This window comes from Sulfitobacter sp. R86518 (assembly GCF_042466275.1).
Classification (GTDB): Bacteria; Pseudomonadota; Alphaproteobacteria; order Rhodobacterales; family Rhodobacteraceae; genus Sulfitobacter; species Sulfitobacter pontiacus.
Genome location: NZ_JAXHCA010000011.1, coordinates 1 through 48,280, shown reverse-complemented (window position 1 = coordinate 48,280; position 48,280 = coordinate 1). Strand labels below are relative to the sequence as shown.

Here is a 48,280-nt window from a genome sequence, read left to right as displayed (position 1 = left end):
CTCGATCCCGGCCGAGGTCCAATCCAGCGCGGAATAGACCCGATCCGGTTCTTTGAGCGCGCTCGTGTCAATGCCCGCGTCCGAAAGGTATTTCTCAACCTGAACAATATTGTCCTTACGCATGGCGGTGATCTCGCTCACCAGATCCTTACCCGCGCCATCGTCGAGGTCATCCAGCGCCGTCTCATAGGCCGCCTGCGTCCCGCTCAGCACCCGCCAAAGCTCACTCATCGCGTCATTCTTGGTCTGCATACTCACACCTTTAGCTATGATTAATGGGAAGCTTCACCAGTGCTGAAGAGACCGGTAAAGCGTTGATATCGTGATTATTATTTCCGAAGAGATAACACGCGTTGCGGGCTTTGGTTCCGGTGAGTTTTAACGGAACTGGGGGATTTTTAACTGTGCAGGGAAGGGCGCAGAAACAGCCCCATGTTTCCAGGGGCTTCCGCCCCCAACTATCGGCTCCAACAACCATTTCGCAAGGTAACGCACCACCGGCACGGCAACCCCGTCGCCGGTCAGCTGATACGCCTCCAACGCTTTTTCGGGCAGCACATAGCTGTCACGCAACCCCATAAGCCGCGCCGTTTCGCGCGGCGACATCAACCGTGATCGGATTGCGTCGCGCGACACTACAAGCAACTGTTAGTAACACTCGTCTGCCACAGAACTGCAAACCGCATTGATGATAATATCCCATGCAGACCGTGGCTCGCGTGGCAGCGCCTAACGACCTGCATAAGACACTGTGTTTGATAAGGATCGCAAAAAGGGCCTTCCCCTACATGATTGAAAGGAGAAACAGAGACCACCCATTATCTGGCGCGATATACTTAGATGAAACCGAATGTAATTGTCAGCTGACAATTTACATTACACAGAGACAATAACCTTTTAACAGATCACAGCGTGTCAAAACGTACCAAGTAACCAGCTATTCCTAAAGGCCTCAGTAAGAATAGACTGCCCACTTTGGTGCAATTAGGCACAAATCTGAATATTTCTCCACTCAACGCCTCGAACGTTTCGCGCGCGAAACATTCGAGGCGAAGGATAGCAGAACGACTAAGCAAGCCTTTTGCGATGTGTACTTCTCGGCACTTCAAGCACCAAAGCCCTCCCGACCGATCGAGACATAGGCCGTAAATCCTGCCTGCTTCACATCCTTTGGCGTATAGATGTTACGCAGGTCGGCCATGACGGGCGTCATCATACGTTTAGCCATCCGCTTTAGATCTAAAGCGCGGAATTCGTTCCATTCGGTCAGGATTACTACCGCGTCAGCGTTCTGGGTTGCTTTATATACATCCTCATTCCAAGCGACGCCTGGCAACAGCCCCTCCCCTTCACGCTTACCTTGGGGGTCTACGACGCGGACCTTGGCACCGTTCCCGACCAGCCATGGGACTATTGTCAGGCTGGGGGAGTCGCGCATGTCATCTGTGTTTGGCTTGAAAGTGACGCCCAGCACAGTGATCACTTTGCCATTTACCGAGCCCCCGCACAGGTCAATGATCTTATCGATCATGCGGCGCTTCACCTGATCATTCACCTTGATCACGGTTTCAGTCAGTTGCATTGGTGTTGCGTGGTCTTGCCCCATGCGAGCCAAAGCTTGGGTATCCTTGGGAAAACAGCTGCCTCCATACCCAGGACCTGCATGAAGAAATTTATCGCCAATACGGCCATCAAGGCCCATACCCTTTGACACCATTTTAACGTCGGCACCGGTCTTTTCGCACAAGGCAGCGATCTCATTGATGAAGGTAATCTTGGTAGCCAAGAAAGCATTGGCCGCATATTTGATCATCTCAGCGCTTTCCAGATCGGTTGCCATGATCGGGAACTCACGAAGGTAGAGAGGACGATAAATTTCATTCATCACCTCTGCCGCCCGTTCATTCTGCACACCCACGACAACACGATCAGGACGCATGAAATCGTCGATTGCAGCGCCTTCCCGCAAAAACTCGGGGTTGGATGCGACGTCGAAGTCTGCCTTCGGGTTCGCTTTAGAAACAACCTGTTTGACCTGACGGTTGGTGCCCACTGGCACCGTCGATTTAGTGACGACCACAGCGTAGCCTGTCATCGCGGTCGCAATCTCTTCTGCTGCAGCCATGACGTAGGTCAAATCCGCGTGACCGTCCCCGCGGCGCGTCGGAGTCCCTACCGCAATAAAGACAGCGTCAGCCCCGTCGACCGCCTCGGCCAAATTGCCCGTGAAAGAAAGACGACCCGCGTTGACGTTCTTGGCCATGAGGTCTTCAAGACCAGGCTCATAAATCGGGGCTACACCGTTCTTGAGTTGCTCGACCTTCTTCGGATCTTTGTCGACACAGACAACATCATGTCCAAAGTCAGAGAAGCAAACACCAGACACCAACCCAACGTATCCGGTACCGATCATAGCAATTTTCATAAAACAAACTTTCTAAATCAATGTGTGTATCACCTGAGATAAATAGCCCACTGTGTCAATTATTTCGGCTTTATTGCCTTAAATGTTTCGCGCGCGAAACATTTAGTGTTTTAGTGCTGCGCGGATACGCTTTTCGACTTCGGGTGTGAGTTCTGCTCCACCAATCGTGATGGTTTTAGCAGAGCGCTCCAGCCAGAGTCCGGGCGAAAGCTCCTCCCTCTTGCTTCTCGCTTGCTTTACAACTTTGGGTGTCTTTGGTGCCTCGAGAGCGGCTGCCAAGATATCTTGTTCTGCTTCAAGCGTAGCGGCACTTCCCAGCCCACTCAAAGCCTCAACAACATCCGACTTAAACGCCTCATCTGCCTGCAGCTTCTGGGACAAAGCTAACCCCAAGCGTTCCCCGATCGCAGCGGGGTAAGAGAGATACGGACCGAGTTGCTCGACCACGGGAAGAAAGCTTTTGATCTTGGAGCGTTTGGCTCGGCTACCATTGCCGAACAGACCGTTTAGAGCCGATTTTGTATCTACATACACCCCCTCTTCAACTGAACGCGCAATGATGCGGGCGCGCTCGAAATACGAGAGGCCAACGCGAATTTCGTTTTCTTCGACCATTGCGACATAGGCATCGGCAGCGTCGACGGGGCGGCGGACGAGAGCAAGGACAGTGCTAAAACGCGCATCGTCAGTTTCTTGGTAGAGTTGCGTGAGGGCTGTCAGACGACGCCAACCGGAAATGAGGCCGTAGCCGCCACGTTCTGTTGCGACCACTTCGATTGGCGTTTGCTGCCCACGCACTGACAGCGAGGCTCTTAGCGCTGCCATGTCTTCGTCGTCAGCAACAAGCCGGTCTCGGACAAGGTAACTGCTTTCGATCTGATCCAGGGGCAATGACTGCACCATGCGGCCTTCAGCACGGGCGGAGTGCAATTCGGCTGTAACTTCTGCCAAGGCCGCACTGGTGGCTGCATCTCCAGCGACATGGGCGATCGGCGGGCTCGAAGAGCGCATCTTTGGTGCCACACCCTGAGGGTAGGTAGGAAACAGCGCTTTTGTCTCTAATATAGGCGTAGAGCCTGTATCTGTCACAGGTTCCACAGCGAGGTAATCGCCCCGAGGCGGGGTTAGTCTTTTACGTTTTGCCATGTCTTATCCTCTCTCTTGAGCGGTACAATGCTGAGGGCAGTAAAGTTAACCAGATGCTGCTTCTGCGTCCGCGGCTTTCGCATCGCGATGCCAGGCACCAATCAGCAGGCGCTTGAAAGCAGCATAGGTTGAATCGAATGTCTGGCGCCCGCGGGCGTAGGTCTCGCGATTGAAGTCACGGTAATCCGCCTCGTAGATACCGTTTACGCTTTCGCCGGCTTGCCCGATCAGAGCAGTAAAATCCTGCCGGTGTGGCGACAGAGTTTGTCCCAGATACGCCTGTATCAGTGCTGCAAGCTCTGCCTGTTGCGCGCCGTCATAACGGGTGATGACAGCACGCACTGCGTCCCACTCGAATTGCAGCCCCTCACGCCCCAAAGCGCGGGCGGCCATGTTCTCGCCCTCTTCGATAGAGCTGAAGGTGGAATGCAACATATCAAAGAACCGCCCGGTACTATCGAATTCAAGAAACGAGGCGCCAAGGGGGACCAACAGGATGTCAGCAGCAGCCAGACCGTTGATGGTGAGATACCCAAGGGCAGGGGGGGTATCGACGAAAATCACGTCGTAGTCGTCTAGAACGCCGTCGGCTTCGAGCCGGTCGGTTAATGCATCCCAGAGCTTCCAGCCCCGGGTCGCCATACGCCAGACAGGGATCTGGAACTCCGCCCAGTACAAATTGAGTTGGGCGCCAATCAGGTCGATGTTGGGCCAATGGGTCGGGCGAATCAAATCACCGGTGCTCATTTTGAGCGCTTCTGACAGGGTATCATCCAGCGGCGTGGGCGCCTCACCCCGGTCGGCTTTGGCGCGGTTTTCGGCTTGGGCGGCCTCGGCATAGTGGCGGGCGATCACCGGGAAAACTGTGCCCCATTCATCTTCGATCCGGCCCCCAAAAATCGACGTCATGGAACCCTGGCTGTCGAGGTCAATAACCAACACTTTGTAGCCATCCAGCGCGGCTGACATCGCCAGGTGAGCGGCGGTAGAGGTCTTGCCCACGCCACCTTTGAAATTCGCGACTGATACGATTTTTGCGGGCAGGCCCTTGGGGCGGTACGGACGGTATTCTTTCGATTTGGATCCTTCAGATCCGAAATGTGCGCGCAGACGCAGGACCTCGTCGAGGGTGAACCATTTGGCACCGCCAGCGGTTTCGGATGTGCCTTGGGGTAGGTCCGGGTTGTTGCGCAGCACGCGGCGAAAATGGGCTTGGGCCACGGGGATCAGATATTTGGTGATCTCCCATGTCGAGAACAGGCGCAGGCGCTTTTGACCCGCTTCATCCATCCCCCGGCCAGCAAGATCTTGGCGCCCTCGAGAGCAGGCCTCGGCGATGGCATGAAAGTCTTGCGACGAGGTCGGTGGGCCCAGATCGGCCATGGCTTGATCGGGGTCAATATTGAAGTACGGGGGCAGGGGCTCACTCATCGGAAATTCGCTTATGTATTGCGTTTCCATCTATGTAGCAGAAAACGCGTCACATGGAAGAAAAACCGTACTTTTTGAAGTTTTTCTCAGCAAATACTGGGGGTTCAGCTGGGTGTTTGGTTTGAAAATCTAGATGTGATGCAAATCCAACCCAGTGTTATAATGTGTTATTATCAAGTTAAGGGTTCTGTGTGAAATCTATTTATCCCTTTTTATCAAAGGCTTTTGGATAGCGCTTGCATACGGCGTGACTCTGAACCCCCGAAAGACTGACTCTGAACCCCCGATAAAGCAACTCTGATCCCCCGATCAAAATGACCGAGGGCAGGGGTGAGTGATGGACAAGCAATGTGGATAACTTTTAGGGTGGTGTCACTAAAACCACAATTCCCAAAAAGGGAACATCGAGCAGTGATCACGGCAGAAATTCGCACGTAAGAGGCGGAGGCTGTCGACAGGCAAAGGACAGAAAATGTCAAACCCCGCGCCCGCAGAGGGCCTGTTGCCCGACCGGCATCAGGCGGATTTCTTTGCCTGCGATATCTTTGATGCGATCCCTAAAGACGACCTTGCAACGATGGAGCATCCGATCTTCTCGCTCTCGACCAAGCCGGATCGACGCATTTTGAACTATACCCATAACGGAACCGATATCACCGTCGTACCAAGCATGCGCGGGCTTGCGACCATCCATGATAAAGACATCCTGATCTTTTGTATCAGCCAGCTAATGGCCGCGCTGAATACTGGCCGCGCCGTGGGGCGTACATTGACGCTGCGTGCCTACGATATGCTGGTCGCGACGAACCGCGAAACCTCTGGCGATGCCTACCGTCGGCTACGCGAAGCTTTCGAGCGGTTGGCGGGGACCCGCATCACCACCAATCTGGAGACAGGGGGAATGGAGGTAACCAGTGGCTTTGGCCTGATCGAGAATTGGGAGATCGTGCGCCGTGCCCGTGGCGGCCGGATGGTGAGTGTCAAGGTCACCCTGTCGGAATGGCTTTACCGCGCAGTGCTGTCAAAATCGGTGCTCACGCTAAGCCGCGATTATTTCCGTCTGCGCAAGCCGCTGGAGAGACGGGTCTATGAGATCGCACGCAAGCACTGTGGACGCCAACCGGCCTGGCGGATCTCGGTTGAGCTGCTGTTGAAAAAATCCGGCTCTGCGTCCCCGCGCCGGGTCTTTCGCAAGATGCTGCGCGATATGATCCAAGCGAACCACTTACCGGATTACGAGATGGAGGAAGAGGCGGGCGATATGATCCGCTTCACCCGCCGTACCCTGATCGAAGACGGCCCCGAAGCGCCACCCTTGTCAGAACAGGCGATCGAAGCTGCGCGGGCAATTTTGCCAGGTGCTGATGTCTATGCGCTGGAGGCCGACTGGCGAGCCTTTTGGGCGGCTTCCGGACGGCCCAAGCTACGCGCAGCAGATGCCGCGTTTGTGGGATTCGTGAAGATGCAGGCTGAGAAGAGCGAGGCGGGATAATGCCCACATATGGATGGAGCGCTTTCGTGCCAGCATCCCCATGACCTAAAGTTATGCGGATATTCCCTTTTTACGTGCGGCTGTATATAGCCTTGCCTAACGATGAATCTGCTAGATTTTGAGCACAGCGCATATGGGTGATATATGTTTCCGCCATAGTAGGGTGTAAGGTCAAAAACGCTTTCGGAAAACCGCAATAATTTGATAGCTTCTCCGCATTACATACGACGTTTTTTACATTCAAAGAAAATTACCGTTATGCACATGAATAGTATTCACGACCTCTCGAGGGCGAAGAAGCGGGCCATTTTTCTGGCCGTCGACAGCATGCTCGTCCCCCTTGCTCTCTATTGCGCCTATGCATTCCGATACGGGACGGGCACTCCCTGGATGCCGATAGCAGACAGTTGGGTGCTTTTCCCAGTTATCTCGATGTGGGGCGTTGGTATCATCTGGGCACTGCGGCTGCATCGCATCAAGCTTAACGCTTTCGATACACATTCCATGTCAAACATTGGCGTAGCTTCGCTGTTGATCGCCTTCAGTGCAGTGATGTTAAGCTATTGGTTAAAGCTATCGGCACCGCGGTCCGTACCACTTCTTTTGGGGTTGTTCTTCTGTATCTTCGCCGTCGCAGCGCGTGTGGTGGGCCTAAACCTGCTACGCTGGTTGTCAGAGCGCGGTGGCAACCGTAAACCCGTCGCGATCTACGGGGCAGGGGCCGCGGGTATCCAATTGGCAGCCGCACTGAGGCAGGCTAGCGAAGCGCGGCCCGTATTCTTTATCGACGACAACCCGAACTTGCACGGTCTCATGGTCGCCGGGCTGCCTGTCCATGATCCCGCTAAACTCGGGAAGCTGATCAAAGCCCGCGATATCGAACAAATTCTGCTTGCCGTACCATCAATGGCCAAGAAACGTAGAGACGAGTTGATCTCCAAGCTCAGCGTTTATGAGGTCGAGGTGCAGGTGCTGCCGTCCTATGTGGACCTGATGTCTGGCAAGGGGCTCGCTGATAGCCTGCGCACCGTCGCGCCGGATCAGCTTTTGGGCCGAGATAAGGTTGATCTCGATACGCCGGAAATCGCGAAAACATACGCTGGCCGCGTCGTGATGGTGACCGGGGCAGGGGGCTCCATTGGGTCCGAGCTGTGTCGGCAGCTGCTGAACTGTAACCCGGCGCGGATTGTCTTGTTCGAACAAGGTGAGTTCCAGCTGTACTCGATTGATCAGGAGCTGCAGCCCGAGGCGAAGGCCATCGGGATCCCTATTGTCAGCCGTCTTGGGTCGGTCACCGACAAGGCGCGCGTCGCCGGTGTGATCGCTGAGGAGGGGGTGGAGATTGTCCTCCACGCCGCCGCTTATAAACACGTGCCGCTGGTCGAGGAAAATGAGCTAGAAGGCGCACGTAACAATGTGCTCGGCACCCAAGTCGTCGCCGAAGCAGCTGCTGAAGCTAAACTTGAGCGCTTCATTCTTGTCTCCACCGACAAAGCCGTACGGCCGACAAATATCATGGGAGCCACCAAACGGATGGCCGAGTTGGTGGTGCAGGATGTCCAGACGCGAAACGCTGCCACAAAGTTCGCCATGGTGCGCTTCGGCAACGTACTGGGGTCCTCTGGTTCGGTTCTACCACTGTTCCAAAAACAGATCGCCCGCGGTGGGCCGGTGACGGTAACCCACAAAGATGTCACTCGTTTCTTTATGACGATTCCCGAAGCGGCACGTTTGGTCTTGCTGGCTGGTGCCTATGCTAAAGGTAGCGACGTGTTCGTGCTAGACATGGGGGAGCCACAGAAGATCATCGATATCGCCCGCCGGATGATCACGCTCTCTGGCCGGAAGGTTAAGGATCCTGAGACGGGTGACGGGGACATCGAGATCAAAGTGACAGGTCTGCGGCCAGGTGAGAAATTATACGAAGAGCTGCTGATTGATGATGGCAGTCTCCTGCCCACACCGCACGTCAAGATTCTTCGTGCGCACGAGGGGATGCTTAGTCAGATAGAGGTAGCCTCGATGTTGCGTGAATTACAAGTATCGATCATAGAAGCAGATAGCATTCGATTGCGACGGCTAATTGCGAAAAAGGTAGAAGGATACAATGTACGCGAGGATCCTCATGCAAAAAGCACTGCTAACGACGCTTAAACTGACGCACATAATTCTAACACACCCTATCAGTTAAAAATGGATCGAAACTGATGATAGAAAACAACTTGGTCTCCATAGTAATGCCACTATTTAACTCGAGTAAATTTATGGAGAGTGCAATATCTTCAGTAATTCAACAAGATTATTCAAATTGGGAGTTGATTGTAGTAGACGATTGTTCAACAGATAAAAGTGCTGAAATTGCGGAGCAGGTATCCAAGAATGATAGTAGGATTAAAGTTGTACGACTTTCGAAAAATGGGGGCTCGGCGGTAGCACGTAATGCCGGCATAAACAAAGCAAATGGGAAATACATATCTTTTCTCGACGCAGATGATATATGGCTGCCAAATAAGTTAAGTTCACAAGTGTTATATATGAGGGAAAACGAAGTAACTTTTTGCTTCTCGGATTACCGAGTTATTAACGAAGATTCTGAAGTTATCGGAGAAAGAAAATTTAAGGGAAAAGTTGATTATGAAACGCTTCTTCTTGGAAACATCATTGGATGTTTGACGGCTATATATGATCGTGAAGAATTAGGCACTATATTTATGCCGGATATTAGAATGAGGCAAGACTACGGGCTATGGTTGAAGATTCTAAAAGAAACGAGTTATGCACATAATTGCCAAATGGTATTGGCAGAGTACAGGCAATACGATAGCTCATTGTCGGCAAACAAAATCAGAGCAGCATCGTACACTTGGATCTTGTATAGAGACTTTGAAAAAATATCGCTTTTGAAGCGAATATACATTTTCTCCCGTTATGCGGTGAGCGGAATTTCACAAAAAATAAAGGAAGTCTGATTTCAACGAAATTGAAATAGTGTAGCTCCTCATGCGATTGATGAAAGTAATATTACCTAGAATGATAGTAATTCATCAAACGATCAGGTTTGTTTCGGTTGGGGTGAAATGGTTTGGGGCAGTGCAAATCAAGAAACTAAAATGGTCAACGAAAACAGATAAAAATTAATAATGGAAGAAGTTTTTGAAATATGATTTTTACCGCCTCCTCGTAGTACAACTATCTGCGCCAATAGCTCGTGTGGCTTTTGCGTTCCTTATTGTGCCAATACATCCGCGAGGTGTAGATATTATTACGATATTGGCTATCTCAGAAATGTGCTCAACATTTTTGGTTTTCGGTCGTAACTATCTCATTCAATCTGGCTACGACCACCAAATTGTAGGTAAAATTGTTGATAAACTTATACTGCCTATGGTGGCGGGGGGGGTATTTGTTGCCCTGTCCAATGTTGAACAAAAGTCTATGATAAATAGTGTTATTGTTGTAACTCTAGCTATAACATGTATGTCTATGTTAAATGCGGCCTTCTTGGCGAACCGAAAACTGAATTATATCCTACCCTTGAATATTGTCGTCTATGCTGTTATTGTCTTTGCGGACTTATATGGGCCAGCGATCGCCGCACTAGCGGTTGTTATTTGGGTGCTTGTCGAAATCTCTATTCCAGGCATTCCTCAACGAGCTGAAAAATCGCATTTGCCAGTTATATCAGTCGTATTGGCTTTCGTTAGTCAACGAATTGATGTTCAGATTTCAACCTTATACTCTAACCCCACCTTTATCAGCGAGGTATTTATACTCAATACCTTAATTATACCGCTAGCGGTTTTTGTCAGAGTCTTTGGAAACACAGCGCTATTGAGGGGAGAGGGGGTATTTTTAAATAAAATATACTCCACAATCTTGCTAACCGCACTCTCCATATTCTACTGTCTACTTTTGTATCTATATGGTGATATATACGGGAATCTAGTGATTGTCGAAAATATACACATAATATTGTGTTCTGTTTTCATATCGTTTGCCTTGGTTCCATACCGAGAAAAAATTTCTATTGATTCGAGTAGAGGAAATTTTTTGCCTCTTTTTATCTTCTCGGTCTTAGGGGTGCTGCCTTCACTGATTATATTTTTATACATTCTTTTCTTTGGTGTAGTCTCGATGGGGATGTTTATAACAGCTTTGTATTTGCTTCCCAGGTTATTAATGATGCTGTATGCTATGAAGAAATATGGGGTGTAAGTTTCGAATGAAATCAACTAACATGGATCAAACAGAAACTATTATAGCGTTGGACTTGCTTTCGTATTCTGCGTCTCACGTACCAATCAATTCCTTTTGGTTGAGGTCTCTCTCAAAAGTTTTCAAAATCGAGGTTATAGTAGAAGCCTCCCATATGGACGAAGTATGTCGAAATTTGAAATGCAGTTTTGGAGGGAGGCGAGTAAAACGTGGTAAATTTTGGAGGGTACGAAGGGAATTCATTTTCTTAAATGAACTATTTCGGCAGCGAAATAAAAATATGCTTATCATGGGCGCCACGGGCTCGCAAATTTTGGTTTTGTCACTGTTCGAGAGGGTGTTCAAAAAAGGTAGTGAGCGATGGTCTATTGTTTTACACAGTGAGCTAGAAGGTGTGGTGAAGCCAAGCGGAATAATGAAAAAATGCTCGTATCTAGCTTTTAAGCTTTTGGGTTTTCCGAAGAATTTGAAAGCTATTGTATTGGGGGAGCACATAATTGACAGTTTACATAATGAAAAAATATCATCTTTAAATATAAATTCAATTGAACACCCGCTGCCGCACAAAATTGAAACGAATGATTTTGATTCCGATGGACCCATCAAGTCTTTAGCTATAATTGGCCTGCTTCGGGGCGATACAAAAGATTTAGAGCAAGCGGACCGTTTAGCGAAAAATTCAGATTTGGATATTCACTTTATAGGACGGCGTGGCCCTAGCTACGTAAAGCCATCAGTTGCGAGAGAAAAGGTATTGGAGACGCATTATTCTTTCGAGTGGATGGGTAAAGAACTAGAGAATATCGATGCTCTATATATCTGCCCGCGAAGTAATAAGTATAAATTGACAGCTCTCGGTAGCATAAGCGACGCACTATTGTTTTCAAAGCCAGTATGCTGGATCAAGCATGACGCACTTAAGGCATATGAAGATGCTCCTTTTAGTATTGTTGGAGAAGATGAGGCAGAACTTTTACAAAACCTAAGTAATTATATCGCGCCTGAGGCGGTAGTTTGCGAACAATGGGTTAACCAATGGAATAATGATGCAGAATTAAAAATTTTGGATCTATGCCATAGGGGGGCCACTGGATGATCCAGACCCTCAGGTTGATAAAGAAAAAATTCTCACGCACTTTTTTTGATATGAAATACAAGAATATCTTTAAAGGTGAAGAATTCGATGTCCGTTTTCGGTGCGATAACGCTGAAAATTTTCATTTCGGAAAATCCTGTTACATCGGACCAGCTTGTCACTTCGATGCTCTAGGTGGAATATATCTTGATGATTACGTTATAATTGGTCCGCACGTCTGCATCTGGAGCTACAATCATGATTTCAAGCATGAGATGATTCCCTATGGCCCTGATAATGATCTACGCCCTGTAAAAATAGGTAAAGGCGCGTGGATAGGTCTGCGAACAATAATCTTACCAGGAAGTGAAATTGGAGAAGGAAGCGTAGTTGGCGCAGGATCTATTGTTGGCGGTAAGATACCTCCTTTCAGTTTAGTTCGCCCTAACCGCTCCGATCATTCACCACTCACTATCTTAAAAAATAACAATCTATACTATCGGGGGAAAAATTGAGCCTTTATATCATGACACTGAGTAATAAGTTCAACTTTTTTAGATTAGCGACAACGCAACGTCGAAACATATACGTGGGATATATAGGTAGAAAAAACTTCGGCGATGATCTTCTCTTCGATATTTATAAACATGTTACCGAAGACGACAAAGCGGCTCCGATCTTGGATGCTGTAAAATTGCCTTGGAAACTGCGTGGACAAGTAGTTCTAGGCGGAGGAACAATCATTGGAGGACAGATATACCTGAAGACATTTGAAAAACTTCGGAGAAGACCATCCATCGTGTTCTGTGCGGGGGTTATACCTGGGGCACTCTCCAAGCAGTGGATTGATTTACTAAAGAACACAAAAATCTACACTAGGTCGATAGAAAGTAAAGATAGGTTGCTTTCCTACGGATTGGACGCGGTGGCTCTAGTTGACCCGGCTATTTTTTCTAGCCTCATTTACCCCCTCTCTGACCAACAGCCTGTTGGTCCAGTTTTCGCTCCACATGGGCACCATACCAATGTTTCATTATATCGTAACTTAATAGAAAAAGTTCCAATTCTTGAACGACCAAATATTACGTTATTTGCATCTAGCATTGAAGATGAAAAAATTTCACAATTTCTGGCAAAGGAATATGGCACAAGATACTTATCTGGATGGAAAAAAGTTGAAAACTCTGTTTCCATCATTGGCAGTGCTTCTTATGTAATATCTACGCGGCTGCACCCAGCGATTGTTGCAGCTAGCTATGGGGTTCCTGTTAGAATGGTCTCATATGATGAAAAACATACAGAATTTGCTAATAGCATATCTGCTAGAAGTGCATTATTTGACTTAAAATCCCTAGACAATGAAGTTGCCAGTTTTAGCGACGGTAAGCGTAGTAGTTATATTGGAACTGTAGCAGAATGGCACGAGGGCTACGATAAGTTTTGCGAGACATTTTCATTAGCATGTCGTTGAAGTTATTCAATACTCACCATTGGGCATTTCTCCCCGTGCTTCTTTTTGGATTTGCGTCACTTGCAAAGTTGGAATTCTTGAATTTACCGATTGCACTGACGTTAGCTTTACTTTCTTCTAGCAGGCATACATTTTGGTCAATTGTAATCCCATCTCTTATTGTATTCTCCGGATTGGAAAAAACCGTTTTTTTGGATAGAAGCGCATATTTCGTGACTCCAATAAATTCTGATTTTTTGCCTGATCTTTGGTTGGTGGCCTTCGCGATTAGAATTCTAAGCTATTGGATAAGTGAAAAGAAAATTCGGGTTATACCCGAGTTCGCCTTGTCCTCAGCGTTTTTTCTAGCTCTTCTATTTTTTTCGAGTGTCGTCTTCACTATCGAGCATGGAGGATTGGGTGGGGTAAATAAAGCACCGATTAAGTTGGTAATATTTATATTCTGTTGCGGGGTTATAATATCAGAAATACGGAGATTTGATGTTTATTCTTCGGTGATTTGCGCCGTTGCGTACGCCGCTGTTGCTGGAGCTATTCTGCGACTAGGTGTCATATATTGGTACGCTACGAAGGACCCTGGTATATATACCTATACTGGAGTATTTATCTCAGCCTATTTTCTTTCTCGATCCAGTAAGATGAATGATTTTTCGCTTAAGGGAAATTTAGCAGTAGGTTTTTGGATTGTCATCCTGCTACTTCATGCTAGTGCATCAAGAACAGAACTTGCATTATTTTCATTAAGTCTTCTCTTGTTCTTCTTTCGCCCATCAAAGTCAGTTCTATTTCCCGCTTTTCTGCTCGTCTCTTGTGTTGTCTTTGTCCTTTCATATCTACCAGTAGATTTTGTAAATTTTTATATGCATAAAGCTAGCTTTTTTATGAATTTACTGAACGATAATGTCGGTATTGGTGATTCTGCTAGTGTACGTCTTTCCACTTTCTTCAATTTAATTGACGGAAGCCAAACGAGTTTTTTTAACATAGTTTTCGGACGCGGCTTCGTGGGTTATACTGATTTCGCTGCCTATCCCAATTTTGCGATATATAGCGAGAGCGCATTCTCCGATTCAGAACACTCTAGTGGTATGTATTTTCATCTTCATTTTTTCCTTAATAGCCTTTTGTTTTACTTTGGTGTTTTTGGAGTTCTTTTTTTCGTTCTTGCCATCTTTATCCTTTTCAAGATTTCCTTTGCCCCTAGTAGTGTTGTTTTACTCGCATACTTTATCTTTAACTCTATGTTTCGACTGGAACTTATCGTAATCGTTCCGGCATTGATGTGGAGTTTACATAAACTAGATGGAAAGGGGTTGGTCTCTCGTTGATACCTGTGGTACTCATATCACCAAGTTTTGCTCGGCCCTCTATTTAAATGGAAAATTTGATGTCAGCTCCAATTCACCCTGTCTTGCTGTGCGGGGGTTCAGGCACCCGTCTGTGGCCTTTATCCCGTGAATTGTACCCTAAGCAATTTGCAAAAGTTTTGGAAACAGAAAGCCTTTTTCAATCTGCCGTACGCCGGCTCAGTGGAGGTAGATTTACAGCACCTGTTGTAGTAACTAGCGAGCCATACCGATTTATTGTATCTGAACAACTCGCCCAGATTGAATCAGCAGCTCAAGCAATATTACTAGAGCCTGAAGGAAAAAATACCGCGCCGGCGATTTTGCTTGCAGCATTAAAGCTCTCAGAGAGCGACCCTGATGCACTGATGCTCGTAGCGCCTTCAGACCACCTGATTTCTGATTTAGAAACTTTTCACAATGCTGTGTACCAGGGCGCTTCCAAAGCTGAGGAAGGGCGGTTGGTTACATTCGGAGTAGAGCCAGATAGACCAGAAACGGGATATGGCTATCTCGAAGTCGACTCGTCTTTAGAGCTTAAGTCGAACCTATCGATGGCGTTGGTTAGGTTCGTAGAAAAGCCAGATTTTGAAATTGCTGAAAAAATGGTAGCTTCTGGAAATTTCCTATGGAATTCAGGTATTTTTTTGTTCAGCGCGAAATCTATAATACTGGCATTTACTGAACATCAACCAAAAATGCTTGAATTGGTGCGTCAGGCTTTTCAGAGTTCTGTAGATGATTTAGGCTTTACACGAATTAACCCTGAGATCTGGACCAATGTGGATAGTATCTCCATCGACTATGCCGTAATGGAAAAGTCTCAAAATTTGCAAGTTGTGCCATTTGATGGCGGCTGGTCTGATCTTGGCGACTGGGCATCAGTTTTGAACAACTCCAAATCCGATAGTCATGGAAACGGGTTTTCGGGTAACATTACACAAATTGATTGCGAGGGTACGCTTTTAAGATCTGAAACCGATAGTTTGCAGGTCGTTGGTATAGGTTTAAAAGATACTATCGTTGTGGCTATGGGAGATGCTGTCTTAGTTGCAGATAAGTCCATGAGTCAAAATGTCAGTACAGCTGTTAAGTTACTTAGAAGTAAGAATGTGCCTCAAGCTACCCAGCTTCCTCGCGACTATAGGCCTTGGGGGTGGTACGAGAGTTTAGTCGTTGGGGCGCGTTTCCAAGTTAAACGTATTGTAGTTAATCCAAATGAATCTTTAAGCCTTCAGAGCCATCACCACAGATCTGAGCATTGGATTGTTGTCGAAGGCACCGCAAAAGTCACAATCGATTCCACAGTTAAGCTTTTGTCCGAAAACGAATCCGTTTACATTCCCTTGGGCGCAGTGCATCGCTTGGAGAACCCCGGAAAGTTTCCCATGGTTCTCATTGAAATACAAACCGGCAGTTATCTCGGAGAAGACGACATAATAAGGTATGAAGATGTTTATTCCAGAGGCTAAACCCATACGAGTGTTACTCGTCGGTGCCTCTGGTAAGCTAGGAAAATTGGTTGTCCATTTTTGGAATGATTTTTCACCATTGGTTACTCTTGTAGAGCAACACCGGCGAAGTCATCCTGGCAATTCTGTCAAGTGGAGCCCTCTGGATGGACATTTGGAATTATCAAAATTTGTTGACAAATTTGGTAATTTTGATGTGATGGTGATTCTGGCCGGAGCAACCCCTAACTCAAATAATGAGTATTCTCTAAACAAAGATATTATTGTCTCATGCTTGTCTGCTGCCAATAGATTAAAGATTAAAAAGATTTTGGTTGCTTCGTCATCCGCCGTTTACGGATCATACAAAGCAATTCCATTTACTGAAACCTCTAAATGCATTCCCCAAAATCCATACGGAATATCAAAACTTGAAATGGAAAGAGAGTGCGATATTTGGAGGTCCAAAGGTTTAGAAATATGTTGCTTGCGTATAGGGAATGTTGTCGGAGCTGATGCGTTGTCAAGCAATATTCTGAGTAGCACAATGGAAAACGTTCTATATCTGGACGTTTTCCCTACTGGAGGAGGTGCTATAAGGTCTTATATTGGGCCAAGGACTATGGCTTCGGTCATACACTCTCTATGTTTATATTCGGGAAGGCTGCCAGAAACCCTTAACATTGCTTCGCCTACCCCTGTTAGCATGATTGACATAGCTGCGGCATCAGGCAAGCCATGGAAGTCTCGTGACGTATGTAACGGAACTAACAGATCTATAACCTTAGATTGCAGTGCCTTATCAAAAGTATATTGTTTTGATCGGCGGGATAGCGAACCCAATACCATGGTCGCACAATGGAAAGAGACTTTAGTACATGAAACCTTCTAAAAGGATAATGGATCTATTCGTTTGTGTTGCTTTGTGTTTTATCTTGATCCCAGTAATGATATGCGTTTACTTGGTAATTCTTTTAGTTGATGGGGCCCCAGTTTTTTATCTCTCTGAAAGAATGAAGACCCCTACTGAAGGATTCAAATTGATCAAATTCAGAACGATGCGCCCTTCAGATGTGAATGATGGAGTGTCCGGGGGTGATAAAGCTGGCCGTATCACTCGGACTGGCGCTGTTCTGCGTCGCACAAGAGTTGACGAGATACCTCAGCTATGGAATGTGCTTAAAGGCGATATTAGCTTTATAGGTCCTCGACCTCCATTGCGTCAATACGTTGAGCGCTATCCAGTGCTATACAAAAAAGTCTTAAAGAACCGCCCTGGCATTTCCGGAATGGCTTCGATTCACTTCCATCGGTACGAAGAATATGTTCTGGGAAAATGTTCTAGTTTAGAAGAAACGGATGATGTGTATTGCCGTGTTTGCATTCCAAGAAAAGCAAAATTGGACCTAATATACCAAGATCATCAAAACTTTTGTTTTGATGCTATATTGATGTTTAAAACTGTTTTCAGGCGCTCTCGTTAGAGATTGCAGCATATTCTATAAAAATAATTTTTCGTTTCTTTTATTATTGACTCAAAAAAATTTTCCGTTCCCTTATGGCTTTGCTGCACAAATCGCGCTCTGTTGGATTCACTGTATGAATACAGTATAGTAGCAGGCCGCTATGAGCAGTTGGACACCGACGAAGTACAAGACCCGGAACTGGGCGGAGTTCAATTTTTTACTCAAACAACGAGGATCGCTATCCATCTGGTTTGATCCAGGGATGACGTAGGAAGCGTTCGGGTCTGGTCGAAGGGGGCGTCAGCAAACCTACCGCGATGCTGCTATGTAAGCCTGTTTGTTGATTGTCACTGAGAACTGACCCGGTGGGGGTGCGGACAAAAACTTGGACTGTTTTTAAGGCATAAGGCCGAGGCTTTTACGGTACTCGATTGGGCTTCTGCCACCAAGGGACATCTTGATGCGCGTTTCGTTATACCAATGGATGTAGGCGTGAACCTCGTCAATAAACTGGGCCACGGTGAAGGCTCGCCAATCGCGAGGATAGAAGAACTCAGTCTTCAGGCGTCCGAAGAAGCCTTCACATGCGGCATTGTCCTGCGAGCTCGCCTTTCGTGACATCGAGCGAACGAGCTTCGCTGCGTCAATACGTTCCAGCCAGCCAGGCCAGCGATAGTGGCCCCCACGATCGCTGTGGACGATGGGCCGCGCTTCGCTGTCAGCGATGGTCTCTACCGCTGCATCAAGCATGGTATTTACGAGGTCGGCATCCGGTCTGGTCCCTATGGTCCAACTTATGACGAGGCCGTCGAAGCAATCAATGATCGGGGAAAGATAGACTTTACCTGCTCGGATGTGGAACTCTGTAATATAGGTTAGCCATTTCTCATTTGGCGCTGCTGCCTGGAATTCCCGGTTGATGATATTTTCCGGCGCAGGGCTGAACTCTCCCAGATATGAGCTGTAACGCCGCCGCTTCGGCTTTGGGACGATCAGAGCTTCCTGTTTCATCAGGCGCCGCACCACTTTTTCCGAGATCAAGATGGAGTCCCGCGTCATATATGCTTTGAGGCGACGGTAGCCGTAGCAGCGATGGTTGCGTTCGAAAGCCTCCTTCATTGCCTGTCGAATGGGGAGATACTTATCTTCCAGTTTCATGCGAGCGCGGTGGTAAAAGTAAGAGCTGCGCGCGAGACCGAGCCGAGCCAACAGCGCTGGTGTCTTATACCGGATTTTTAGGGCGACGATGAGCATGGTCTTTTCCCGATTGCTCAGGCTCCGCAAATCGCCGCCAAGTTCCTTTTTTATCATTTCACTCGCAGTCTTGAGCAGATCATGCTCAATCTGAAGCTCGCGGATGTCGCGCTCCAGGGCTTCACGCTGACGCGCCAATTCTTCGAGTTCTGGGGGAAGGGCACTCTTCTTGCGTTTCATCATGGCAGGAGCCTCCGGGCCAAGGATCTGAATTTTCCAAGCATAGAGCGTCGGCCGACTAACTCCGAACTTTTCGGCCAGGGCCTGGGCACTTTCTTGACGACTATATAGCCCGACCACAGTAGCCTGCTTCACGGCGTCAGAGTAATTGCCAGGGCCATATGCCGTGTTAGAGACTGGCTTCGTCTCAGGAAAAGCCTCGCGCACCCAAGCCGTCATCGTAGTTCGGCATGGATAGCCTAAAGCACGCAGCGTCCATGGCTTGCATAATGCTCTAACGCCACCTGCTTTTGCACCACTGAGAATTTAGCCGGGCGCGGCACCGATCGTATCGGAAAATCCTGCAGACGTTGGTATTCTCGATGCCACCCTTTAAGAGCGTTCTTCGTTGGATACCCCAACTCACGGATGGTGGCCTGCGCGCGCTTGCCGAGCTTGATATAAAGCTTAACCGTGCGCAGTCGTTCTTCGTAGCGGTACATGGACTATCTCCAAGATAGTCCAACTTTTCGTTCGCACCCCCACCGGGTTACTTCTGAGTGAAAATCAACAGATGGGCTGCATCGCGCTTGAAATATTCACTGAAATTTGGCTTCCCCATAACGGCCTCCTTGCCTCAAAGTTAGGGAAGAAAGCGTCTACAAATCTAGGGGCTATTCAAAATATCTGAGTCGCGCATTGCGGCGACAGGTGACCGGGTACCACCGCCGCAGCTGCGTCGAAACAAAGATGCTTTGTGTGAAGTTGCTCGGTCAGCGCCTCTCGGCACGTGACTTCGACCGGCAAGTTGCGGAGATCCAAATTCGTGCTGCGATCCTAAACGGCTTCACAGTTCTCGGCATACCCCGTACCGTCCCCGTAGGCTAAATCGGGCTGAGGTAAGGGGAAGCCCAACCTCAGCCCGATTTGTGTAACGATACCAATATTGCTTACAGCCTCAAAATTTCAGCATTTCGCGGCAATATCCCTTTTACGTCGAACACGACAGCCTGTGGCCTACCATAACTTAAGAGGCCACCATTCCCCTCAAACACCTCATGCGCCACGGCCACAACTAACGCGTCATACCCCTGAACCTCAGGCGTTTCGGTCATCTCCACCCCATACTCGCGCTTAGCCTCCGCGGCATCCACCCACGGATCATACACATCCACGTCGATTCCATAGCTCTTAAGCTCACAGACAATATCAATCACGCGCGTATTCCGTAGGTCTGGACAGTTCTCCTTGAATGCTAACCCCATAACCAACGCCCGCGAGCCTTTTACCGGGATATCGCGGGCGATCATTTCGCGGACGGTACGACCAACGACGTAGCAACCCATGCCGTCGTTGATGCGGCGCCCGGCGAGGACGACTTCGGGGTGGTAGCCGACCGATTGGGCTTTTTGGGTCAGGTAGTATGGGTCCACGCCGATGCAGTGACCGCCGACGAGGCCTGGGCGGAAGGGGAGGAAATTCCATTTGGTGCCGGCAGCATCGAGAACATCTTGGGTGTCGATGTCGAGCTTGTTGAAGATCAGGGCGAGCTCATTCACTAGCGCGATGTTCACGTCACGTTGGGTGTTCTCGATGACCTTCGCTGCTTCTGCGACCTTGATGGACGGCGCTTTGTGCGTGCCAGCAGTGATGATCGATGCATAGAGCGCATCGACCTTGTCGGCGATTTCAGGCGTGGATCCGGAGGTAACTTTGACAATGTGGGGCAGACGGTGGGTTTTGTCCGCGGGGTTTATCCGTTCGGGTGAATAGCCGGCGAAGAAATCTTGGTTGAAGGTCAGACCGGAGATTTTCTCCAACACCGGCACACAATCTTCTTCGGTCGCACCGGGATAGACTGTAGATTCATAAATCACGATGTCGCCGCGTTTCAGAACCTTTCCGATCGTCTCGGATGCTTTGAGTAGGGGGGTGAGATCAGGGCGCTTGTGCTCGTCGATTGGCGTCGGGACGGTCACGATAAATGTGGTACACTCGGCAAGATCATCAAGCTGGTCAGTAAACAACAGATGAGCGGCCTCGGCCATCTCTGCAGCATCCACCTCAAGTGTATTGTCCTTACCAGTCTGCAGTTCGGCGATGCGGGCGGTGTTGATGTCAAAGCCGACGACTTTGCGCTTCTTACCAAATTCGACCGCCAAAGGCAGGCCAACATACCCCAAGCCGATCACGGCAATGGGGGCATAATTCAAGGTCGGCATCGCAAACTCCTCGTCCAAAAACTACTTGGCGTAATAGTCGCGGAACCAAGCTACAAATTCCCGAATACCATCCTTGATATCGGTCTGTGGTTTGTAACCCGTAAGGGTCTTTAGCAGTTCCGCATTTGCCCAAGTCGCGGGCACATCGCCCATCTGCATGGGCATGTAGTTACGTATGGCCTTTTGACCAAGCTCTTCCTCGATCGCGTCCACAAAATCAAGCAGGCGCACTTTGTCAGAATTGCCGATATTCACGATGCGGTAGGGTGCCACGGGAGACAGGCTATCGCCTTCGGGCACCTCGCGGTTATCGGGGCGGACAGGAGGCGTATCGATCAACAGACGGATGCCGCGGACCAGATCGGTGACATAGGTAAAGTCGCGGTACATGTCTCCGTGGTTGTAGATGTCGATGGGGCGCCCATCGAGGATCGCGTCGACGAATTTGAACAGCGCCAGATCCGGGCGCCCGTAGGGACCGTAGACCGTGAAGAAGCGGAACATCGTTGTCGGCAGATCCCACAGATGCGCATATGAATGCGCCATTGCCTCATTCGCTTTCTTCGTCGCGGCGTAGAAGGTGAGGGCGGTATCGGCCTTGTCCGTTTCGGCAAACGGCATGTCTTCGTTCGCCCCGTAGACCGAGGAGGTGGAGGCCATTAGCAGATGTTCAACCTTCAAACGCCGCGCCGCCTCCATCACGTTGAATGTCCCGACAAGGTTGCTGTCGAGATAGGCGCGTGGGTTCTCTAGCGAGTAACGAACACCAGCCTGACCCGCGAGGTGGACGATGACGTTGGGCGCGAAGTCGTCGGTGATCTGCGTGATCAGCGCGTCATCTTCAAGCATCCCCTCGGTCATTGAGAAATGCGGGTTCTGTAGCAGCATCTGGTGCCGGCGCTGCTTCAGCTTAACGTCATAGTAATCCGTCATGCCGTCAAACCCATGGACGCGGAACCCTTCATCCAGCAGAAGTTGTGCAAGGTGAAAACCGATGAAGCCGGCGGTGCCGGTGATGAAGACTTTTCTCACGGGAGGGTCCAATTCGATAAAAAGAATTTGTTTCGCGAGCGAAACATTTTGGGATCTATGGCTATCTCAACGAACGATTTAGGTTACTCAGATAGACACCGTATTCGTTTTTTTCAAATAGTTTGGCTTGTTCTTCCAATGCCGCGGTGCTGATCCACCCTTGGTCAAATGCGATTTCTTCAGGGCTTCCCGTCTGCAGCCCCTGCCGTGTTTCAAGCGTCCGCACAAAGTTCCCAGCATCCAGCAGACTCCCATGCGTCCCCGTATCAAGCCAAGCATACCCTCGCCCCATACGCTGCACATTCAGCGAACCATCATGCAAATAGGTCTCAAGCAGCGTTGTGATCTCCAGCTCGCCACGTGCTGATGGCTTGACCGTCTTAGCGCGCTCGCTTGCCGTGCTATCCAAAAAATACAGCCCCGTGACCGCATAGTTCGACGGGGGCACTTCCGGCTTCTCGATGATCTGCCGCGCTTGGCCGTTCTCGTCGAAATCCACCACACCGTAGCGTTCAGGGTCAGAGACGCGATAGCCGAAGACAGTGCCTCCGGTGGTTTGGGCGTCGGCTTGGGCGAGGATCTCGGGCAACCCATGGCCAAAGAAGATGTTGTCTCCCAGCACCATCGCAGACGGCGCTCCGTTGAGAAACTCTTCCGCCAAGATGTAAGCTTGAGCCAATCCATCAGGGCTTGGCTGCGTAACGTAGCTCAGTGAAATGCCCCATTGGCTGCCGTCGCCCAAAGCCCGCTTGAATTGGTCAGCGTCTTGAGGCGTGGTGATGATTAAAATCTCTCGGATACCACCCAACATCAGCACGCTTAACGGATAGTAAATCATCGGCTTGTCATAGATCGGCAGCAGCTGTTTCGACACGGCGATCGTGATCGGATAAAGCCGCGTGCCGGAGCCGCCGGCGAGGATAATACCTTTGCGTTTGGGCGTCTGGGTCATGGGAAATCAGTCCTTGGGGAAATCAAGTTGGGTCAAAATATGGGTGAGGCTCTCGCGCCAATCGGGGCGGGAAATGCCAAAGGCGGCCTCGGTCGTTGTGCAGTCCAGCCGAGAGTTCAGCGGGCGTTTCGCGGGGGTAGGGTAGTCGGCCGATGGGATATCAGTGACAGCGCAGGGGATCTTGGCGGCGTCGAAAATCGCGCGAGCGAAATCAGCCCAGCTGGTATCGGGTGCGCCTGAGAAATGGTGGATTCCGGATTTTTCAGGCTCTGTAACGAGGGTTTTGGCGATTGTTATACAGGCCTGTGCGATCTCTGCAGCGCCGGTAGGGCCGCCGATCTGGTCGGCGACGATGGTTAATGCCTCGCGTTCGGCTCCGAGACGCAACATAGTTTTAACAAAGTTATTGCCATCGGCCGACACGATCCAAGAGGTGCGCAACACGGCGTAGCGCCCGCCCGCCTTTATAATTGCGACCTCTCCATCACGCTTGGTGCGGCCATAGACGCTTTGCGGGTCGGTCGGGTCGGCGGGCGCCCAAGGTGTGTTGCCCGCGCCGGAGAACACATAATCGGTGGAGATAGAAACGAAAGGAATATCGCGCGCGGCGCAGGCGCGGGCCATAGCGGCAGGGGCATCGGCGTTGATAATCTGCGCTGTTTCGGCATCGCTTTCGGCCTTATCCACGCCGGTATAAGCGGCGGCGTTGATCACGGCGTCAGGTGCATGAACATTGATCGCGGCGGCGCAGGCCGCGGGGTCGGTTAAGTCCGCATCGGCGCGGGCGAGGGCGGTGATCTGGACGTCATCGCCGTCCAGCGCGCGCAGTTCCGTGGCGACCTGACCACTGTGCCCGAAGACGAGGATCTTCATGCCTTGCCCAGTCGTTCGCCAACGCCCTGACGGTTTTGCAACGCGCGCCACCAATCCTTATTTTCAAGATACCAATTCACAGTGCGCGCCAGCCCTTCTTCGACCGTAACCGATGGCCGCCAGCCAAGCTCTGTCCGGATACGAGTTGGATCAATAGCATAGCGTTGATCATGGCCGGGGCGGTCGGCGACGAAGGTGATCAGATCGGCATGGGGCGCGCTTTCGGGGTGTCGATCATCCAGCAGGGCGCAGATCATCTTCACCAGCTCAAGATTGCTGACCTCGTTTTCGCCCCCGATGTTATAGCTGCGACCCAATGCGCCTTTGGTCAGCACGGTTAACAACGCATCGGCGTGGTCTTCGACAAACAGCCAGTCACGCACATTGGCTCCATCTCCGTAGACCGGAATTGGCTCGCCAGCGAGCGCTTTGAGGATGACCACAGGCACTAGTTTTTCGGGGAAGTGGTAAGGTCCGTAATTATTACTGCAATTTGTTAGCACTATCGGCAAGCCATAGGTCTCGCCCCAAGCGCGCACCAGATGATCGCTGGCGGCTTTCGAGGCGGAGTAGGGGCTGCGCGGGTCATAAGGCGTATCTTCGGTGAACTGCCCCGTAGGACCGAGGGACCCATAGACTTCATCAGTAGAGATATGGTGAAAGCGGAAGCCATCGGGCTTGCCGGCCCCTTGCCAATAGGCACGTGCGGCCTCCAACAGCGTATAGGTGCCAGTGACATTGGTCTGAATAAACGACCCCGGCCCGTCGATGGATCGATCAACATGGCTTTCGGCCGCGAGATGCATCACCGCGTCGGGCTGATGTGCTTCGAAGATCCTATCCAGCGCCTCCCGATCACAAATATCCGCCTGCTCGAACGCATAAAGCGAGCTGTCCGCCACGCTCGCCACATTCTCAAGGCACGCCGCATAGGTCAGCGCATCAAGGTTCACCGCACTGTGTCCTTGCTCAATGGCCAACCGCACCACTGCCGAGCCGATGAAACCCGCGCCGCCTGTCACCAATAGCTTCATCTATACGCCCTCAAACGTGAATGGACTGTTAAGATCAGCCAAAGAGGGCGCATTTGCGTCCTTATCCGACAAAACCGGAAGAATATCTCCCAAACCCCAATCAATTCCGACCTGAGGATCATCCCAAGCGACGGCCCCCTCGGTCTCCTGCGCATAATAATCCGAACATTTGTAGATAATTTCAGTCTCGGGCGCGCGTGTCACAAACCCATGCGCGAAGCCCGCAGGCACCAGTAACTGTTTACCGTTCTCGAAGCTCAGCTCGACCCCGAACCACTGCCCGTAAGTCGGCGACCCCTTACGGATATCAACCGCCACGTCAAAAAGAACGCCACGCCCGCAGTGCACCAGCTTGTCCTGCGCGTGCGGCGGGGCCTGGAAATGCAGCCCGCGGATGGTACCTTGGGTCATTGATAGTGAATGGTTGTCTTGCACGAATTGTGTGGTGATACCGTGTTCAGCCAAGGCCTTGGCGCTATAGCTTTCCGAGAAGAACCCACGGTGATCTCCGAAGCGGGCGGGGGTGATCACGACGATGCCTGGGAGCGGGGTTTGCTCGATTTTGAGAAGTGAGCTTACAGCCACGTGCATTTTCCTTGTTGTTCCAATTGGAGGTGAGTTTCTGTCGTAACTTTTCCGATTTTTAGGGGATGCGATAAAGAAATTATTATTGGCTGAATAACAGAAGAAATTTCGGTGGAAGTACTCAACTAACTTACCAACACACTCGAAGGTCACCTGAATATATCCATTAGTCCCCCTGCCATCCCGTCCAAATCCAATGAACTGGCTATTTCATTCTAAGTCGTCAGCGCAACATTGATGAGGCAAGGACGTCCCAGTTTAGATACCTAAATCTATCAAGATATTGTGTTGCCGATTGAATACAGGGACCACCTCTAAGATTTCAATGGCACCGTCGGTAACTTGACCATCGAGTTACCGACGACCATATTGATCTCATGACATGGCTTATTGGCACCTTCTCGATACGTTGACCCCTCCGCTTTTGCGGAGGCCGTTCAACGTGCGCCTTGCCTAACCCCAATCTTTTTTCGGCATTCGGCGCGTCCTTCCCTTCGACAAGGTGCTCCCCCTATGCGTTCCACGATCAAGCTTGCGACAGCAAAGTCGCGCCTGAATACCCTCACATCCACCTATTCTGTCATCGAAGCCCTCACTTTCGTTTGGACCACATTGGCCACACTGGTTTCATCCCTGCTGGAACTGTTCCAATGACTGCGCGCGAGGTTAAGCAGTACGGTATCCATTGGCTCTTCGGGTGGTCGCGAGTTACCGCCTCGCCGGAGACACTGCGCGGCGAGCTTGCCCTGACACCGCAGATGATGCGTCTGGCATGGACGCATCGCCGTGAGGTGGAACTGCGCTGCTGGCATGAGGTCGCAACGCGGCTTGCGCTCATGTTCTACAATGGAGATCCCGCCAAATATGCTGAGTATCTCGACATTGTGACCCGGGAGTGGTCATTTGCACAGGCCGCCCGTGCATTGCATTCGGCGCGGGAGGCATCGAATAAATCGTCAAATCCTCATGTGAAATTCCGGGAAGCCGTGCGCCGCCACCGCAGCGCATTACACGAAACGCTTTTTACAAAGGACGAAGCCGCCTCCGGCTCCGAAACTACATCGGCCCCAAAGCTCGTACGAATCCACGATTTTACCGGCCCAGCACAGACTACGGCAACGCACGAGAAGGCGCGCTCTCGGGCTGCGTTGCGAAAGGTGCTGGCTGAGCCAAAAAAGATTGCCGGGCCTACGACGCGCCACGCTTGTGACGAGTTATTCGCAGACCTCTACGCAGAAAGCCCATGGCTCGCGCCGGCTCTGACTTACCTTTGGCGCGCGGCGATCGCGCGTGTTGAGCAGTCGGGCAGCTTCGGCCTTTTGCCAGTAGTGCTCAGCGGACCACCGGGATGTGGTAAAACGCATCTGGCCGAACGCATTGGTAAATTGTCAGGATGTGTCCCTCTACGCGTGGACATGACCGGTGCGACCAGTAGCTTTGCCATCGCCGGTGCCGATTATATGTGGAGCACTTCGGGCCCAGGCCGGCCCATCCAACATATCGCAGATCATGGGATCGCTAACCCTGTCGTTGTGCTCGACGAACTGGACAAGCGCGGCATCAGTACGAACGGCGGAGATGCGGCGGACGCTCTTTTGCCAATGCTCGAGCCGACAACATCGGAGGCCTATCAGTCGCCCTATTTGGAAGCCCCGGTAAACCTGAGCCACATCTCTTGGATCATTTGTGTAAACGATATTTCGCACCTCCCACAGCCGATGCTTGATAGATCCCGCGTGTTGACATGTGATATGCCGCAGGGCGCGCACCTAAGCGCCCTCGTCCGCCGGGTGCTGGGGGAAGAGGTCGATCCTCAGGTTGTCGAGTTGGCGACCAAAGCAGTTAAGCGCGGCCGCTCATTGCGATGGCTTCGGCGACTTTCCGTCCAGCTTCAGGCAGCCCTCGATGCACCAATGCTGATGTAATGTAGTTGGGGTTGTTCCCATGTTCCCGGTTCCCCGGGGGGGATAGCCCTCAACTACGGTACAACATACCAATAACTCAAAAAGATTATGACAAACTGCGAATTGCGCGTTCTTTGTTATCGTTGGGAACTGGGAACGTGGGAACGCTGACTGGCGAAAACCACATGCAATATCAGTAGTTTAAATCAGTTATCCACATAAACCCGCATCAGATCCGGTATTTGGGTCTATGCGTTTTCGCAATCAACGCGAATATTAAAGGTACACCGACGCTGACGGAGCGACGGGGTAGCTGACGCCACATCAAAACTACCCCGACACCGTTTCATATCCGCAGGGTCTCATATTCAACTCACGCAGGCAAGAGTTTGCGAACAGAGGAGTTTTGCCAATGCGGCAGACGAACTCAAATCCCAAGAGCAAATCGCACAAGGACACCTGCATCTTCACGAAGGTCAATGCCACCGTGTTGCCCCAGCTGGAGGCGCTCTGCGCCGCCTGGCTGCCGGGCGGCCGCCGTCGTGGCGCCGAATATCTCGCACTTAATCCCACACGCGAAGACCGCCACATCGGCTCCTTTTCAATCAATGTGATTACTGGCCGCTGGGCTGATTTTGCAACGCAGGACCGTGGTGGCGATGCGGTCAGTCTCTATGCCTATCTTAACGGCCTGAGCCAGATCGAAGCAGCGCGCAAGCTGGCGGAAGAAATGGGGGTTGCAGCATGAATGATATGACCAAAATGAACCAGCTGCCGATCTGCAAAACACTCTTCGAGGGTGCCACGCGGGTGATGCCGATTCCGGCTGATACGGCAATCCCGGACTTTTCGGACAAGCGCGGCTTTGCTGGTGCCTATACGTACACGGACGCCCAAGGCGGTATTGTGGGGCTCGCAATCCGCATCAATCTGCCGATGGAGAGCGGGAAGCGCGCCAAGAAGTTCATGAATCTCACGCTGTGGAACGAGGCTGAGCGGGGGCACGTCTGGACATGGCGCGGTCTGCCGAAAGATCGGCCTCTGTATCGCTTGAAGACCCTCTTGGATCGGCCGGATGACGCAGTTCTTATCGTTGAAGGCGAGAAATGCGCCGATGCAGCCGTAGAAGCCTTCCCGAACTGCGTGGCCGTTACGTGGATGGGCGGATGCAACGCTCTCGACATGACCGATCTCGCCCCGCTTTCCGGCCGCAATATCCTCATTTGTCCCGACCACGACGCGCCCGGTCGCGATGCTTGCAATAGGCTGGTCACCAAACTGCAGGATCTGGGGGCAGAGCGCATTCGCACCCTCGACATTGCGCGACTCGGGTCGGCGGTTTCGGGTGACATTCCGGCGGGCTACGACATTGCCGATGCAATCGATGCAGGCCTAACGTCCGCAAGGCTACATGCGCTGATCTTGGGCGACCCCGAGATGCTGCGGGAAGTTCCGATGTTGAAGGGTACTGCGCCGGCGGCGGTGATTGACACCAGCCATTCGTCCGATGAACCGATCAACGTAGAAGAACTGCATGAAGAGGCAGAGGAGGTTTCGAATGGGTCAGATATCCTCGCCTTGATCAATCGCGAATGGAACGTTGAGCTTACTCTGCCGCATGGCTTTGCGATGGACCGCTCAGGCCTGCGTAAGCACGAGCTCAATGGCCGCGGCAACCCTGTTGTCGAGTTCGTCAGTTCTCCCCTTGCCGTCCTCAGTCGCACCCGTACCGGGCCGGAAGGCACCGGATGGGGTTATCTGATCGTACTGCTGACACCACTCGGGAAATGGAAGCTGGTCGTCGTGCCAGCTACAAGTCTGGTCGGGGAGGGTCGCGAACTTTTCACGCTTCTTGCAGCCGAGGGTGTTACCATCCCGCATACACGCGGTGGTCGACAGGCGCTCTTCGAAGTTATCGGCCACACAGATACTAATAACATCGCCGAAGTCGTCTCGCAGCTGGGGTGGTCGGGAGACAGCTTTTGCTTGCCGGACAGGGTCGAACAGCCGCTAGGGTCTCAACGTTGGATAATCCCTAATTCGGGTGACCAGTCGCCCCCCGTGAGCCGCAGCGGCGACCCCAAAAACTGGCAGCAGCTCGCGAGTCTGGCTGCAGGTAACTCCCGTGCAACTATGGCAATTTGCGTTGCTTTCGCTGCCGTGCTCTTGAAGCCATTAAAGGAAGAGAGCGCGATATTCCATATTTTCGGACTGTCATCACGCGGCAAGACGACATTGCTGTCGCTGGCAGCTTCGGTGTGGGGTGATGGCGATAAGAAATCTTTGCGTTCCTGGCTCTCGACGTCGAACGGACTTGAGGGCGTTGCAACTCAGCATAACGATATCCTGCTGGCGCTCGATGAACTGGGTCAGATTTCGCCCGACGAATTGGCGCAGGTCATCTATATGCTCGCAAACGAGGTCGGAAAAGCCCGTGCCGACAAGAACGGACAGGCGCGGGCCTCCGCGCGCTGGAAGACCTTAGTCTTGTCCTCCGGTGAAGTGACCGTGAGTCAACATATGCAGGCCGGAAAGCTCGGAGCGAAGGGGCGGTTGCTCGGCGGACTGGCCACTCGCGCTGTCGATATTCCTATTGAGATCTCAGACGGCTCTGGCCGCAGCTATGAAACCTTGCATGGCTGTTCGAGCGAGGCGGCGTTGGCCGAGCAGATCGTGCAGCTTTCCAAAGAATCTTACGGCCATGCCGGACCGACCTTTGTCGAACATCTCGTCAGGGATCCTGAGCCCCCCCTTGCAACTGCTCGTGAGGTCATCAATGGGTTCCTTGACGACGTAGTTGCCACGGATGATGACCCTCAGGTTCGTCGCGTCGCCAAACACTTTGGGGTGGTCGCCGCAGCTGGTGTGCTCGCGACCAAGTTCGGTGTGGTGCCATGGGCGGATGGGGCAGCCATCGACGCGGTCAAGACCTGCTTTGTGGCATGGCGCGAAGCACGGGGCTCCAGTGCGTCGGAAGATGAGCGAGACGCGATCCGCATCCTCAAGCGGTTTTTCGAACTCAGCGGCCGGAGCCGGTTTGAGCCGATCAATGAAGGGCACAATGAAGATGTGCCCGATCGTCTTGAAGAACGCCCCGTTTACGCCCGCTGCGGTTATCGCACTACGATCCCGGACAAGGACGGTGTTCCCCGCACGGTCTACTACGTGACTTCCGAAGCGTGGCATTCCGAAATCTGTGATGGCCGCGACGGCGAACTCGTCGCCCGGATCGCCCGTAAACACGGCGCGCTCATTCCCGGTGAGGGCACGCGTCTCAAGCGCAAACAGCGCTTGCCGGACTACCCCAACGGCACACGGGTTTACGCCATTCAGCCGGATCTTCTGCCCTAATTCCGATGACCGGCGGGGCTCTTTCGCCGGTCACCTTTCAACCCTTTCCTGCGGCAAACCTTAGGATACTCACATGTACTATCTCATTAGCATCCGTGCCTCTCTCCCTGCCAACGCAATTGACAGCTTCGCCGAATTTGACGCCGCGGCTGTCTGCGATACACCCCTCTGGCTCGAAAGAAATCTCCCGATGCCAGACGGTTGTTTCCGCAAAGTTCACGGCCGCGAAGTCGTAGCCCTTGGCACCTTCAAGGATTTTGACAAAGCCTGCCATGAGCTGAAGATGCTGTTCCCCGCGCGCTCAGAAGCTACCTCCGCCGTCAATCCCTTCGATTGCCTGGTCCCGCTTATCCTGCCAGACACAATCATTACCGGCCGCCGTGCGCTGCCGCCTGCAGAGTTGAATGCCACCGGTACCGCATTTCACGTACAGAAGGCAGCAAAGGATACTGACCTGTCAAAGATGACCGACCATGATCTCGTGAACTTCGATAACTGGCTTCACGCCGAGGCGGGATGGAATGGGTTGCTGCTCGACCCTGCCACCTCGATCTGCGTGCTGAAAGCAATGCGCGCGGGCCACTTGATTTAATTTTCGACCGGTGAGGCCTAGCCCTTACCAGCTCTATGCGCCCGCAAATTGTGGGGATTTTCTGTAGCACGCTTCTCCGCCATGTGAGCGATAACTGAACCGCGACTCCTATTGCCTTTGAGGGTAGGGGTGTTGGCCCAGCTCTTCCATCATCTTTTCACGAAAGACTTCTGCGGGTGTTTTCCATCCCAAGCATTTGCGGGGCGTATTGTTGAGCTGGTCGCAGATTTGTTTGATGTCATGATCTGTCATCGCCCTGATGTCCCGCTTACGGGGCAGCCATCGTCGAGCGCGTCGATTAGTGTTCTCGACTGTTCCTTTTTGCCACGGAGAGGAGGGATCACAGAACCAGGTTTGTGTCCCAATCTCGGCTTGTAGATGCGGCCAGCTGACGAACTCGGTGCCACGGTCAAAAGTAATCGACCGGCGTGCGATCAGGGGCAGATCCTTGATGGCTTTCATGATCTTGCCCATCACCGGCTTGGTGCGTTTATTTGGATTCTTTAATATCACAGTGAACCGGCTAACCCGTTCAACAAGCGACGTCACATTCGTCTGCCCAAGCTTCTGTTCGAACAGCATTAAGTCACCTTCCCAGTGGCCGAACTGACGGCGGTGGGCAACGTCATCAGGCCGGAACAAGATGCTGACATCACGATCAAACTTTGACGGCTGACGCTTGCGCGCACGGCGCGGCGTCCGGTTCTTTCGGTGCAGAGGCAGGTACCACCACAACTCCTGCGCCATGCCTTCTTTAGAATAGATGTAGCGGTAGATCGTCTCTTGGCAGGCACGCAGCTTTGCACCTTCATAGATCATTCGGTTACCGATCTGCTCGGGCGTCCAGCCATTCTTCAGCCGGGACACGATGCTCTGACACAGTTCCGGATGCCGGATCAGTTTGCGTTGCGTAGATCGCCGTCGCTGCGTGCGTTGGTGTGCGGCCATCCCGAAGTACCCGGCGTATTTCTTGGGCAAAGAGTCATCCGCCCAGAAATTGCGTTTGATCTCGCGAAAGATCGTCGACTTATGACGCTGTAGAACACGCGCCATCTCAGCGACAGGGACCTTTGCGAGCCACCAGTCTTCAATTCTACGACGTTCTTGCATGCTCAGTTGCGTGTAAACGGTTCCCATGCGATATTCCTCCTATTAGGTAACTCATTGTTTTTTAATAGGAGTCGCACTTCAAAGTAGCGCGCACCGGCTACAGAAACTGTATCTGATAATTAGGATTATGTAATAATAATAAAACGGCAGCGAAGGCGGGATCACCAATAAGTACAGGTTAGAAGCTTTACTATAAGGTTCCTCGCTGAGCTGACGTTTGTTTTGTAGTCTTGAGGATGTCCGAAATGGGCGCAATTCGCTCTCAACGCTGCGATGTCAAAGGTGAGGTGCGTTCCCAGCACAAGCAGGTTTGTAAAAAGACGTTCATACTCAGACGTATTTGCCTCTCACGCTGCTTCTTGACCGCGGTCAAGTAGGTCTTGCTGGGGGTAGTTGTGTTTCTAGGACGCATTATCGGTGGAATCCACCGAGCCATTTTGAATGCTAAGCCGCCCTAAGACAGAGTATGCCCAACACATGGCAACTTAAAAGCCTCGAACAAAGGCACCTCAAACCCGTGATCTACACTTTCAACTGCTCGGCCATACAACCCCTCATACGCCGCCAGCATATGCTCCAGAGTAAACAACCGCTCTACCCGCATCCGCGCAGCGCTCCGGGAAATGCCGATCGCCTCCCTCAACGCCTCGGCCAACTCCCCAGCATCCGCGCCAGCATAACGCGCCACGTCGCCCGCCACCTCTCGGATTGCGCCATTCTCAACCGCTGCAATCGGCAGACCACACGCCATTGCCTCAATCGCCGCCAGACCGAAAGGTTCATCCCATAGCGGGGTGAACAGCAGGACAGAGGCGCGGGCGATGGCATCGGTCAGGTCAGCGCCTTGCAGGTGACCTCCGTATTGCACACCCCCACCTAATAGCGGTGCAATTTCGGTGTCGAAATAGCCCTGATCCTCAATCGTGCCGTAAATCCTCAGCGGTAGGCCAGCAATCTTAGCCGCCTGAGCGGCCAGATGCGTTCCCTTGGTCGGCGTGATGCGGCCCATCCACACTGCGGTGCCATCGCCCTCTGGACGGAAAGGCCAGTCCGCAAGATCAATGCCATTCGGTACAACGCGGGCGAAGGGAGCGTCTGCCTCATCAAACCACGCTCCCAATTGCCGCTGCGAACAGGTGGTGAACAGAGACCACGGCGCCCCGCCATCGGCGACGGCACGTTTCAATACATCGAACGGCGGCACGTGTAGGGAGGTCACCATCGGGATCCGGTGCCGCGCGGCGAAGCGCGGGGGGAAGCGGTGCAGGGAGTTGTTATGCACCACGTCGAAACCACCCTCGGCCAGGCGCGGGAGGAGGCGTTCGAACGCGGCATCCAGATGTCCGGTCAGCTCCGGCGTGCCGTGCCATTTGTGCCAAGGGAACGCGCGATTATAGTGAACGTCCACAACCGGCTCGACCTTACCGCCCCAGTCGCTGTCACCGGCGGCGAAAAGGGTCACGTCATGACCCCGCGCCCGCAGGCCGCGACAGAGGTGCCAGCAGTGGGCCTCCATCCCGCCCATGAAAGGGCGTGCGATGGGGAAACGCACATGTCCGATGACGGCGATCTTCATGGTGTCACTCCGCCGCGATGGCAGAGATGCGGTCCTCGCCCGCTTGGGCAGCGGCGCGGCGCTCTTCCTCGGTGTCCAGATCGCGCAATAGCTTGTCCATCACCCGGCGGCTGTTGGCGTAGGGCATATCGCCGGTCTGGCGGCACATCTCAAAATCCGTCTCATTAGGTGCGCGCAGAATGGTCAGCGCATCGTCGCTATTGTCGATCAGACCCATGAGATGGAAGGCATGCAGCCAATGGCCCATGGTGCGATGCCCCCAGCGGGTGGCGAAATACTCGGCATTGCGCACCACGGCCTCCACATGGTGGATCGGCGGCATGCAGTGGTCGTGATATTGGTGATAGACCTTGGCCCCCTTCATCCACCAGATGTCGATCCCGCGCGCGTCGAGCACACGACCAAAGTCTGTATCTTCGCCACCATAGCCGAAATAGCCTTCGTCGAACCCGCCGCTACGCGCCCAATCGGCGCGGTGCATGGCGAAGTTGAGCGACCAGAAACAACGGTAATCCTCGCAATAGCGCAGGCCCTCCGCCGGAGGTCCCTGCCGGTCGGAGTGTTTGACGCCGATCTTGTCGAAATGATCGAAATCGAGGCCAGCTTCCGTCGCCCCTTTGGGGAGGTAGGCGACCTCGCCCATCACCAGCCCGCGGCCCTCGTGGCATGCTTCTGCTACATCGGCGACAAGCGCGGGATGCGGGATGCAATCGACATCGACAAAAGCCAAAACGGCGCCGCTTGCCTTGCCTGCCACCGCATTGCGCGCGGCGGCGAGGGGAAGCTCCCCATCGGGGCGGGTGACCTGGATTTGATGGATGGGAAAGGGCGCGTCGGGCATCCCGTCGTATAGCTCATCCTGCATGGCGGCGATCACCAGCTCGCGCGGGGGCACGGTTTGTGCGGCCAGGCCACGGATAACATTGTGCAAATGCGCCTCGCGGCCGCGGGCGATGGTCAGAACGGATACGTCACGCATGGTGAACCTCCTTTAAAGCTGTTGAAATTTTGGGGCGGTCCCATAGGCGATCCGCCAGATTGCCAAGCCACTGCGCGGTGCGGATCGCCGCGGCACTGCCGCCAGCCAAGGCACGTTGCCGCACAGGATCATGCTGGCTCTGCGCTTGCTCAATCGCGGCTCGCCAAGCATGGGCAGAGCTCGGCATATGCGGCAAATGCAGTGCGGCACCGGCTTGGCCCAAGGCGCGGGCTTTCTCCACTTGTTCGTCGAAATAGCGCCACTCCGGCACCACGATCCAAGGCTTCGCGGCGGTGAGCACTTGGGCGCAGGTCGTATTGCCGGTGGACGAGATCATCAGATCCGCCGCTGCGATATAATCGGGCGCGTTGTCGACCCAGCCTTTATGCATCAGGTTCGGCGGCAGCGTCGCATGCCAATCACGCTGCACCTCGCCAATAGTGACCCAGTCCATCTGCGGATAGCTACGCGCGGCGACGCCCAAAGCGGCCTCGGATATCCCGTTGCCGCCCCCGCCACAGACCACCAGCGCCATGGGGCGTTTGCCCAGCTTCATCGTTGTGCGGGCGTCTTCGGGCTTGGGCAGCGACACATTCACCCCCAGCCCCGGAGCGTAGTGGATTTTCTCCGCCCAACCGCGCCAGCTCTCCTGCGCCAAATCCGCATGGAACGGGGCGAGCAAGCCCGCGGCACCGTCATAAGCGGCACGATGCCCGGCATCGCTGCGGTCGCCATGTTGCAGTATTTTGACATGCGGTACCGAACAGAGCCGCGCCAGCTGCGCCACCTCGGCCGAGACATCGACAATCATCAGCTCCGGTGCCTCAGCGGCAAAGAATTGCGCCATCGCGGCCATCGCCTCGCGAATGCCGGACCAGCCGACCGGCGCGCAATGGGTCGTGTCGGGTGTATCGAGCAAAGCGGCGCCATGCGGCTCATCCCCCCGTGCTTCAAACAGAGAGGGCAGCTTTTGCACCGTCACGTTGTCACGCAAAGTCGGGAAAATATCGTCGCGCGCACAGAAAATCCGCACCGGCCGCGCCTCGGGCAGCGCGTTAACAACGGCGGCGCAGCGTTCCGCATGGCCCCGCCCTTGGTGATGCACGAAATAGCCGAAGGGCCGCAGGGGAACGTCAGGAAAATCACGCATGATTATTCGCCCGCCATCAGCATCGGCTGCGGTGTGCGGTAATATTGCACCCCATCCAAAACCCCCATGGCGTGCTTGAGCGAAGACCGATAGACCGAGGCCAGCCCATCCAGCTCCGCCAGCGCATTTGCAGGCAGCACAGCGTTCTCGAAGCGCGAAAGCATATCCAGATCATTGCCGCTATCCCCCGCCACGATCACGCGGTCGTCCGACATCCCACGTCGCGCCGCCTCGAACCGGATCGCGGCAGCTTTGCCGGCCTGCACGGGGATGATGTCGATGAATTTCTCATGGGACGGAATGATGCGGGCCAAGACCCCTGCCTGATGCAACCGCGCCTCGATCGCAGGCACATCGCTGATGGCACCGAACAGGCTGACCTTCCAACGACGCTGGTCATAGACCGGCTGAAACCTCATGCCCAAACCTTGTAACGCAGCGCGCGCCGCTTGCGCGTCCCAATCCTGCGTAACCAGCGCCGCGTAATCCTCACATAGGGTAAACCCACTACCTGAACGACGCCAAATCTCTGTGCCCGTAGAGCTGATGATCGTATCCGGCGTGGGCAAATCCCATTCCGCCAGCACCCGCTGCGCCTCGGCGATGGAGCGTCCGGTGGCGACGGTAAAAGCATAACGCTCCCCCTCGCGCCCGAGCCACTGGGCAAAAGCACGTGCGCCATTGCGACACCCGGTCAGCGTATTGTCGATGTCGCAGGCGAGCAGGTGCTCATGTTGCTGAACAGCGACGGTTTGAATCTGCGGCCTCCGCACCACCCCTTCGATCACCGCTTGCGTCCGCTTCGCCCAAGCCTTCCAGTGGTAGGTTTGCCGCGCAATACGCTGCGCCCGTCGCGCTGCCAGTTCCCGCTCTGGCGCCGTCAGCACGTCACGCAGCCCGCGCGCCAGGCTCGCCGTGTCATAGGGGTCGATCAAAGCGCCAAAACCAAGCTCCGGCAGAATATCCGACGGCCCGCCCGACTGTGTTGCCACCAAAGGCACACCCGCCTGTGCGGCCTCGATCAGGGTCAGCCCAAAGGGTTCGTGAAACGCCGGGTTGCAGAACACGCCGCCTTCCGCCGCCAGTGCATAAAGGTCGCTGATATCCTGCGCGGAGTGTTGCCGCGGCAACGCCACTTTGCCCCAGAGGTCATGGCGGTCGACCCCGTCAAACAGATCCGCAATCACCGAATCACGCTCGCTGCACCCCTGCCCCAAGCCGTCCCGTAGCCCCGCGATAACCACAAGGTTCGCGCGGTCTTGCAGCGTGGGATCAGACGCATAGGCATCGACCAACCGCCGTAGGTTCTTCTTCCGAATGGGCCGCGCAATGGCGAGGATGATGGGTTTGCTCACATCCCGCAGAAACCCACCCAGCATCTCCCGCGCCCGCGCCGCATCGCCCTGCGCCTCTAAGCAAACCCCCGGTCCAATCCGATGCGCGCGCCCTTCCGCAGCCGGCACCAACTTCGGAATTTGCCGCTCAACCTCATCACGGGACGAGGCAATAATCGCATCCGCCTCTGCCAGCGCACGCGTCTCCCGCGCAATCCGCGCCCTTAACTCGGCCGAAGGCACTTCCCCCGGCCCCAACTTCTCCGCCCCCAGCGAATGCGCGGTATACAGCACCGGAATCCCGAACCTCTCCCGCACCGCCAGCGCCAGCTCCGCCGCATCCGCAAAATGCGCATGGATCACATCCGGCCGCGCCGCGCCCATGTCTTCAAGCGTCTCTAACAAAGCGTTTTGCAGCGAAGGAAGCTCCCCCACCAAATCACCCTTTTCCAAATACTCAGCCCGATCCGACGCCAGACGCACCACCCGACACTTGGGCGCAATCCTTTCCTCGGCCTGCGCAAAAACAGCCCCCAACTCCGGCGCATCAAACAGCCGCGTCACAATCGTAACGTCTTCAACCCCAGGGAGTTTTGCTTGCGCCATCGCAGCGCCAAGAACATATGCGATATGCCCACCGGTATCTTCCGTCATGCCGTACTTAACGGGCGGAGCGGATAGACATCCGCCCAGCGAAATATGCATGATGCGCATATCAGCCTCCAAAAATTTTGCTTTATTCAGAGCTGCAAAAACGCGAGCCTCGCAAAGATAACAGTAAAGTTACCTTATGGTTCCCGTAGGAATTGCGATTTGTTTACCAAAACTAAGCGCAGCCATATTTCACGATAGGTGGTGGCGGCTTAGTTTGCGAAACGAAATTAGAATACTGCCTCAAGGGCCTTTTCTAACATCCCGCAACGAGGCCAAGCTACCTGTAAGCCCATCAAATGCGAACTCACGCAAAAACGCCCGTTCCCATAACGCGGTATAATCTGCCGGCGTCAAATCCACGTCTCGGGCCATCTCGTCAAACAGATCGCGGATCGCCTCGACCTGACCGAGAATGACCCTTTCTGCTCGCCCCTGATCCAACCCAAAAACTACCGGCCGCATCCAGTGCCAAAGAAAGGTTCGCGCGGTGATCTGTCCCCCGTACCGCCATGGCCTGATTGGCTTCATATGATGCCCGCGGGCGTGGGTCGATGTCGTAGCCGGGCGTCAATTGAAGCTGTCCCCCCGTCCAGAATCCAGCGTGGTTGCGGGCGTAATCATCGGTATTACCGACGAGAATGTTGAAGCACATACGCGCGAATAACTCTTGCAGATCCGCGCTTGGCGTGACGCTCACTGTCCGCAGATGGGTGGCAAGATCCAGACATAGAGAGTATTGTTCGGTTTCAGCAGGTCAGAAGTCATTGTCTACCTTCCTGCGGCTGGCTTGGAAGGCGCGCTGACGCAACAGGGCATTTGTCCGCCGTTCGGTGGCAAGCCGCGCGGTTAGGCGTTCGTTGTCCTCCTCGAAAAGCGAAACACCCAGGATAGTGGCGATTTCGAAAACGGCACCAAGGGATACGGTCATATCGCCTTTCTCCACCCGTGACAGCAGCGGGCGAGAGACCCCTGCCCGTTCCGCCAATTCTTGCGCGGTCATGTTCCGCTCCAACCGCGCGGCGCGGATCATCAGTCCCAAAAGCTCTGCAGCCTTTCGGGCGGTTGGCGAATATGGGCGTGTTGGTTTAGGCATCAGTATCCAGAATAATTTGTAATATTTATATTACATAATGCGACGTAATGATACTTATACGTTACACTTCCGCAAATTTTCACCAAACTCAATCATCGTGGTCCCGCCTATCTTCGACTTCACCGTTGCCCCTGCTGCTATAGCGTCCCTTGCCACCCCTCCCCCACAGCCTACCTGATTTTCGCAAGACAAAGGGGCCTCCATGACACCACATCGCTATATCTTCGTCGGCGGGTTACACCGCTCCGGCACCAGCCTCGTGGCGCGGCTGATCGGCGATTTACCCGGTGTCAGCGCGATCAACGCCGCCCCAGTGCCGGAGAATGAGGGCGTCTACCTGCAGGGTGCCATCCCCCACACCGCGCGGCATGGCGTGCCCATGCATTTCGCCACCGACCCCGCGCAGCACCATATCGAAGGATCGCATTTCGACAGGTTAGAGACACAAATGCGGTTGGAGCGGGATTGGGCACCCTATTTCAACGATGCCCCATGGCGGGTCGAAAAGTCGCCCGTAAACCTGACGCGGATGCGGCTGTATCAGCAGCTCTTCCCTCTGTCGCAATTCGTCGTCGTGACCCGCCATCCAGAGGCGGTTGCCGCGGCCACCTCCAAATGGGTCGACATGGCCCCCGCGGCGATGATGGATCACTGGCTGGACGCCTATGACATCGTAAGGCGCGATCTCGATTACCTGCATGCCGTGATCACCATCCGATACGAAGATCTCGTGGCTGACCCTACCGCAGCCTTGGCGCGTTTAGCCGCGTTTCTGGATGTGGATACGGTGCCCGCGCCGTCCGATATCCGGGATGGCAATCAGGATTATGCGGGGACGACCACGCTCTCTCCCGCTCAGGCGGAGCGTGCGGCGGCGTGCGGCGGCGTGGGGATATGGTGTGGGACTGCAGGCTCAGCCTTGGGCTGGCGTGACCCGCCACCCTCTGCGGCGCATTGCTGAGAATGTTGAAGCGGCGGCGGGTGGGGCAACGTTGCCCTAATTGCTGCTTACCACGAAGAATGACGCTATACCAAGCGTTAGAGACACATATTGTCGCCCCACGCCCCGAGCCCACATAACCTCCGGCCTCCCAATTCCATCTCAGTTACACACAAGACGGAACTTTATCCCGCCCACGAGGTTCAATTTTAAATAGCAATTTCGACCATCGTTCTCTTCCTCGCAACCCCGTTTCCCTCCACCTGAGGGCTCAACAACGAAGTGAAAGAGACGCAACACGATCCGCGACGGCGCGGTCCTGCGCCGCCGGAGAGACTTGGCTTCCCGAAAGGCTGCGCAGATGAATATTCGTACTCAGGTAAAGACCCACTCCCACACGGCGACGCCTTTTGCAACGACGCGGATCGCGGACAATGTGCTCGACCTCATCGGCCAGACGCCGATGGTGCGCCTGCCCCGCTATCTCGACCGCGAGGATGTTAACTTGGTCGCTAAAGTCGAGGCGCTGAACCCCGGTGGCAGCGCCAAGGACCGGCCCGCGCGGCACATGATCGAACGCGCTTTGGCGGACGGTCGGCTCAAGGCTGGCGATACGGTGGTTAAATCCTCCTCCGGCAACATGGGCATCGGGCTGGCGCAGGCTTGTGCGGTGCATGGGCTGCAATTCATCTGCGTTGTCGACCCCAATGCGCAGTCCCAGAACGTAGCGATTATCCGCGCTTTGGGCGGCCAGATCGAGTTGGTGGATCACGCGCCTGACGGTGATTTCCTCGCCGCGCGTCTGGATCGGGTCGCCAAGCTTTTGGAAGAAGACTCCCGCCGTTTTTGGCCCAACCAATATGCAAATCTCGACAACCCAGAGTCCCACGAACTCGGCACCATCGCCGAGATCGACGCAGCGCTTGGCGGGCAGATCGATGTGCTTTTCGTCGCGTGTTCCAGCACCGGCACCGCGCGAGGGTGTCGCGACTATCTGCGCCGGATGGGGCGCAAAACCAAGGTCGTCGCGGTAGATGCCATGGGCAGCACGCTGTTCAACGGCACCGCAGGCCCGCGTAAAATCTCGGGCATGGGCGCGGGTCGTATTCCCGAGCTGGCCAAGGGGCAGGAGTTTGATGACCTCGTTCGTGTCTCCGATGTGACCTGCGTTGCCGGCTGCCGCCGCGCCGTTGCGCGCGAAGGTCTGCTAGTCGGCGGTTCCGGCGGTGGTGTGCTTGAGGCGGTGCGCGGGATGCAGGACGCGCTCGCCGGTCTGACCGTCGCGGCGATCATCCACAACTCTGGCTCGCGCTACTTGGGCACCGTCTTCGATCCCGAATGGGTCGAGCGGGAGCTGGGAATTTGCGAGGCGGATGTGACCGCATTGGCAGGATTGGCCCCTGCGGATTCATGAGCGACACAGAGATTGCCATCGTCGGCTGCGGGCCCAAGGGGCTCTACGCGCTGGATAGCCTGTGCGAGGCGGCGCGGCGCAGACCGCAGCACCGGTTTACCGTCCATATTTTCGAACCCTCGGCGCATCCCGGGGCGGGGCCGATCTATAATCCGCGCCAGCCGGAGGTGCTGCTGATGAACTTCCCCGCTGGTCTGATCAACGCTTGGACGGGCGGGCGCGGGCCGTCGTTTCTGGAATGGGCGGCTAAAAGCCCGAAGCCCGTCGATGCTGGCGACTATGTGCCACGTGCGCATGTGGGGCGGTATCTTTTCTGGAGCTTCGAGCGTGTCGTCGCACAAGCCCCGTCGAATGTGAGACTAATCCGGCGTAAAACACCCGTCAAGGTGGTGAACCGTAACGGGGATCGCTGGCACATCTCTCCACAAAACGTCACCGTTGATTATGTCCTGATCACCACCGGTCACCAAGACGGGTTTCGCCACAGCGAGACCACCACGCACGACCATATCCCCTCCCCCTTCCCTATTGATCAGCGTCTGACCCAGACCGCTGTGCCGCCCAAATCTACCGTGCGCTGCAGAGGCTTCGCGCTCACTTTTATCGATACGATGCTCGCGCTGACCGAAGGGCGCGGCGGGGCCTTCGCCCTCTCCGCCACCGGCTATACCTATACCCCCTCGGGAGCGGAGCCACGCCACATCGCCCCCTTCAGCCGCAGTGGTCGCCCGATGCGTGCCAAGGTCGAGGCCGCACTGTTCACCCAACCGCAAGACGACGCCTTCTGGGACGAACGACGCGCCGAGCTTTCGCACATCCTGCGCACCCCTAACGCCACCTTCACCCACCACATTTGGCCCGCGTTTTTGTCATTTTCCGATCAGGTTCTGGGCAACCCCTCCGGCACCAGCGCCGACTTCTTCACCCACCGGACCAACACCACCTTCACCCCCGATGAAATCCGCCAAGACCTGCGCATCGGCTATGACATCGCCATGGGGCGCCGCGCGCAAGACAGCGCTTGGGCCCTGGCCGAGGTCTGGCGCCGCTGCTATCCGCAGCTCATCAACTGGATTAGCCATTGCGAGATAACCCCCGACGATGCCCACCACTTCCGCCAGATCGCGGCAGAGATGGAGCGGCTCGCCTTCGGCCCGCCCGCGCAGAATATCGGCAAGCTGATCACGCTGGAACAGGCGGGCACCGTCAGCTTTGACCATATGTCGGGCGAGGCCATGGCAGATGTCACGATCAACGCCACGATCCCGCCCGCTGGCGGTGCCGAGCTTGCCGCCCCGCTCGACGGACTTTTGCGCGACGGGCACCTCAGTATCGGCACAATGGGCAGTGTTAGGGTCGATAAAAACGCCCACGCCCTGACACGCGACGGCATCGCCAAGGGCCTCTCCGTCATCGGCCGCGCCACCGAAGGCTGCGTGCTTGGCAATGATACGTTGTCGCGGTCCCTCCATGATCTTCCCGAAAAATGGGCAGCCGCCGTCGTGCAAAGCGCCCGCCAATCCAACGCGCTGGAGCCTTCCCTATGACCATCCCCCAATCGATCTTCAGCCCCTGCCACGGCGTCGTGCCCCTGCGCCCGCGGCTGGAAAACTGGATGGCAGAACTGCTGCAGGATCGCCACCGTCTCGACGCGTTGACCGACCGCTTTGGCGCGCCGCTCAACATCCAGTCGGTCGATCCCTTCCGCCGCAATATCGCGCAGCTGACCGATTGTGTGACCGACTATGGCCTGCCCTTCCTGCCCATGTTTGCGCGCAAGGCGAATAAATGTCTCAGCTATGTGCAGGCCGCGCGCGATATGGGCATCGGCATCGATACGGCCAGCCATGCAGAGGTGGAACAATGCCTTGAACAGGGGCTGCCGGGCGATCGGATCGTTTGCACCGCGGCCGTCAAGGACCGTGCGCTGATGACCCTTTGTGTGGGTGGCGGCGTGACTGTGATCCTTGATAATGAGGATGAGCTGGAGCTGTTGGAGGACGTGGCCGAAGGCGCGACCAAGCCCGTCTCTGTCGGTCTGCGCCTCAACGGGTTCGAGCGTGACGGCACCAAACTCTATTCGCGTTTCGGCTTTCCGCTGACGCAAATTCCTACCCTCGCCGCGCGCATCGCCGCGTCGGAAACGCTCCGCCTCGACGGGCTGCATTTCCACCTCAACGGCTATAGCGCCGAGGATCGCATCGCCGCGATCCTGCAAACGCTCCCCCTGATCCACAAGATCAAGGGCGACAGCACCGCGCCTTTCTTCCTCGACATCGGCGGCGGCATCCCGATGAACTACCTCGATGACGCGGCGGAGTGGGAGGTATGGCTGGCCGAGCTTGACCTCGCCCTCGCCGGTGACCGCACCCCCATCACCCAACATAACGACGGGCTCGGACGCAAAGCGGGCGGTGAGGGTAAGGTCGACAGTTACCCCGTCGCGCAAACGCTGGTGCAAGAAGACTGGATGCGCCGCATCCTCGACCACATGGCCGACGGTCAAACCGTGGCCGCACATCTGAGGGATGCCCATATTTCCCTGCGTTGCGAGCCGGGTCGGTCTCTGCTGGACGGCTGCGGCATGACCCTCGCCCGTGTTGCCTTTTGCAAGCGCGACAGCGCCGGCACCCCCGTGATCGGCGTGCAAATGAACCGCACCCAATCCCGATCCGGCTTTGCCGAATTCGCGCTCGACCCGCTGATGGTCCTCGCCCCCGGTCCGCGCAAAGAGGCGATCGAAGGCTACCTCGCCGGCACCTATTGCACCGAAAGCGAATGGCTGACGCGCCGCAAAATGGCCTTCCCCCAAGGGGTCAAAGCAGGCGACCTCATGATCTTCCCCAACACCGCCGGCTACCTGATGCATTTCCTCGAAAGCCGCTCTCACCAATTCCCATTGGCGCGGAACGTGTTTGTGACGGAAGGTAATGCGGGGGCCGTCGCGCTGGATGATATCGACGCGGGGTAATCGGCAAACCGGCGCGCCCCTTCAAGCGCGCCGGTGGCCTATCTTACGCCCGCGGTTCGCTGCGCAGACCTTTGTAGATCGTGTAGCACATCACCAGCATCAGGATGCTGAATGGCACGCCGGTGGCCGTGACCCCTGCTTGCAGCGCCGACAAACCGCCGCCGATCAGCAGCACGATGGCGATCAGCCCTTCGACCACACACCAGAAGATCCGCTGCGGCACCGGCGCGTCGATCTTGCCGCCTGCGGTGATCGTATCCACCACCAGCGATCCGGAATCCGAGGATGTCACAAAGAACACCAGCGCCAGCACGATCGCGATGGTGGATGCGGTCTTGGTGAACGGCAGCTCGTTCAACATGCCAAAAAGGCTCAGCTCCGGCGAATAGCTGTCGATGACGTTTGCCTTGACCAGCGACGTCTCGGGGGAGGTCAGGATCTGGTCGATGGCGATGCCGCCAAAGACCCCCATCCAGACAAAGATGATCAACGACGGGATCAGCAGAACGCAGACGATAAACTCCCGCACCGTGCGCCCTTTGGAGACACGCGCGATGAACATGCCGACGAAAGGCGCCCAGGACACCCACCAGGCCCAATAGAACGCCGTCCACCCCTCGCGGTAGGAGTCATCTGTGCGGCCAAAGGGGTTCGACAGCGGGATCAGCTCTTGCGTGTAGGCGATCAGGCCCGTCCAGAAACCGCTTAGCCCGATCAGCGTCGGCCCTGCAAAAAGCACGAAGAGGAAGAACAGGATCGCGACGCCCATATTGACCTCGGACAGTACCTTTACCCCGCCGTCCAACCCGCGCCAGACCGAGACAAGGGCGACGGCCGTGACCAGAATGATAATGATCACCTGCACATTCGTCGAAATCTCGAGCCCGAAGGCAAAGTTGAAGCCCGCATTGGCCTGCTGCGCCCCGAGACCCAGCGAAGTTGCCAAGCCAAACAGCGTCGCAAAGACCGCCAGAATGTCGATGATATGGCCGGACCAGCCCCAAACCCGTTCGCCCAGGATTGGGTAGAAACAGGACCGGATCGAGAACGGCAGGCCCTTGTTATAGGTGAACAGCGCCAAGGCCAGCGCCATGATCGCGTAAACCGCCCAACCGTGCAGCCCCCAGTGATAGAAGGTCGCGGCCAGCCCCATCGCACGGGCAGCCTCTACATTCTCGGCAATGATCGACCCGTCAGCGGCAATGGGCGACGGCACCCCAAGCGGGCCCGACACGTTCATGTGATAGACAGGTTCGAGCACGCCAAAGAACAGCAGCCCGATCCCCATACCGGCGGCAAACAGCATCGCGAACCACGCGGGGTAGGAATATTCTGGCACCGCATCCTCGCCCCCCAAACGCACCTTGGACATGGGCAGAAAGATCAGCACGATGCAGAAGATCACAAAGAAATTCACGATAATCATGAACATCCAGTCGAGCTTGGTGGTAGCGAAATCACGCACCGCGAGAAAGACAGCTCCCGCTTGATCAGGAAAGATCATCGTCAGCAGCACAAAAACCACCGAGGTGATGCCCGAGATCACGAAAACGGGGTTGTGAATGTCAAAGCCGATAGGGCCAAGGCTGCCATCGATATTGTCCTGACCGACCTCGAAATCAGTCTCTATCTCGCCGTTTTCTGACGTGGGGTCGGTCATGCTCTCTCCATTCCTATGGCTTATTGTTCGTCTCTAATGCCGTAAACTTGCGTGTCCCTAAGGTTGAACTAGATCGCCTTACGGGAATGTCCTGCATAATTTGTGGTATGGGTTGAAAGCCCGAACCCCTCACAGCCGGAAACGGAGCGCCGAAGATGTGCAACCTCTACGCCAATACCCTCGCCCCGACCCTCATGCGGCAGCTGTTCAAGGTGCGCGCCGAAAACGACCAGCTTGGCAATGCGCAGCCGCTGACCGCGATCTTCCCTAAGGGCACGGCGCCCGTCGTGGCGCTGGATGAGGGTGGCAACCGCGTGCTGCGCAATACGCATTGGGGGTTCGTGCTGCCGCAAACCTCCAAGAAAACCGGCAAGCCGATCCAGCCCAAGGCGGTGAACAACGCGCGGGATGACAAACTGCGCAGCTCTCCCTTCTGGAAGGCCAGCTTTACCGAACGCCGCTGCCTGATCCCCGCCTCCAGCTTCTGCGAGGCGAAGGGGCGCAATCCGGCGACCTATGTCTGGTTTGGCGTGGGCGGCGACACAAAGCGCCCGCCCTTCGCCCTCGCCGGGATCTGGCGCAGCTTTGCGGGCAACTACGGAACAGAATATCGCGAGCTCACCACATCCTCGATGATCACGACCACCCCGAATGAGCTGGTGAAGGACACCCACCCTGACCGGATGCCCGCGATCCTGGCCCCTGAGGACTACGAGGCATGGCTGACCGCTCCGGCAGAGGACGCATTCCGCCTTATTAGACCCTATCCCGCGGAAAAAATGGTGATCCACCAGCAGGGTGAAGATCTGAAATCCGACCACGGCGGGATATAGGCCCGCTTACCCCTCTTCGGGGCGCAGGGTATAGCTCTTGGCCCACTCCTGGAATGTCTCGTCGAACTGATCCTCCGGCACATGCTCTAACCCCGGCAGCTCGCGCAGCAGAATATCAAGGTTGCGACGGTCCTGCGCCGACATCTCCGGGTGCGCTCTCAGCTGCGCCAGCTTCTGCGGCAAGCGCCGTTCCTCGCGCACCGTGCTGAAATAGAGCGCATAGGGAATGGCCTTGATCTGCGCCACCAGCGTCGCGAATTGCGGCAGCAGGATCTGGCTGAACTGCGCTGTCCCCGGTGTATGCACATCTGACAGCGCGAGAATAGCTCGCCCGGTAGAGACTGCTTGGGTCGTGGAGTAGACGAAACTGACCGATAGGGTCAGCACCACCATCCCCGACACGCCGATCAACGTCGCCACCACGCCCCAAAGCGCCCCGCTGCTCTCATATGTGCCACCGCCTAGGGTCGACAACAAATGCCCGGCATAGATCGCCTTTTCCAGCACACCCGCCGGTACGCCCGAGCTTTGCGAAACCACCGACCCCGCCTGACCCGACAAGATCAACGTCCAGCTCAGGCACATCAGGATAATCCACGCCGCCCCGATGCTGACCACCACAAGCGGGCCGCAAACACGATGCACCCAATTCTGTTTCGGCAAACAACGGATAAGGCAAAACGTCCCCCGCGCCACCCTTGGGGCGAGCGGACCATTGGCCCCCACCCCCAGCGTCGACATGACGACATCTGCCGTCACGACTAGCAATAAACAGATGCCAAGGATCGCTGATATCATCGCCATGCTACTCCATCTTCAGGCCGGGCGACCCCATAGGAAATGGCAGCCCGATCCGCATCAGGCTGCCACAAGTTGTTTCAAATTGCGCAGACCTTACGCCTGCTCACCAAAATCACGCCGCCGCGCGGTCAGGTGTCAGCCCGCCCAGCTTTTCGCTCAGCGCCTCATACTGCTGCGTCAGGAACTGCAATTCCGCATCCCCCGCGGCATAAGGCTCGATCGCGCGGTCATAAGCGTCCAGCACATCCGCCTCGTATTTGCGCACCTGCGCCTCGACCCCATCAGCCCC

Annotated in this window: 40 protein-coding genes and 4 pseudogenes; 23 read left to right on the top strand and 21 right to left on the bottom strand. The window is 54.5% G+C overall.

Features of this window, described 5'->3' with window-relative positions; translation table 11 throughout:
* The 5 genes and pseudogenes from SJY36_RS19160 to SJY36_RS19140 form a co-directional block, all read right to left on the bottom strand.
* Nucleotides 1-252, bottom strand: a pseudogene (locus SJY36_RS19160) (hypothetical protein); the annotation flags it as partial.
* Nucleotides 253-378: 126 nt separating this feature from the next.
* Nucleotides 379-606, bottom strand: coding sequence for a DNA cytosine methyltransferase (locus tag SJY36_RS19155; RefSeq protein WP_386176914.1), 228 nt, complete (start codon nucleotides 604-606; stop codon nucleotides 379-381).
* Nucleotides 607-1,105: 499 nt separating this feature from the next.
* A complete protein-coding gene (locus SJY36_RS19150; protein WP_386176913.1) occupies nucleotides 1,106-2,425 on the bottom strand; it encodes a UDP-glucose dehydrogenase family protein in 1,320 nt (439 codons plus the stop codon).
* Nucleotides 2,426-2,527: 102 nt separating this feature from the next.
* Nucleotides 2,528-3,571 (bottom strand): ParB/RepB/Spo0J family partition protein, encoded by a 1,044-nt coding sequence (locus tag SJY36_RS19145; RefSeq protein WP_386176912.1) that lies wholly within the window; start codon nucleotides 3,569-3,571, stop codon nucleotides 2,528-2,530.
* Nucleotides 3,572-3,616: 45 nt separating this feature from the next.
* On the bottom strand, nucleotides 3,617-5,002 hold the full coding sequence (locus SJY36_RS19140) for an AAA family ATPase (RefSeq protein ID WP_386176911.1): 1,386 nt from the start codon (nucleotides 5,000-5,002) through the stop codon (nucleotides 3,617-3,619).
* Nucleotides 5,003-5,474: 472 nt separating this feature from the next.
* Between SJY36_RS19140 and SJY36_RS19135 the strand changes: the two genes are divergently transcribed.
* From SJY36_RS19135 to SJY36_RS19080, 12 genes and pseudogenes are all read left to right on the top strand, one after another.
* Entirely contained in the window at nucleotides 5,475-6,494 is a 1,020-nt protein-coding gene (locus SJY36_RS19135; RefSeq protein WP_386176910.1) for a replication initiator protein A, read from the top strand.
* Between the two features lie 258 nt (nucleotides 6,495-6,752).
* Complete coding sequence (locus SJY36_RS19130; protein WP_386176909.1) at nucleotides 6,753-8,648, top strand: nucleoside-diphosphate sugar epimerase/dehydratase; 1,896 nt, start codon at nucleotides 6,753-6,755, stop codon at nucleotides 8,646-8,648.
* An 83-nt stretch (nucleotides 8,649-8,731) separates the two neighbouring features.
* Nucleotides 8,732-9,463 (top strand): glycosyltransferase family 2 protein, encoded by a 732-nt coding sequence (locus tag SJY36_RS19125; RefSeq protein ID WP_386176908.1) that lies wholly within the window; start codon nucleotides 8,732-8,734, stop codon nucleotides 9,461-9,463.
* A gap of 184 nt (nucleotides 9,464-9,647) precedes the next feature.
* Entirely contained in the window at nucleotides 9,648-10,709 is a 1,062-nt protein-coding gene (locus SJY36_RS19120; protein ID WP_386176907.1) for a hypothetical protein, read from the top strand.
* A 289-nt stretch (nucleotides 10,710-10,998) separates the two neighbouring features.
* The gene (locus tag SJY36_RS19115; protein ID WP_386176906.1) at nucleotides 10,999-11,805 is read left to right on the top strand and encodes a hypothetical protein; all 807 of its coding nucleotides are present in this window, start codon (nucleotides 10,999-11,001) and stop codon (nucleotides 11,803-11,805) included.
* Nucleotides 11,802-12,299 carry an acyltransferase gene (locus SJY36_RS19110; protein WP_386176905.1) on the top strand — a complete coding sequence of 166 codons (498 nt, stop codon included), beginning with the start codon at nucleotides 11,802-11,804 and terminating at the stop codon, nucleotides 12,297-12,299. The genes SJY36_RS19115 and SJY36_RS19110 overlap by 4 nt, the downstream gene beginning before the upstream one ends.
* The gene (locus SJY36_RS19105) at nucleotides 12,296-13,255 is read left to right on the top strand and encodes a polysaccharide pyruvyl transferase family protein (protein WP_386176904.1); all 960 of its coding nucleotides are present in this window, start codon (nucleotides 12,296-12,298) and stop codon (nucleotides 13,253-13,255) included. The genes SJY36_RS19110 and SJY36_RS19105 overlap by 4 nt, the downstream gene beginning before the upstream one ends.
* 77 nt (nucleotides 13,256-13,332) lie before the next feature.
* Nucleotides 13,333-14,583, top strand: a complete 1,251-nt coding sequence (locus SJY36_RS19100) for a hypothetical protein (protein WP_386176903.1) — start codon at nucleotides 13,333-13,335, stop codon at nucleotides 14,581-14,583.
* A gap of 59 nt (nucleotides 14,584-14,642) precedes the next feature.
* A complete protein-coding gene (locus SJY36_RS19095; RefSeq protein WP_386176902.1) occupies nucleotides 14,643-16,073 on the top strand; it encodes a mannose-1-phosphate guanylyltransferase/mannose-6-phosphate isomerase in 1,431 nt (476 codons plus the stop codon).
* Nucleotides 16,048-16,944 (top strand): NAD-dependent epimerase/dehydratase family protein, encoded by an 897-nt coding sequence (locus SJY36_RS19090; protein ID WP_386176901.1) that lies wholly within the window; start codon nucleotides 16,048-16,050, stop codon nucleotides 16,942-16,944. The genes SJY36_RS19095 and SJY36_RS19090 overlap by 26 nt, the downstream gene beginning before the upstream one ends.
* Nucleotides 16,931-17,536 (top strand): sugar transferase, encoded by a 606-nt coding sequence (locus SJY36_RS19085; RefSeq protein ID WP_386176900.1) that lies wholly within the window; start codon nucleotides 16,931-16,933, stop codon nucleotides 17,534-17,536. Before SJY36_RS19090 ends, SJY36_RS19085 begins: the two co-directional genes overlap by 14 nt.
* 142 nt (nucleotides 17,537-17,678) lie before the next feature.
* A pseudogene (locus SJY36_RS19080) lies at nucleotides 17,679-17,786 on the top strand (IS5/IS1182 family transposase); the annotation flags it as partial.
* A 128-nt stretch (nucleotides 17,787-17,914) separates the two neighbouring features.
* On the opposite strand, the pseudogene SJY36_RS19075 reads toward SJY36_RS19080, so the two are convergent.
* A pseudogene (locus SJY36_RS19075) lies at nucleotides 17,915-19,434 on the bottom strand (IS3 family transposase).
* 175 nt (nucleotides 19,435-19,609) lie between these two features.
* Here SJY36_RS19075 and SJY36_RS19070 point away from each other — a divergent pair.
* Nucleotides 19,610-19,819: pseudogene (locus SJY36_RS19070) on the top strand (IS5/IS1182 family transposase); the annotation flags it as partial.
* 62 nt (nucleotides 19,820-19,881) lie between these two features.
* Here the strand turns inward: SJY36_RS19070 and tviB are convergent.
* From tviB to rfbC, 6 genes are all read right to left on the bottom strand, one after another.
* Nucleotides 19,882-21,153: a Vi polysaccharide biosynthesis UDP-N-acetylglucosamine C-6 dehydrogenase TviB gene (gene tviB, locus SJY36_RS19065; RefSeq protein WP_386176899.1), complete on the bottom strand. Its 1,272-nt coding sequence runs from the start codon at nucleotides 21,151-21,153 to the stop codon at nucleotides 19,882-19,884.
* A 21-nt stretch (nucleotides 21,154-21,174) separates the two neighbouring features.
* The gene (locus SJY36_RS19060) at nucleotides 21,175-22,185 is read right to left on the bottom strand and encodes a GDP-mannose 4,6-dehydratase (RefSeq protein ID WP_386176898.1); all 1,011 of its coding nucleotides are present in this window, start codon (nucleotides 22,183-22,185) and stop codon (nucleotides 21,175-21,177) included.
* Nucleotides 22,186-22,246: 61 nt separating this feature from the next.
* Entirely contained in the window at nucleotides 22,247-23,137 is an 891-nt protein-coding gene (rfbA, locus tag SJY36_RS19055; RefSeq protein WP_386176897.1) for a glucose-1-phosphate thymidylyltransferase RfbA, read from the bottom strand.
* 6 nt (nucleotides 23,138-23,143) lie between these two features.
* Nucleotides 23,144-24,010 (bottom strand): dTDP-4-dehydrorhamnose reductase, encoded by an 867-nt coding sequence (gene rfbD, locus SJY36_RS19050; protein WP_386176896.1) that lies wholly within the window; start codon nucleotides 24,008-24,010, stop codon nucleotides 23,144-23,146.
* Complete coding sequence (gene rfbB, locus SJY36_RS19045) at nucleotides 24,007-25,044, bottom strand: dTDP-glucose 4,6-dehydratase (RefSeq protein ID WP_386176895.1); 1,038 nt, start codon at nucleotides 25,042-25,044, stop codon at nucleotides 24,007-24,009. The genes rfbD and rfbB overlap by 4 nt, the downstream gene beginning before the upstream one ends.
* Nucleotides 25,045-25,629 (bottom strand): dTDP-4-dehydrorhamnose 3,5-epimerase, encoded by a 585-nt coding sequence (rfbC, locus tag SJY36_RS19040; protein ID WP_386176894.1) that lies wholly within the window; start codon nucleotides 25,627-25,629, stop codon nucleotides 25,045-25,047.
* Between the two features lie 513 nt (nucleotides 25,630-26,142).
* Between rfbC and SJY36_RS19035 the strand changes: the two genes are divergently transcribed.
* The 5 genes from SJY36_RS19035 (at nucleotide 26,143) to SJY36_RS19015 (ending at nucleotide 31,476) form a co-directional block, all read left to right on the top strand.
* Nucleotides 26,143-26,283 carry a hypothetical protein gene (locus SJY36_RS19035; RefSeq protein ID WP_197470834.1) on the top strand — a complete coding sequence of 47 codons (141 nt, stop codon included), beginning with the start codon at nucleotides 26,143-26,145 and terminating at the stop codon, nucleotides 26,281-26,283.
* On the top strand, nucleotides 26,280-27,554 hold the full coding sequence (locus tag SJY36_RS19030; RefSeq protein ID WP_386176893.1) for an AAA family ATPase: 1,275 nt from the start codon (nucleotides 26,280-26,282) through the stop codon (nucleotides 27,552-27,554). The genes SJY36_RS19035 and SJY36_RS19030 overlap by 4 nt, the downstream gene beginning before the upstream one ends.
* Nucleotides 27,555-27,945: 391 nt before the next feature.
* The gene (locus SJY36_RS19025) at nucleotides 27,946-28,281 is read left to right on the top strand and encodes a hypothetical protein (protein ID WP_386176892.1); all 336 of its coding nucleotides are present in this window, start codon (nucleotides 27,946-27,948) and stop codon (nucleotides 28,279-28,281) included.
* Nucleotides 28,278-30,884 (top strand): DUF927 domain-containing protein, encoded by a 2,607-nt coding sequence (locus tag SJY36_RS19020; protein ID WP_386176891.1) that lies wholly within the window; start codon nucleotides 28,278-28,280, stop codon nucleotides 30,882-30,884. Before SJY36_RS19025 ends, SJY36_RS19020 begins: the two co-directional genes overlap by 4 nt.
* A 73-nt stretch (nucleotides 30,885-30,957) precedes the next feature.
* Nucleotides 30,958-31,476, top strand: a complete 519-nt coding sequence (locus SJY36_RS19015) for a hypothetical protein (protein ID WP_386176890.1) — start codon at nucleotides 30,958-30,960, stop codon at nucleotides 31,474-31,476.
* A gap of 108 nt (nucleotides 31,477-31,584) precedes the next feature.
* On the opposite strand, the gene SJY36_RS19010 is transcribed toward SJY36_RS19015, so the two are convergent.
* The 7 genes from SJY36_RS19010 to SJY36_RS18980 all read right to left on the bottom strand — a co-directional run bounded on the left by SJY36_RS19010 (nucleotide 31,585) and on the right by SJY36_RS18980 (nucleotide 39,372).
* On the bottom strand, nucleotides 31,585-32,613 hold the full coding sequence (locus tag SJY36_RS19010; protein WP_386176889.1) for an IS30 family transposase: 1,029 nt from the start codon (nucleotides 32,611-32,613) through the stop codon (nucleotides 31,585-31,587).
* 427 nt (nucleotides 32,614-33,040) lie between these two features.
* A complete protein-coding gene (locus SJY36_RS19005) occupies nucleotides 33,041-34,162 on the bottom strand; it encodes a glycosyltransferase (protein ID WP_386176888.1) in 1,122 nt (373 codons plus the stop codon).
* Nucleotides 34,163-34,166: 4 nt separating this feature from the next.
* Nucleotides 34,167-35,141: a glycosyltransferase family 2 protein gene (locus SJY36_RS19000; protein ID WP_386176887.1), complete on the bottom strand. Its 975-nt coding sequence runs from the start codon at nucleotides 35,139-35,141 to the stop codon at nucleotides 34,167-34,169.
* Nucleotides 35,134-36,291 carry a glycosyltransferase gene (locus SJY36_RS18995; RefSeq protein ID WP_386176886.1) on the bottom strand — a complete coding sequence of 386 codons (1,158 nt, stop codon included), beginning with the start codon at nucleotides 36,289-36,291 and terminating at the stop codon, nucleotides 35,134-35,136. Before SJY36_RS18995 ends, SJY36_RS19000 begins: the two co-directional genes overlap by 8 nt.
* Before the next feature lie 2 nt (nucleotides 36,292-36,293).
* Nucleotides 36,294-38,279, bottom strand: a complete 1,986-nt coding sequence (locus SJY36_RS18990) for an HAD family hydrolase (protein ID WP_386176885.1) — start codon at nucleotides 38,277-38,279, stop codon at nucleotides 36,294-36,296.
* 376 nt (nucleotides 38,280-38,655) lie between these two features.
* Nucleotides 38,656-39,003 (bottom strand): HipA domain-containing protein, encoded by a 348-nt coding sequence (locus SJY36_RS18985; RefSeq protein ID WP_386176915.1) that lies wholly within the window; start codon nucleotides 39,001-39,003, stop codon nucleotides 38,656-38,658.
* A gap of 30 nt (nucleotides 39,004-39,033) precedes the next feature.
* On the bottom strand, nucleotides 39,034-39,372 hold the full coding sequence (locus SJY36_RS18980) for a helix-turn-helix domain-containing protein (RefSeq protein ID WP_386176884.1): 339 nt from the start codon (nucleotides 39,370-39,372) through the stop codon (nucleotides 39,034-39,036).
* 202 nt (nucleotides 39,373-39,574) lie between these two features.
* Here SJY36_RS18980 and SJY36_RS18975 point away from each other — a divergent pair, with 202 nt between their 5' ends.
* The 4 genes from SJY36_RS18975 (at nucleotide 39,575) to SJY36_RS18960 (ending at nucleotide 44,697) form a co-directional block, all read left to right on the top strand.
* Nucleotides 39,575-40,333, top strand: a complete 759-nt coding sequence (locus SJY36_RS18975) for a sulfotransferase family protein (RefSeq protein WP_386176883.1) — start codon at nucleotides 39,575-39,577, stop codon at nucleotides 40,331-40,333.
* Nucleotides 40,334-40,673: 340 nt separating this feature from the next.
* Nucleotides 40,674-41,726 (top strand): pyridoxal-phosphate dependent enzyme, encoded by a 1,053-nt coding sequence (locus SJY36_RS18970; protein ID WP_386176882.1) that lies wholly within the window; start codon nucleotides 40,674-40,676, stop codon nucleotides 41,724-41,726.
* Complete coding sequence (locus tag SJY36_RS18965) at nucleotides 41,723-43,273, top strand: FAD/NAD(P)-binding protein (protein WP_386176881.1); 1,551 nt, start codon at nucleotides 41,723-41,725, stop codon at nucleotides 43,271-43,273. Before SJY36_RS18970 ends, SJY36_RS18965 begins: the two co-directional genes overlap by 4 nt.
* A complete protein-coding gene (locus tag SJY36_RS18960) occupies nucleotides 43,270-44,697 on the top strand; it encodes a Y4yA family PLP-dependent enzyme (protein WP_386176880.1) in 1,428 nt (475 codons plus the stop codon). Before SJY36_RS18965 ends, SJY36_RS18960 begins: the two co-directional genes overlap by 4 nt.
* Before the next feature lie 43 nt (nucleotides 44,698-44,740).
* Here SJY36_RS18960 and SJY36_RS18955 read toward each other — a convergent pair whose 3' ends face one another.
* On the bottom strand, nucleotides 44,741-46,357 hold the full coding sequence (locus SJY36_RS18955; protein ID WP_386176879.1) for a BCCT family transporter: 1,617 nt from the start codon (nucleotides 46,355-46,357) through the stop codon (nucleotides 44,741-44,743).
* Between the two features lie 155 nt (nucleotides 46,358-46,512).
* On the opposite strand from SJY36_RS18955, the gene SJY36_RS18950 reads away from it, so the two are divergent.
* Nucleotides 46,513-47,190, top strand: a complete 678-nt coding sequence (locus tag SJY36_RS18950) for an SOS response-associated peptidase (RefSeq protein ID WP_386176878.1) — start codon at nucleotides 46,513-46,515, stop codon at nucleotides 47,188-47,190.
* Nucleotides 47,191-47,196: 6 nt separating this feature from the next.
* Here the strand turns inward: SJY36_RS18950 and SJY36_RS18945 are convergent, their stop codons facing one another.
* Nucleotides 47,197-47,994 (bottom strand): hypothetical protein, encoded by a 798-nt coding sequence (locus SJY36_RS18945; RefSeq protein ID WP_386176877.1) that lies wholly within the window; start codon nucleotides 47,992-47,994, stop codon nucleotides 47,197-47,199.
* Nucleotides 47,995-48,280: the final 286 nt, after the last annotated feature.

Excerpts from the sequence above, each read along its gene's own strand:
- SJY36_RS19135 (WP_386176910.1), top strand. The coding sequence starts at position 5,475 with ATGTCAAACCCCGCGCCCGCAGAGGGCCTGTTGCCCGACCGGCATCAG.
- SJY36_RS19095 (WP_386176902.1), top strand. The coding sequence starts at position 14,643 with ATGTCAGCTCCAATTCACCCTGTCTTGCTGTGCGGGGGTTCAGGCACC.
- SJY36_RS19005 (WP_386176888.1), bottom strand. The coding sequence starts at position 34,162 with ATGAAGATCGCCGTCATCGGACATGTGCGTTTCCCCATCGCACGCCCT.
- SJY36_RS18945 (WP_386176877.1), bottom strand. The coding sequence starts at position 47,994 with ATGGCGATGATATCAGCGATCCTTGGCATCTGTTTATTGCTAGTCGTG.
- SJY36_RS19145 (WP_386176912.1), bottom strand. The coding sequence starts at position 3,571 with ATGGCAAAACGTAAAAGACTAACCCCGCCTCGGGGCGATTACCTCGCT.
- SJY36_RS19110 (WP_386176905.1), top strand. The coding sequence starts at position 11,802 with ATGATCCAGACCCTCAGGTTGATAAAGAAAAAATTCTCACGCACTTTT.
- SJY36_RS19140 (WP_386176911.1), bottom strand. The coding sequence starts at position 5,002 with ATGAGTGAGCCCCTGCCCCCGTACTTCAATATTGACCCCGATCAAGCC.
- SJY36_RS18990 (WP_386176885.1), bottom strand. The coding sequence starts at position 38,279 with ATGACGGAAGATACCGGTGGGCATATCGCATATGTTCTTGGCGCTGCG.
- SJY36_RS18950 (WP_386176878.1), top strand. The coding sequence starts at position 46,513 with ATGTGCAACCTCTACGCCAATACCCTCGCCCCGACCCTCATGCGGCAG.
- SJY36_RS18965 (WP_386176881.1), top strand. The coding sequence starts at position 41,723 with ATGAGCGACACAGAGATTGCCATCGTCGGCTGCGGGCCCAAGGGGCTC.
- SJY36_RS19010 (WP_386176889.1), bottom strand. The coding sequence starts at position 32,613 with ATGGGAACCGTTTACACGCAACTGAGCATGCAAGAACGTCGTAGAATT.
- SJY36_RS19090 (WP_386176901.1), top strand. The coding sequence starts at position 16,048 with ATGAAGATGTTTATTCCAGAGGCTAAACCCATACGAGTGTTACTCGTC.
- SJY36_RS19085 (WP_386176900.1), top strand. The coding sequence starts at position 16,931 with ATGAAACCTTCTAAAAGGATAATGGATCTATTCGTTTGTGTTGCTTTG.
- SJY36_RS18995 (WP_386176886.1), bottom strand. The coding sequence starts at position 36,291 with ATGCGTGATTTTCCTGACGTTCCCCTGCGGCCCTTCGGCTATTTCGTG.
- rfbA (WP_386176897.1), bottom strand. The coding sequence starts at position 23,137 with ATGACCCAGACGCCCAAACGCAAAGGTATTATCCTCGCCGGCGGCTCC.
- SJY36_RS19000 (WP_386176887.1), bottom strand. The coding sequence starts at position 35,141 with ATGCGTGACGTATCCGTTCTGACCATCGCCCGCGGCCGCGAGGCGCAT.
- SJY36_RS19035 (WP_197470834.1), top strand. The coding sequence starts at position 26,143 with ATGCGTTCCACGATCAAGCTTGCGACAGCAAAGTCGCGCCTGAATACC.
- SJY36_RS19150 (WP_386176913.1), bottom strand. The coding sequence starts at position 2,425 with ATGAAAATTGCTATGATCGGTACCGGATACGTTGGGTTGGTGTCTGGT.
- SJY36_RS19125 (WP_386176908.1), top strand. The coding sequence starts at position 8,732 with ATGCCACTATTTAACTCGAGTAAATTTATGGAGAGTGCAATATCTTCA.
- SJY36_RS19020 (WP_386176891.1), top strand. The coding sequence starts at position 28,278 with ATGAATGATATGACCAAAATGAACCAGCTGCCGATCTGCAAAACACTC.
- rfbB (WP_386176895.1), bottom strand. The coding sequence starts at position 25,044 with ATGAAGCTATTGGTGACAGGCGGCGCGGGTTTCATCGGCTCGGCAGTG.
- SJY36_RS19025 (WP_386176892.1), top strand. The coding sequence starts at position 27,946 with ATGCGGCAGACGAACTCAAATCCCAAGAGCAAATCGCACAAGGACACC.
- SJY36_RS19015 (WP_386176890.1), top strand. The coding sequence starts at position 30,958 with ATGTACTATCTCATTAGCATCCGTGCCTCTCTCCCTGCCAACGCAATT.
- SJY36_RS19155 (WP_386176914.1), bottom strand. The coding sequence starts at position 606 with ATGTCGCCGCGCGAAACGGCGCGGCTTATGGGGTTGCGTGACAGCTAT.
- SJY36_RS18955 (WP_386176879.1), bottom strand. The coding sequence starts at position 46,357 with ATGACCGACCCCACGTCAGAAAACGGCGAGATAGAGACTGATTTCGAG.
- rfbD (WP_386176896.1), bottom strand. The coding sequence starts at position 24,010 with ATGAAGATCCTCGTCTTCGGGCACAGTGGTCAGGTCGCCACGGAACTG.
- SJY36_RS19130 (WP_386176909.1), top strand. The coding sequence starts at position 6,753 with ATGCACATGAATAGTATTCACGACCTCTCGAGGGCGAAGAAGCGGGCC.
- SJY36_RS19115 (WP_386176906.1), top strand. The coding sequence starts at position 10,999 with ATGGGCGCCACGGGCTCGCAAATTTTGGTTTTGTCACTGTTCGAGAGG.
- SJY36_RS18975 (WP_386176883.1), top strand. The coding sequence starts at position 39,575 with ATGACACCACATCGCTATATCTTCGTCGGCGGGTTACACCGCTCCGGC.
- SJY36_RS19030 (WP_386176893.1), top strand. The coding sequence starts at position 26,280 with ATGACTGCGCGCGAGGTTAAGCAGTACGGTATCCATTGGCTCTTCGGG.
- tviB (WP_386176899.1), bottom strand. The coding sequence starts at position 21,153 with ATGCCGACCTTGAATTATGCCCCCATTGCCGTGATCGGCTTGGGGTAT.
- SJY36_RS18970 (WP_386176882.1), top strand. The coding sequence starts at position 40,674 with ATGAATATTCGTACTCAGGTAAAGACCCACTCCCACACGGCGACGCCT.
- SJY36_RS18960 (WP_386176880.1), top strand. The coding sequence starts at position 43,270 with ATGACCATCCCCCAATCGATCTTCAGCCCCTGCCACGGCGTCGTGCCC.
- SJY36_RS18980 (WP_386176884.1), bottom strand. The coding sequence starts at position 39,372 with ATGCCTAAACCAACACGCCCATATTCGCCAACCGCCCGAAAGGCTGCA.